Origin of the sequence: Ekhidna sp., from assembly GCF_965227465.1 — a bacterium.
In the GTDB taxonomy this organism is placed as follows: Bacteria; Bacteroidota; Bacteroidia; order Cytophagales; family Cyclobacteriaceae; genus Ekhidna.
This window is the reverse complement of the sequence record NZ_OZ245746.1, coordinates 1,748,772-1,806,442: the sequence shown is the minus strand read 5'-3', so window position 1 is coordinate 1,806,442 and position 57,671 is coordinate 1,748,772. Positions and strand designations below refer to the sequence as shown.

General features: G+C 38.4%; 48 protein-coding genes (2 of these 48 cut by a window edge). 24 read left to right on the top strand and 24 right to left on the bottom strand.

Translation table 11 applies throughout. The features are described 5' to 3' along the window. Window positions 1–1,958 carry the 3' end of a CHAT domain-containing protein gene (locus ACO05G_RS07995; RefSeq protein WP_421765486.1) on the top strand. The gene continues 3,601 nt to the left of window position 1, outside the view, so the window shows 1,958 of its 5,559 coding nt (coding positions 3,602–5,559); the start codon falls outside the window, past its left edge; it ends in the stop codon at window positions 1,956–1,958. Here the strand turns inward: ACO05G_RS07995 and ACO05G_RS07990 are convergent. Both ACO05G_RS07990 and ACO05G_RS07985 read right to left on the bottom strand, forming a co-directional pair. Further along, window positions 1,925–2,359 (bottom strand): hypothetical protein, encoded by a 435-nt coding sequence (locus tag ACO05G_RS07990; protein ID WP_421765485.1) that lies wholly within the window; start codon window positions 2,357–2,359, stop codon window positions 1,925–1,927. The two genes, ACO05G_RS07995 and ACO05G_RS07990, sit on opposite strands and share 34 nt — an antisense overlap. Further along, complete coding sequence (locus tag ACO05G_RS07985; RefSeq protein WP_421765484.1) at window positions 2,360–3,235, bottom strand: hypothetical protein; 876 nt, start codon at window positions 3,233–3,235, stop codon at window positions 2,360–2,362. Window positions 3,236–3,552: 317 nt separating this feature from the next. On the opposite strand from ACO05G_RS07985, the gene ACO05G_RS07980 reads away from it, so the two are divergent. The 3 genes from ACO05G_RS07980 to ACO05G_RS07970 are packed head-to-tail and all read left to right on the top strand — an operon-like array spanning window position 3,553 to window position 5,880. After that, the gene (locus ACO05G_RS07980; RefSeq protein ID WP_421765483.1) at window positions 3,553–4,344 is read left to right on the top strand and encodes a hypothetical protein; all 792 of its coding nucleotides are present in this window, start codon (window positions 3,553–3,555) and stop codon (window positions 4,342–4,344) included. Next, window positions 4,341–5,681, top strand: coding sequence for a hypothetical protein (locus ACO05G_RS07975; protein ID WP_421765482.1), 1,341 nt, complete (start codon window positions 4,341–4,343; stop codon window positions 5,679–5,681). The genes ACO05G_RS07980 and ACO05G_RS07975 overlap by 4 nt, the downstream gene beginning before the upstream one ends. A gap of 4 nt (window positions 5,682–5,685) precedes the next feature. Further along, entirely contained in the window at window positions 5,686–5,880 is a 195-nt protein-coding gene (locus ACO05G_RS07970) for a hypothetical protein (protein ID WP_421765481.1), read from the top strand. A 116-nt stretch (window positions 5,881–5,996) separates the two neighbouring features. On the opposite strand, the gene ACO05G_RS07965 is transcribed toward ACO05G_RS07970, so the two are convergent. Next, the gene (locus ACO05G_RS07965; protein WP_421765480.1) at window positions 5,997–6,434 is read right to left on the bottom strand and encodes a tetratricopeptide repeat protein; all 438 of its coding nucleotides are present in this window, start codon (window positions 6,432–6,434) and stop codon (window positions 5,997–5,999) included. A gap of 184 nt (window positions 6,435–6,618) precedes the next feature. Between ACO05G_RS07965 and ACO05G_RS07960 the strand changes: the two genes are divergently transcribed. The 4 genes from ACO05G_RS07960 (at window position 6,619) to ACO05G_RS07945 (ending at window position 13,659) form a co-directional block, all read left to right on the top strand. Continuing rightward, the gene (locus ACO05G_RS07960; protein WP_421765479.1) at window positions 6,619–7,323 is read left to right on the top strand and encodes a DUF2490 domain-containing protein; all 705 of its coding nucleotides are present in this window, start codon (window positions 6,619–6,621) and stop codon (window positions 7,321–7,323) included. 428 nt (window positions 7,324–7,751) lie between these two features. Beyond that, a complete protein-coding gene (locus ACO05G_RS07955) occupies window positions 7,752–10,868 on the top strand; it encodes a SusC/RagA family TonB-linked outer membrane protein (protein ID WP_421765478.1) in 3,117 nt (1,038 codons plus the stop codon). A 20-nt stretch (window positions 10,869–10,888) separates the two neighbouring features. Next, window positions 10,889–12,538: a RagB/SusD family nutrient uptake outer membrane protein gene (locus ACO05G_RS07950; RefSeq protein WP_421765477.1), complete on the top strand. Its 1,650-nt coding sequence runs from the start codon at window positions 10,889–10,891 to the stop codon at window positions 12,536–12,538. Between the two features lie 374 nt (window positions 12,539–12,912). Continuing rightward, window positions 12,913–13,659, top strand: a complete 747-nt coding sequence (locus ACO05G_RS07945; protein WP_421765476.1) for an SOS response-associated peptidase — start codon at window positions 12,913–12,915, stop codon at window positions 13,657–13,659. Window positions 13,660–13,911: 252 nt separating this feature from the next. Here the strand turns inward: ACO05G_RS07945 and ACO05G_RS07940 are convergent, their stop codons facing one another. From ACO05G_RS07940 to ACO05G_RS07930, 3 genes are all read right to left on the bottom strand, one after another. After that, complete coding sequence (locus ACO05G_RS07940; RefSeq protein ID WP_421765475.1) at window positions 13,912–14,745, bottom strand: hypothetical protein; 834 nt, start codon at window positions 14,743–14,745, stop codon at window positions 13,912–13,914. 54 nt (window positions 14,746–14,799) lie between these two features. Continuing rightward, window positions 14,800–15,498: a LytR/AlgR family response regulator transcription factor gene (locus ACO05G_RS07935; RefSeq protein WP_421765474.1), complete on the bottom strand. Its 699-nt coding sequence runs from the start codon at window positions 15,496–15,498 to the stop codon at window positions 14,800–14,802. A 96-nt stretch (window positions 15,499–15,594) separates the two neighbouring features. Continuing rightward, entirely contained in the window at window positions 15,595–17,289 is a 1,695-nt protein-coding gene (locus ACO05G_RS07930) for a histidine kinase (protein ID WP_421765473.1), read from the bottom strand. A 54-nt stretch (window positions 17,290–17,343) separates the two neighbouring features. On the opposite strand from ACO05G_RS07930, the gene ACO05G_RS07925 reads away from it, so the two are divergent. The 8 genes from ACO05G_RS07925 to ACO05G_RS07890 all read left to right on the top strand — a co-directional run bounded on the left by ACO05G_RS07925 (window position 17,344) and on the right by ACO05G_RS07890 (window position 25,902). After that, on the top strand, window positions 17,344–18,636 hold the full coding sequence (locus ACO05G_RS07925; RefSeq protein ID WP_421765472.1) for an alpha/beta hydrolase-fold protein: 1,293 nt from the start codon (window positions 17,344–17,346) through the stop codon (window positions 18,634–18,636). 30 nt (window positions 18,637–18,666) lie between these two features. Further along, window positions 18,667–20,466 carry a serine hydrolase gene (locus ACO05G_RS07920; RefSeq protein WP_421765471.1) on the top strand — a complete coding sequence of 600 codons (1,800 nt, stop codon included), beginning with the start codon at window positions 18,667–18,669 and terminating at the stop codon, window positions 20,464–20,466. 79 nt (window positions 20,467–20,545) lie between these two features. Next, window positions 20,546–22,267 carry a hypothetical protein gene (locus ACO05G_RS07915; protein WP_421765470.1) on the top strand — a complete coding sequence of 574 codons (1,722 nt, stop codon included), beginning with the start codon at window positions 20,546–20,548 and terminating at the stop codon, window positions 22,265–22,267. Window positions 22,268–22,383: 116 nt separating this feature from the next. Beyond that, window positions 22,384–22,839 carry a hypothetical protein gene (locus ACO05G_RS07910; RefSeq protein WP_421765469.1) on the top strand — a complete coding sequence of 152 codons (456 nt, stop codon included), beginning with the start codon at window positions 22,384–22,386 and terminating at the stop codon, window positions 22,837–22,839. 229 nt (window positions 22,840–23,068) lie between these two features. Then, complete coding sequence (locus ACO05G_RS07905; protein WP_421765468.1) at window positions 23,069–23,785, top strand: hypothetical protein; 717 nt, start codon at window positions 23,069–23,071, stop codon at window positions 23,783–23,785. A 170-nt stretch (window positions 23,786–23,955) separates the two neighbouring features. Next, window positions 23,956–24,213 carry a type II toxin-antitoxin system ParD family antitoxin gene (locus ACO05G_RS07900; protein WP_421765467.1) on the top strand — a complete coding sequence of 86 codons (258 nt, stop codon included), beginning with the start codon at window positions 23,956–23,958 and terminating at the stop codon, window positions 24,211–24,213. After that, window positions 24,200–24,511 (top strand): type II toxin-antitoxin system RelE/ParE family toxin, encoded by a 312-nt coding sequence (locus ACO05G_RS07895; RefSeq protein ID WP_421765466.1) that lies wholly within the window; start codon window positions 24,200–24,202, stop codon window positions 24,509–24,511. The genes ACO05G_RS07900 and ACO05G_RS07895 overlap by 14 nt, the downstream gene beginning before the upstream one ends. A 161-nt stretch (window positions 24,512–24,672) precedes the next feature. Then, the gene (locus tag ACO05G_RS07890) at window positions 24,673–25,902 is read left to right on the top strand and encodes an alpha/beta hydrolase-fold protein (RefSeq protein WP_421765465.1); all 1,230 of its coding nucleotides are present in this window, start codon (window positions 24,673–24,675) and stop codon (window positions 25,900–25,902) included. Between the two features lie 209 nt (window positions 25,903–26,111). Here ACO05G_RS07890 and ACO05G_RS07885 read toward each other — a convergent pair whose 3' ends face one another. Further along, on the bottom strand, window positions 26,112–32,174 hold the full coding sequence (locus tag ACO05G_RS07885; protein WP_421765464.1) for a T9SS type A sorting domain-containing protein: 6,063 nt from the start codon (window positions 32,172–32,174) through the stop codon (window positions 26,112–26,114). 467 nt (window positions 32,175–32,641) lie between these two features. Between ACO05G_RS07885 and ACO05G_RS07880 the strand changes: the two genes are divergently transcribed. Then, complete coding sequence (locus ACO05G_RS07880; protein WP_421765463.1) at window positions 32,642–33,619, top strand: hypothetical protein; 978 nt, start codon at window positions 32,642–32,644, stop codon at window positions 33,617–33,619. Between the two features lie 35 nt (window positions 33,620–33,654). Beyond that, on the top strand, window positions 33,655–34,296 hold the full coding sequence (locus ACO05G_RS07875; RefSeq protein WP_421765462.1) for a hypothetical protein: 642 nt from the start codon (window positions 33,655–33,657) through the stop codon (window positions 34,294–34,296). A gap of 151 nt (window positions 34,297–34,447) precedes the next feature. On the opposite strand, the gene greB is transcribed toward ACO05G_RS07875, so the two are convergent. Continuing rightward, complete coding sequence (gene greB / locus ACO05G_RS07870; RefSeq protein WP_421765461.1) at window positions 34,448–34,963, bottom strand: transcription elongation factor GreB; 516 nt, start codon at window positions 34,961–34,963, stop codon at window positions 34,448–34,450. A gap of 522 nt (window positions 34,964–35,485) precedes the next feature. Here greB and ACO05G_RS07865 point away from each other — a divergent pair. The 4 genes from ACO05G_RS07865 to ACO05G_RS07850 are packed head-to-tail and all read left to right on the top strand — an operon-like array spanning window position 35,486 to window position 41,082. Beyond that, a complete protein-coding gene (locus tag ACO05G_RS07865) occupies window positions 35,486–36,931 on the top strand; it encodes a hypothetical protein (protein WP_421765460.1) in 1,446 nt (481 codons plus the stop codon). 17 nt (window positions 36,932–36,948) lie between these two features. Continuing rightward, complete coding sequence (locus tag ACO05G_RS07860; RefSeq protein ID WP_421765459.1) at window positions 36,949–37,356, top strand: hypothetical protein; 408 nt, start codon at window positions 36,949–36,951, stop codon at window positions 37,354–37,356. A gap of 56 nt (window positions 37,357–37,412) precedes the next feature. Next, complete coding sequence (locus tag ACO05G_RS07855; protein WP_421765458.1) at window positions 37,413–39,377, top strand: caspase family protein; 1,965 nt, start codon at window positions 37,413–37,415, stop codon at window positions 39,375–39,377. Between the two features lie 7 nt (window positions 39,378–39,384). After that, complete coding sequence (locus tag ACO05G_RS07850; RefSeq protein ID WP_421765457.1) at window positions 39,385–41,082, top strand: P-loop ATPase, Sll1717 family; 1,698 nt, start codon at window positions 39,385–39,387, stop codon at window positions 41,080–41,082. 415 nt (window positions 41,083–41,497) lie between these two features. On the opposite strand, the gene ACO05G_RS07845 is transcribed toward ACO05G_RS07850, so the two are convergent. The 5 genes from ACO05G_RS07845 to ACO05G_RS07825 form a co-directional block, all read right to left on the bottom strand. Beyond that, window positions 41,498–41,818, bottom strand: coding sequence for a DUF1330 domain-containing protein (locus ACO05G_RS07845; RefSeq protein WP_421765456.1), 321 nt, complete (start codon window positions 41,816–41,818; stop codon window positions 41,498–41,500). Between the two features lie 10 nt (window positions 41,819–41,828). Further along, window positions 41,829–42,875: a Glu/Leu/Phe/Val dehydrogenase dimerization domain-containing protein gene (locus tag ACO05G_RS07840; RefSeq protein ID WP_421765455.1), complete on the bottom strand. Its 1,047-nt coding sequence runs from the start codon at window positions 42,873–42,875 to the stop codon at window positions 41,829–41,831. 4 nt (window positions 42,876–42,879) lie between these two features. Beyond that, window positions 42,880–43,854: a quinone oxidoreductase family protein gene (locus tag ACO05G_RS07835; protein ID WP_421765454.1), complete on the bottom strand. Its 975-nt coding sequence runs from the start codon at window positions 43,852–43,854 to the stop codon at window positions 42,880–42,882. Beyond that, window positions 43,854–44,348, bottom strand: coding sequence for a MarR family winged helix-turn-helix transcriptional regulator (locus ACO05G_RS07830; RefSeq protein WP_421765453.1), 495 nt, complete (start codon window positions 44,346–44,348; stop codon window positions 43,854–43,856). The genes ACO05G_RS07835 and ACO05G_RS07830 overlap by 1 nt, the downstream gene beginning before the upstream one ends. Window positions 44,349–44,846: 498 nt before the next feature. Then, window positions 44,847–45,356: a nucleotidyltransferase gene (locus ACO05G_RS07825; RefSeq protein ID WP_421765452.1), complete on the bottom strand. Its 510-nt coding sequence runs from the start codon at window positions 45,354–45,356 to the stop codon at window positions 44,847–44,849. 423 nt (window positions 45,357–45,779) lie between these two features. Between ACO05G_RS07825 and ACO05G_RS07820 the strand changes: the two genes are divergently transcribed. After that, the gene (locus tag ACO05G_RS07820) at window positions 45,780–46,136 is read left to right on the top strand and encodes a DoxX family protein (RefSeq protein WP_421765451.1); all 357 of its coding nucleotides are present in this window, start codon (window positions 45,780–45,782) and stop codon (window positions 46,134–46,136) included. Between the two features lie 41 nt (window positions 46,137–46,177). Here ACO05G_RS07820 and ACO05G_RS07815 read toward each other — a convergent pair whose 3' ends face one another. The 5 genes from ACO05G_RS07815 to ACO05G_RS07795 form a co-directional block, all read right to left on the bottom strand. Then, window positions 46,178–47,527 carry a DEAD/DEAH box helicase gene (locus ACO05G_RS07815; protein ID WP_421765450.1) on the bottom strand — a complete coding sequence of 450 codons (1,350 nt, stop codon included), beginning with the start codon at window positions 47,525–47,527 and terminating at the stop codon, window positions 46,178–46,180. Window positions 47,528–47,635: 108 nt separating this feature from the next. Continuing rightward, entirely contained in the window at window positions 47,636–48,520 is an 885-nt protein-coding gene (locus ACO05G_RS07810; RefSeq protein WP_421765449.1) for a sterol desaturase family protein, read from the bottom strand. 11 nt (window positions 48,521–48,531) lie between these two features. Continuing rightward, a complete protein-coding gene (locus ACO05G_RS07805; RefSeq protein ID WP_421765448.1) occupies window positions 48,532–49,443 on the bottom strand; it encodes a sulfurtransferase in 912 nt (303 codons plus the stop codon). Then, the gene (locus ACO05G_RS07800; protein ID WP_421765447.1) at window positions 49,430–49,885 is read right to left on the bottom strand and encodes a cytochrome C; all 456 of its coding nucleotides are present in this window, start codon (window positions 49,883–49,885) and stop codon (window positions 49,430–49,432) included. Before ACO05G_RS07800 ends, ACO05G_RS07805 begins: the two co-directional genes overlap by 14 nt. 6 nt (window positions 49,886–49,891) lie before the next feature. Next, a complete protein-coding gene (locus tag ACO05G_RS07795) occupies window positions 49,892–51,058 on the bottom strand; it encodes a sulfite oxidase (protein ID WP_421765710.1) in 1,167 nt (388 codons plus the stop codon). A gap of 215 nt (window positions 51,059–51,273) precedes the next feature. On the opposite strand from ACO05G_RS07795, the gene ACO05G_RS07790 reads away from it, so the two are divergent. Then, on the top strand, window positions 51,274–51,861 hold the full coding sequence (locus ACO05G_RS07790; RefSeq protein ID WP_348282309.1) for a hypothetical protein: 588 nt from the start codon (window positions 51,274–51,276) through the stop codon (window positions 51,859–51,861). Between the two features lie 389 nt (window positions 51,862–52,250). Here the strand turns inward: ACO05G_RS07790 and ACO05G_RS07785 are convergent, their stop codons facing one another. The 6 genes from ACO05G_RS07785 to ACO05G_RS07760 form a co-directional block, all read right to left on the bottom strand. Then, entirely contained in the window at window positions 52,251–52,664 is a 414-nt protein-coding gene (locus ACO05G_RS07785) for a DUF6691 family protein (RefSeq protein ID WP_348282310.1), read from the bottom strand. A 1-nt stretch (window position 52,665) separates the two neighbouring features. Then, the gene (locus tag ACO05G_RS07780) at window positions 52,666–53,226 is read right to left on the bottom strand and encodes a YeeE/YedE family protein (RefSeq protein WP_421765446.1); all 561 of its coding nucleotides are present in this window, start codon (window positions 53,224–53,226) and stop codon (window positions 52,666–52,668) included. A 19-nt stretch (window positions 53,227–53,245) separates the two neighbouring features. Beyond that, window positions 53,246–54,655, bottom strand: a complete 1,410-nt coding sequence (locus ACO05G_RS07775) for an MBL fold metallo-hydrolase (protein WP_421765445.1) — start codon at window positions 54,653–54,655, stop codon at window positions 53,246–53,248. 59 nt (window positions 54,656–54,714) lie between these two features. Then, entirely contained in the window at window positions 54,715–56,430 is a 1,716-nt protein-coding gene (locus ACO05G_RS07770; RefSeq protein ID WP_421765444.1) for a SulP family inorganic anion transporter, read from the bottom strand. A gap of 108 nt (window positions 56,431–56,538) precedes the next feature. Next, window positions 56,539–56,607, bottom strand: a complete 69-nt coding sequence (locus ACO05G_RS07765) for a hypothetical protein (RefSeq protein ID WP_421765709.1) — start codon at window positions 56,605–56,607, stop codon at window positions 56,539–56,541. A 193-nt stretch (window positions 56,608–56,800) separates the two neighbouring features. Then, window positions 56,801–57,671, bottom strand: partial view of a tetratricopeptide repeat protein gene (locus tag ACO05G_RS07760; protein ID WP_421765443.1) — the 3' portion only. The gene runs 275 nt beyond the window's last position; only the last 871 of its 1,146 coding nucleotides appear in the window; its start codon lies beyond the right edge, outside the window — the gene reads right to left on this strand; its stop codon occupies window positions 56,801–56,803.

The window sequence follows — 57,671 nt, the reverse complement described above, 5'->3', positions numbered from 1 at the left end:
GATTCACCAATTCAGACACAGAAAGAGTACTTGCAGCAGATGAATTAAAGGCACTTCAAAAGAGTCCAGAAGTTATTATTGAGGCCATAGGATACTATCAGAAATCTTTGCAACTAGATTATCCCAATTTTGAGGTGAATACTATTTATTCATTGCCAGCCGATATTCTATTTGATGAAGATCACCCTATTGATGCAATTGCAGGACTGAATCAATGCTATTTTCAGTTGATTTATAACCAAAACGAAGAGGTATTTACAAATTTAAATCCGGAAGGAATGAAAGCCATTTTTAATGACGAGAACTCAAAGGATTTACTTGATCAGATGGCAAAAGTCTTAGAAATACTGGATTTAAGTATACTTGAATCAGTCGCCAGGCCCGGTTTTGATCAAGATAAATTAACACTCTTATCAAATACGAGATTCAGCAGACGAACGATGGCTTCCTGGTTTGGAATGGCTTGGATGGCGAACAACGAAAGAAAGTATTTTGACCTTTCTTTAAAAAGTGCTGAAAGTGTCAAAGGATTGCTACTAAGTAAAAAAATTCTTCAAAAAAATGTAGAGACGTCAAATGACTTCAAAGAGATATTAATTGAGGAGCGGAAATTAAGAAATAGAATATCTTCACTCGAAAGAAGTGATATTGAGGAGCAAAGGAAGGAAGAGGCATTATTTAAATTGAATGTTCAGCTCGACACAATTGTGAATAAACAAGCTGAATTCTACGGAGAGAATAAAAATCTTTTTCTAACCAAGGTCCCAAGTAGTGAGGAAATCCAACATCATTTGGAGGATGATGAAGCAATCATTTCTTATTTCAATTCACTGAATGCCTATTATATCTACATTATAACAAAGGACACTATTCTATTATACGATCCTCTCATTCCAGAAGGTTTTGAAGATGCCATTCGCAACGTCCGCAATAGCTTAGCTCCCAAAAACAAATTTGATGAGGCATCTTTGTTGCTGTGGGACGCATTGATTGAGCCAATTTTTTACTTTTCTCCTCAAGACTATGACGTTTTAGAGGGTGTTTACAAACTTATTATCATACCTGACAAGGAATTGTATCAGGTACCTTTTGAGGTATTTACATTCGCACCTCCTGGAGATAGAAAGCGGGAGGGTAGTAAAGGCAAATCAAAATACTATAATTATAATTTTTTATTTAGGATGTACGACATCAGCTACTCGTACTCGATAAGTCAATTCATCAATAGTAAAACAAACATTAAAGACAATTACGATTACGAATTTCTTGGATTTGCTCCGGTCTTTTCAGGTAAAGAGGGTTACGTAATGGACTCCAAAAATGACACTGATACAGATAATGTAGACTTATCAAAAGTCAAAAAGAAGATAAAAGGGTATAAAAATGCCTTGCCTTTTTCAGAACTGGAGGTAAATGATATCCATAAAATGGTTACCTCTTCTTCCAGTGATTCATTCATTGTAACACATGATAAGTGCAATAAAGACTTAATTACATCTGATTTCTTAAACGATTTTAGAATCGTTCATTTCGCAACACATTCGACAATAGATAACGCTCGACCTGAATTGTCAAACATAACCATCTCAGCAAGCGGCGAGACTATCACTGCTGATGATAAACTTTTCTTAAGCGAAATCGAAGACCTTGATATCAATAATGAGTTGATCGTTCTTTCCTCTTGTGAATCTAACCTTGGTAAGTATATCGATGGGGAAGGAACCCTGGGGATGGTTCGCTCCATTTTTGTTGCCGGAGCGAAAAATGTTCTGGTTTCACTATGGAAAGTAGATGACGAAGCGACCGCATATTTTATGAAAGAGTTCTATAAAAACCTGTATGTAAATGGAAGTCTCGATTATTCAGATGCCCTTTGGTCAACCAAAATTGATATGTTGGAACATCCGGTATTTAGCAACCCTTATTATTGGTCGGCTTTCTTGTTGGTGGGTGAATGAAATACATTCATAATAATCTGCCCAAAATATACTCCGAAGATCATTTCGCATAAAACCAGGAGGGATTCCAGATCTGAAAAGTTATCCGGAGATATAATTCCCAAAGGCCTCAGATTTACAATAACAAACAATAATAGAACATATGAAATCGGAATTATTAAATGAAGAAACGTTGCTGATCTGGAAAGGACTTCTGTGTTATCCGCTTTGTTTATAAGTCCCTTTTTTATAATAGTACTAATGTGCAATCCGAATAGCGGAATGATTATTTGAATGATCGATTTCATCTCATCAATATGAAGTCCGCTGGTAAGCCAATGTGCAAATAAGATCATTAAGATCAAAATCTTTGAAATAATGATGAAGTAGGTAAAAAAAGATCGAAGTTTATATCTGGTCATCTAGAAAAGTGCATAAATAAAATCCTCTAAAAATATCTGATTGTATTCTATAAGCAAATCCTTGTATCCCTTATACATACTTATGTATCCATCTTCAGAGGGTGAAAGTATTGCAGACCCATACTTTCCTCTTACTTCGCAAAATACTTTAGTCATATTTTTATCTTCTACGTTCACTCCAATTTCAATTTCGAGGATCTCTCTAGGGGGGAAAAAAGCTTTGTCAATTACTTCACCTTTTAACTCTGTCACTTTCAAAATAAGCGAAGGATAGGATTTTTTCTTCTTAACGTTTGCCCCTTTGTGTTTCTTTTCGAAATACCTCGTAACACTATCTTCTATAATGTCATAAAGCTCCCTTTTAGATAGTAGGTTTCCGTCTCTACTTTTTTCTACAATGGATCTTATTCCAGACTTAAGCTTATCATTATCCAGTTCTATTTCATGAAAATCTCTTACCGTTGGCCCAATGGTTTTGATGGAATCATTTTCAAAGAAAATTTCCAAGTTAAAACAAGGAGTACCATTATCGCACTCCTGATAAATTTGAATGGACTGATCCTCAGATTGAAAGCCACTTAAGTTTTGGATTCCTCTAAATAGATACTCTTCAATTTGTATTCCATAATTTGAAAAATCACCACTTATTTTCTGCCAGATAATACCCGGAATTGAATCAACCGATTGATCGAAGTAGATAATGATTTTCCTTTTCTCATTATCTGTAAAAATATCATCAGCATGAATAGTCGAGTGTAGTCCATTTGCAGTTAGCCAATCATTGATATTAGATTTTAAGGTGATGGTAGCTTCGTTGGTTTGGCCCTGAGCTAATAGGGAGCAAAAGAAAGTTATGAAAGCCAGGATATATTTCATCAAACGGTAGATTGGGATTTTATATTAAAATAAAGTTAATGAATAATCCGTAATTAAGATCAAGATTATAGTCTGGCAAACAGCTTCATTTTCACAGTATTAAGGTTGGAAATACTATTAGATTTTATTCAGATTTTGATCAATGATTAGTCACCGTACAGGGTGTTTGGTATAATTCTAATATCAATTTGTCTACAAAAAATTGATTGTTAAATAACTTCTATTTATAATACCACCGTTTTATGAAAAATACCCTAAAAGGGGTATAGGATATAGCAGTATTTCTATAGAAATTAGATCTAAATCTTTTAAAAGGAATGAAAACACTACAGATTCTTCTTTATTGCGCACTTGTAATTTTTTTGATTTCAAGCTGCTCAACAGGAAAGACATATGTGAAGACAATCTCTTATTATGGAGTTCCAAGTTCAAATAATACCAATTACTATAAGGTAAATATTGAGAGCAATAGCAAACTCTCTAAACTCAATTATGAATCCGGCTGGTATCCTGAATCAGCGCTTGACAGGTTGTTTGGAAATACATCATCAGATGCTACAATAAAAGTGCTTGAAACTCAGAATGTATTGACTGATCAGTACAATGAAACAATAGTTGCGCTTAATAGAAAATGGCTTGATGCTGCAGCTGATATTGAAGTGCCAGATTCAGAACTGCAAACGTATCTTAATGCACGAAGAAGATTACTTGCCTATCCAAACTTGGGATTTATGCCTTTGAAGAATGCGTTTGAGCTTGAATACAATCCTGAAAGATCTATTGCCATTGCCCATGCAAATGAAAAGTTTGCAATAGTTGTATCTGCTAATCCAAATGAAGTGGTTGGTAAAATATCCAGCTTCGCTGAAAGTGACAAGACCACCATGGAGATTAATCGTATTGGGAATCTTCTGAAAACTGATTTTGCAAATTCAATTATAAAAATGAAGGCGAAATATGAAGTGGATAATGAGTTTGATAACAAAATTCTCGTTTCTCAGTTGCAAACTCTAAATTCATTAGCTAAAAGAGGAGCTGGGGCAGTAACTCAAGATGAGGCAATTCGTGAAGTTCTTACTTTGAAAACTTTAATAGAAAGCTTAAAATGAAATATAATATTCTAGCTATTCTTATAATAATATTACTTAGTTCATGTGCAAAGAGCACATTAGTTGTAACAGTAGATATTTTTACAGGAAATCTTCCTGAGGTTCAATCAAATGATGATGAAATTGATAATATCATTGGAAAAGTAATAGAGTTGGAAAGTGTATCCGAGCAAGTTTATACCGATAAGTTGAGGCTTAGCGAGGCAATTTTTAAAACTTACATAGCTTATTACAAATTTGCTGCCGAAGCAATGGACGGTTCTTATGATCCGGCCTTTACAGAACCACTAAATGGATTGAAATCTGATTTTGAGGATAAGGTTAAAAACCAGAAAAATAGTATCGATAGTGGGTTTGATACAATCAAAAGCCTTTTAACAGATTTAATTAATAGCGAAGGAGATTTTCAAGTTTATCAGAATCTTAAATTAACGCTTCCTGCTAAGATCAATCAGCAGATAGCTAGTATTGAACAACTTGCTGATTTTACTCATGTTTATATTGAATCTATTAGAGGTTCCTTTAGCCAGGATCTTCAAGACCTAAGTAACTTAAAGAATGAAAATATTCAAGAAAGTACTTTTAATGAAGTAAAATTGGCGTTAAGTAACTTAGCGACATTGCTAAATAATAGGGATTTTAATGTTGATAGTAGAATTTTAAGTGAAATGCTTGAATCTCTTGAGAGTCAGAATCTAACCTCATTTAAAGACTCTTTTACTAAACTTTCATCGGTATTTGCTGAGATTCCTAATACACTCACTTTAGAGTCAAGAACCAATGATCTGGCAAAGTTTATACAAGACAAAAATTTTCTGTTTAATCAATTAGATAGACTTCAGGATTTTGGTCATGTAGATTGGAAGAACATTGCCATGAAAATGGATGACCCGAATTCATGGAAACGAGAGTTTACATCAACAGAATTTGAGGCAGAAGGTAATAGTTCTGTTGTACTGGTAAGAGATAGTCCTGTAAGCTTCCGGCCTCAACAGGTTAATAATGATCCATCTGCCCTCATTCAGAGTCAACTACAAATTAGCCGAGCGGCCACAGGAATGGCTCTTTCGGTAGCTGGCGCGGTAGCTGGTATAGATCTCGAGTCTTCACCTAATATTGATCTAAGCACTGCAGAAGTGTCGAGTACAAATGAAGGCCAAAAAGCAGCACTCGAAAGAAGAATGGAGCTACGAGAAATTGCATTAAATAACTTGATTAAAAATCTTCAAAATATCGAAGAAGATTTAAATAATAATGGTGGAGTAGCTGCTGATCGAGCGGCCATTTTAGGAAGGATAGAAATTCTTACAAAAGCATACATTTTACAGTTTCAATAATAACATGGAAGTAGGTGATACAGTCCTTTTTGCAAGAGAAATTTTAGGAATAGCACAAGGCTCGCAGGGCAATGTGTTTGAAGTAATTGGAGATTTGGTACGAGTCAGGGTTACACATCACCCTGATTGTTCGCCTCATACAGGCTTTAATACACCCCCTTTGGCTCAAGAGAATTTCATCCTAGGTGATAATTGTTGAATTTCTAATGCCAATTATCTAAGAAGAAGCGTTAAAATATTCTTGAGCTGTAAACCACGTTACCAAGAAAATTTTCGAATCTGAAATTTTGAATAGTAATCTAATCTAGGAGATAGTCACTTTAATCTGATATTATCAATTTCTTCCTTTGCTTGTAGATAATACTTATTGAATTTTTTTAGATTATGTTGCTCGTTTTTAACAAGCAAATTTCTAAATGCTTCAAAATTCTCTAAAGCAGCTTCTCGATTACCATCTTCGAGTTGTAGCATAGCCAAATGAAACCGAGACAAGGGGTAGCGAAAATCCTGCTCATTTGTAATAATTAAATTGTAATGATGTTCTGCACTATCATATTGCTGCGTTAGTCGATAGCATTGAGCCATCTGATACTGAGCTTTCACATACTCAGGATATTCAGTAAAGGCGACCTGGTAATATCTGATTGCGAGATTGTATGCTTCAGCAGCAAAATAATGATCGCCTACTAGCGTGATTCGAATGGCTTGACGCTTTTTGATTTGTGAAAAAGAGCTAAAGGTAGCTAGCAGCATGATAAGGAAAATTATTTTCCTATTTTTCATCATTGATAAATTCTAACTACTAGAAATTTACTTATTTAAATCTGCCAACAAAAAAACAATTCGACTAGTTGTAACAATGATGCGATACATACACCGAAAAGACTACTATTGTAGATATGAGTAGACATAAAAGGCATTTAAAATATAATGGTAGATGAGATTAAGAAAAATCTTCCGACTAATAATCCTGCTGTTAGCATTGAATGGTTATGGTCAGGACACATCCCCAAAAACATTTACCTGGTTTCAGTATAAAGGATCTGGTTCGATTGGATCCGGGAAATGGGGAGCTATGTTGGATGTCCAACACCGGAGGATTGATTTTCTTGAAACGACCAGTCAACATCTTATTCGGCCCGGAATCACCTATCAACTAGGAAATCAATTTTATGCGACCATTGGGACCGCTTTTTTTTGGCATAACATCTCTACGAATAGCGATGAAGCAGTCTTTCGTTATGAGTTCAGGCCTTTTCAATTTTTACAGTGGCATCAGTCTTTTCCTGCATTTAAGTTAAAACATAAATTCCGATTTGAGCAACGGTACAATCGCAAAACTGAGCAGGAACAAATTCTTTCCGGTTATGACTTTAACTATAGGGCAGGTTATCGAATAGAAGTAGCTTATCCTTTAGATGAAAATTTCTCACTAAATGTCTATGAAGAACTTTTGATCAATTTTGGTAAGGAAATCATTGGAGAACACCTTGATCAAAATAGGATATACCTGGGCATAAGGTATAAGAAAGGCCGCTTTACTTACAAGACAGGATATCTATGGCTAGCAGCACCTCTTGCTGGACAGTCTGGTATTAAAAACAGTCATATTCTCAGAGTTGGAGTGAGCCATAATTGGTAAAACGGAGTTAGTTTAATGGTTCTTCAAGAAAGGAATCAGACTATTTTGAACTATTTATATCCTTACAAAAAATCGCTTCATTTCTTAACTAGCCCCATCTTCAAACGCCTGAATTTCGATTCGCACTTATCCTGCATCCAGCCTATCAATCCTCAAAAGTTACAATTCCTGATGCCGTCCAATATTCATCCTGTATAAATGATTAGATGTTGACAGGAATTTCTGAATTCTTGTAAAAGTTCATGCCAGGGAATGATAGCGGTTTTTTTTTCGGTACTATCATCGACTCTTTTGTGAAGATATTCAAAACTATCTAGTGCGTTTTATCAGCTTATTTCTGTGATTGATCTAATCAGAAGGTTGTTTCGTAGAATTTTTTCATCTAACTTCTAATTCAGTAAACAATTATTAACCCAAAAAAATAACGTATGAAGAGGATTCTACTTCTTAGTTTTTTGGTTCTTTTTGCTTCATGTTTTGTCGTGGCTCAAAGAACTGTATCAGGGAAAGTCACCGATGATTCCGGTGTAGGACTTCCTGGTGTGAATGTACTCGTAAAGGGTACGACTAACGGTGTTCAAACAGACTTGGATGGTAACTTTAGGTTAGCTATTGAGGATGGTACAACACTCGTTTTTTCTTATGTTGGTTTTGAAACACAGGAAATAGCCGTTGGGACCAGGACCACTATCGATGTGACCATGGGTGGAGTTACGGAATTACAGGAAGTAGTTGTCACTGCTTACGGTACTTCGACGCAAAGAAACTTCACCGGTTCTGCTCAAACAGTTGGAGCTGCTGATCTTGCGTCTCGACAAGTAACTAACCCACTTTCAGCGATCGAAGGAAATGCTACGGGCGTACAATTCACATCTCCATCTGGTCCTGGTGAGTCACCAGGCATAGTGATTAGAGGAGTTGGAACATTGAATGGTTCTACTGCACCCTTATTTATTGTTGATGGCATCCAATTTACTGGACCAATCAATACAATAAATCAGGATGATATAGAATCCTTTACTATTCTAAAAGATGCAGCATCAACTTCCCTCTATGGTTCGAGAGCAGCAAATGGTGTGGTAATAATAACGACCAAGAAAGGAAAAAAAGGTGAATTACGCGTTAATGCTTCATCTCAAATTGGTTGGGTATCGCGAGCAGTTCCTTTTTATGATCAGGTAACGCCGGGACAGTATTATGAAACTTATTGGGAAGCATTGAGAAATACAAGTGCCGCAGCTGGGGACCCTAGTTATGCGTCTGCAAATATCTATAGTCAGTTAGGATACAATCCATTTAATGTGCCAGACGATCAAATTGTAGGTGTAGACGGAAACTTAAATCCCAATGCTGATGTGGTTTACCAGAGCCTGGATTGGTTTGAGCAATTGCAAAGAACAGGAGTGAGAACTAATCATAATGTAAATATTTCTGCCGGTGGTGATGACCATTCTGTGTACTTATCAACATCATACTTGCAAGATGAAAGTTATGTTATTCGTTCTGGATTTGATCGAATAACCTCACGACTTAATGGTGAGTTTGATGTAAATGAACGACTTAAAATAGGAGGTAGTGCTAACCTTTCCCTAACTGAGACCAGAGGACCTAGTTCTGCGGGCACAGGCAGTATTGTTAATCCTTTTGGTTTTTCTCAAAATATGGGTTCCATTTATCCAGTGTTTGTCAATGACAGGGACGGAAATATCGTAAGAGATGCTGAAGGTAATCCTGTATGGGATAACGGTGAAGGATTTGCGGAATATGGTATTGGTTCACGACCTAGAAATCAGGGACGTCATGCCATCCAAGAGCTAACTTTAAATAACGAAGGTGATGACGATAATACCTATGGCTTCAGAGTTTTTGGAGATGTGGAAATTATTGAAGGTCTTAGTTTGAGAGTAACTTATGGTGGAGATTACAGTGATTTCTTTGAGAGTGAGTATGAAAACCCTGTGATAGGTGATGCACAACCTGATGGGCGATTAAGCCAGACAAGGGAACGTCAATCAGCTACTACCTTTAACCAGGTTTTAACTTTTCAGAAGGATTTTGATTCACATACGATAGACCTGACAGCCGGTCATGAGAGCTATGAAAGAAAGGTTTCAGATCTAAGTGGATTAAAGACAATTCAAACAGCAAGCGGAATTTATGAATTTGACAACTTTTCTAACATTGTCCGTCTTACAGGAGCAACGTTCGAAAGAGCACTTGAAGGCTATTTCTTTAGAGCCAATTATGATTTTAATGATAAATATTTTTTAAGTGCATCTGTTAGAAGAGACGGTTCTTCGGTTTTTGATAAAGAAAATCGATGGGGAACTTTCTATTCGGTCGGTGCATCCTGGCTACTAGATCAAGAGGCTTTTGTTCAAAATATTTCAGCAATAAGTCAACTGAAACTAAGAGCTTCTTATGGTGAGGTAGGTAATGATAACCTGGGATTCCCTGATTGGTATTTATCACAAGCATTATTTGGAATCACTTCCAATGCAGCTAACCCGGCTATTTTGATTGATGCTATTGGTAACTCAGCCTTAAAATGGGAAACCTCTGCAAACTATGATTTGGCGTTGGAGTTTGGTTTGCTTGATAATTTTCTAGAGGGCTCCATCGAATTCTACAGAAGAAACTCAACAGATTTGTTATACTTCCTTCCTATCGCACCAAGTAATGGTATTAATGAAGTTGCAGTTAATGCAGGGGATATGTATAACCAGGGTATTGAGCTTTCTTTAACGACGCACATTATCAATAATCAAGACTTGCAATGGGACGTGACTTTGCTTGGTTCTACTTTTAAGAATGAGATTACCAATTTGCCTGCTCCATTTATTAACGGAAGCAAGAGATGGACGGAAGGTCGTTCAAGATTTGATTTCTTTCTATATAGAACCGCAGGTGTTGATCCGGAAACTGGAGATCAATTGTATTTCCAGTATGATTTTGATGAAAACAACCAGAGTGTACCTGTTCTTGATTCGGAAGGAAATCATTTAACGACGACTGATTGGTCGACTACACAAAGGGGATACACCGGTGACTCTGCCGTTCCTGACTTTTTAGGTTCTGTATCAAACAGTTTAAGCTATAAGGGTTTTGATTTTAACCTATTAGTTACTTACGGAATAGGCGGAAGCGTGCTGGATAACGCTTATGCGGGCTTAATGCTTAGTAGTGATTATGGCCGTGCGTTGCATCCTGACATCTTAAGTGCCTGGAGGCAAACGGGTGACGTCACAGATGTGCCAAGGTTAGAGGTTGGTAACCCTGATTTAGTTCAGACACAATCAGATAGATTCTTAACGGATGCATCATTTTGGGCAATTCGAAATGCTAGTTTAGGCTACAACTTTAGTACTGCTATGCTGGACAAAATAGGTCTAAACAGTCTGAGAGTGTCGGTTATTGGAGAGAACCTATTTCTTAGTAGCAAAAGAGATGGCTTAGATCCTCAATATAATCTGGCAGGCACGGCACCTGGAGATGATTTTGTTCCAGGAAGAATTGTATCACTCGGGTTGAACCTATCATTTTAATCCATTAAAAATATTTGATTATGTCATATATATTAAAAACTTCTTTTTTGGTGTTTTTTGTCCTTGTGTTGACATCATGTCAAGAGGATTTTCTTGAAAGAACACCCACGGATGCGATATCTGCAAATGATGCTTTAGCTAGCGTTGAAAATATGCAACTTGTCCTCAATGGTATCCATAGGGGCTTATATTCTCAATCTCAAACAATATTTCCTGGCGGTAATACTGCTAGAGCAAATAACCACTTTTGGGTACCAATGGGAGATAATTTGGTGGGGTATCTTATACACTCTGCTAATGCCAATAATTTGGGATGGAGAGATAATATGCAGTGGAATGATCATACCATACCCACTTCGTTGACAAACGAATTATTGTGGTATCATAGGTATAACATCATTGCACATGCAAACCTGCTGATAAATGGTATAGCAGAGAGCAGCTTTACTGAAACACCTGAACTCAATGAGGTTTTAGGTCAGGCATATACGTATAGGGCTTATGCCTATTTGTCGTTGGTTCAGCATTATGGTCGGGGTTACTTGATTGGTAATCCTGCTTCAGATCCCGGAGTTCCATTGTTATTTTCAACGGAATCTCCATTTACAAGCCAACCAAGGTCAACAGTTCAGGAAATTTATGATCAGATTGAGCTGGATTTGGATGCTGCTATTACCGCTTTTGGATCAGGTACAGGAAGAACCGGAGGTGGTGCAGAGTCTAAATCTCAATTGAATTTAAATGTTGCACATGGTTTGAAGGCACGGATGGCATTATCTACGGGTGATTGGGCGACTGCTGCTTCGGAAGCTGTGGCTGCAAGACAAGGATTCCCATTAATGGACGAGTCTGCCTGGCTTTCAGGGTTCAATAGTAATACGCTTTCTGAGGTTATTTGGGGAAGCAATGTGATAGACGCTGAAACTACTTTCTTTCGTTCATATTTCTATTTGGCAAGTAATACCTTCAACGGTAGCCAGATAAGAAATAACCCAAAAATTGCGGATCGAAGATTAGTTGATGCCATACCTTCTACTGATTATAGGGGTCGAGTATTTCTTCCAAATGCACCAAACTCTAATACGTCAGCAGCCAATGGTGAAGGAGGTTGGGCTAACAATACCAACCCATCATATACCACTGAAGCTGAATTTGATGCTGCAATAGATAGTATTAAGGCTGTATATGGTATGGTATCAGGACACAATACGCACCCTTATCAGCATTTTAAATTAAAGCAGGCGAATCCCGGGTCTATTGACCCTGATGATGTGATCTACATGCGTAGCTCAGAGATGTATCTCATTGAAGCTGAGGCAGAAGCGATGCAGGGGAATATTGGCCCGGCACAAACTGCATTACAAGCATTAGCTGGTGCTAGAGATAGTGCTTTTGATGCTACAGCGTTTGGTACACAAACTGCACTAATGGATGAAATCAAATTTCAAAGACGTTTAGAGCTTTGGGGTGAAGGTTTCGGCTATACAGATAAGATACGATGGGATGAAGGTGTGGACCATGCTGCAAATGGTGGTTCAGGTGCTTCTCAGGTATTGTATCAAGATGCTTGGCAAATAGCGAGCCCGTCTACCAATGATGACTGGATTTTCAAGATTCCGCAAGCGGAGATCGATGCTAATCCGAGCTTGTCGGGAGATGATCAGAATTAGATAAGCACATTACCAATTAAAAGAGGCCGTCTCTATTTAGTAATTGAGACGGCCTCTTTTTTTTGTGGATGTGTGTTGGTAGAGATGATTCCAAAAGCTTACCGCAACTCTCGCGTGTTAGGGCAAATTCCTAAGTCGGTAGCTATTGCCCAATTAGGTTTATGTCCACAACTTTTAATGGTTTTTTTGATCAAAAACTGTGTCTATTTCATGATCTCTGACTATTAATCTGAATCTTTTTGATAAGACTGTGTTTCACTACCAACAATATATCGAGACTGGAGAAGGACCGAGGAAATGGCAAATGTGTGACTGTATTTGTCGCACAATCGCTAAGTAATTGCTAATACGTATTTTCTAACTATTTTCACACGATGAGCTACGACATTTCACATTCTACTAAAAACGCCAGACTGTATGCAAAACGCTATGGAGACACAGAAATGTGGGAGGAGGCGCTAGAAGAAAGCATTCCTTTCTATCATGTATCCGGTTTGGATGAACCAGATCTCCCGGTTATACTGAATGAAGATCCTGAAAATGTCAATTTCTTGCATTGGCCATTTATGCCATTTGAGTTTGCTCCGAAAATTAACGGCAAGCCTATGAAGACTCTTCACGCGAGAGATGATAGAATTTTTACAGAGAAAAGTATTTATCGGGGCGCTGCAGAATCCAGAAGATGCCTAGTGATGCTGGATGGTTTTTTTGAAGAATATAAGAAGAACGATCAGATCTTTCCTTACTATGTCCAGATGAAAACCAAAGAACCCTTTATGGTTGCCGGATTATGGCAAACATTTACGGACCCAATAGACGAAGTGGAAACCAACACCGTAACGTTGGTCACTGGGCCCGCAAATAAGGAGGTGGCATGGATCCGTAACGAAACACCTTATACACCTGAGTCAAGGATGATGTTTATCGTGGATAAAAAGGACGATGAAATCTGGCTACATGGAAGCTCAGAAGAAGCCAAAGCTTTAATCAAACCATTCCCGGACGGACTGCTCGACTATTACCCATGTCAGCCACTCAAGACAGTCAAGAGGCTGCACCGGTTTTATTTAGGAAATGTACCGTCCTTGCTCGAAAAAAGACACTACAAGGAATTGGACTAATTCAGTAAGACAAGTGAATATCGAACTTACCGGACTAGTAATACACGTATAATATCCATTGTTATCACTCCGCGTACCGGTCTTAGTGTCCTCGTAGGTGAAAAAGAAAAGGAGATTAAACATTACAGGACTACACTTTCCTTAGTTGAAAGTGATTGGGACCTTTCAGCAAGCGAGCGTGAAAGCATAATCAACTATTCGAAGAGTGATTTAAAAAAATTAGAATGGCGAAGACACGTTTGAGAGAAATGATTAGCATTCTACGCTCAACTCTCTACCAAAAGCCCCCCAATCAAAGCCGGTTTCCGGACGATTATGCCTCAAGCCGGTGCTTTGGGTGGTGATTACAATAGTTGTCTCTATTTCCGGCAACCTGGTAATATGATGTTGGGGTATTTTGCGAGGAATGGCTTTTACTGTTGTGAATTTAACCCGTGGAAAATTAGCTTGAACGGACTCTTTTAGTGTATTTATACTTTTCATATCATGCATTACCACCAGTTTCGGATTAGAGATGCGAATCTGTTCAAGAATTGCCTGCATACGAACCTCGTAGACATGCTCCTGGTATGCTGTACGACTTTTAAGGAAATCCATACCCTTCAAATTCAGCCAGCTATAGTACCAGGCATGACTATGGGCAGGTAAGGGGTATAATCGGAGCAAAGCCTCATTATTCGCACCAGTAGCTAACGAATAGCGCTGATACTCCAAGCAAGTCTCAGCATCGCTAATTGGTTGATTAGTGTATCCATGTACCAGGGAGATGATACCTTTCCATTCCCCTCGCTGGACGGCATTGGGGCCAAATCGATAATCATATAAGTTGGCGAAAGTATCAGCTCTGGAGCGCTGTGGGATAAATCGTACTTGTTTGTAGAGTGCCCTTAGATCACATAGCGTCGGACTGTTTTCTTCAGTTTGAGCCTCCCTGAAATAAGTTAGTTTGTCGGCAACTTCTTCTGGCATATCACCGCTGGGCTCTTCATGGTTGATAAACCATAAGGGTGCTTCCCAGGATCCATAGCCATAAAAGTTCTCAATCCAATGGCTCAGAGCTGTTTCAGAGATTAACGAACTAGACATTAAGTTAATCTAGGACAATTATGGAAGTATACCCAAATAGTACCATCAAAGTATTCAAACCCACTTCGCCTTCAAGTCTTTGTACTTAGTTCTTCCAATAGGGAGAAGATCACCACTTTTTAGTACAACTGTATACTTGCTTCCGGATGACACCTTAATTTCTTTTATCTCATCATTCTTTACCAAATATGATTTGTGGATGCGTTCGAATGTATGTGACAATAGCAGCTCCAGCTTTTCCAGTGACTTGTCATGTAGCTCTGTTGTCCCGTCAGTCAGGTAGAGCTCGGTATAAGAACCGGCTCCTTTTACATAGCGTAGATCTGCAATAGGTATAAGCTGTATTCTGCCTCTTTTCTTAATAGCCAAAAGCTTCGCCTGATCGTTTTCTGATTTTTCTTTGGTAAACACACGATTAAAAGCCTGTTCCAACCGGTCTTGATTGAAAGGCTTTGGCACAAAATCTAAAACGCCATATTCAAAAGCAGCCAGTGCCTGGTCTTTGTTGGCAGAAATGATAATGGTGTGAAATGATTCAGCAACCGCCGTGCTGAGCAGGTCAAAACCATCGCCTCCGTTGAGATTCAGATCAAGCAAAACAAGATCTAGGGTGTTGTTTTCAATGAACGCCAATGCCTCATTGAGTGTATTAATGTGGGTGAGAGATTGTAGCGAATTACCAAAAAGATCACGCGTCATTCGCTCTATGCGCTTGGCAATTCTAGATTCATCTTCAACGATTAAAATGTTCATTCTCTTTAGCGCTACTTTATCATGTTAAAATTAGGTACGTCACATTGAGTTTATCGAAATGTGATTATAATGATTTCGACACATGACAAAGTAGCTTTAATAATATATTTTTAGCATGTTTCTCCAACCGTGATCTGCTTGCTCCGACGTAAGATCCCATTTAGTACCATAGCTTTCAGTCAACCGAGCCTTGATGTATTTCAGGCCAGTACCTTCCTCTCTGGTGTTTTTTCCTTGCTCAATACGAGCAGCAAATGTTAGAAAGGTGTAACGCTTGTACTCTCGGGTCGATTCAAAAATCAGTTTAAATTGGATGCTGTTGTCTTCCAAAGGAAGGCTGTGCGTAATTCCGTTTTCTAAAAGTGTATGAAGAACAGCAGGTGGTATTTTTTCCTCCGGATCAATCCCTTCTTCTTCCAGCGAATAGTCTATTTCCTTTCGATATTCCATGATCTCCAGATGTGTACGACAAAGGGCTATTTCTTGAGAAATAGGGATCAAGGTTTCTTTTTCAATCTTATTGAAAAGGTCAAACTCTTTAGCTAATGCTTCAATGAATTGAACACCTTTTTTTGGAGATTCTTCCACCCAATCTATCAGAGAAGTGAGGGTATTCATCAGGAAATGAGGCTGAATGTTCTTCTTTAAGAGTTCCAATCGTAGGCGTGTGGATTGAACTAATGTGTTTTCATAGGCCAATCGCTGGTCTTTGATGTTAAGGGCTAATAGATACAACATACCTAGAAGAATGAGTCCCAACCCAGTGTACATACTAATGACAAATCCAGAGGCAAGAAACACCACAACTGACAAAAGTAAAGTCACTAGAACAAGACGTGCTCCCCTTGCATTTTTATAAGCACCGTATGCTACTATGCCAAAGGAGAAAATCCACATACTCAGTACCATGCCTATGGTTTTATAATTAAATGCATGATCACTTATAATCCATAAGAAAATGAGTACTACCGCGTATACAATTAATGACAATCTTCGTCTGGAATAGGGGAATTGTATGGAGAAGTAGTAGGGAATCAAAAACGAAATACCCAACAAAAACGAGTTAATAATATGCAATCTAATGACGTGGACACGGTAATGTATGGAGATATAATCTTGACTAAATACGGTTATTACTAAAGCAAAAATGAAAAAGCAGCAAACACTAAAAATAAGTGTAGGATATTCTTTTTTGTTATTTAGAAAGAGAAAGAGAAAATAGATGGATACGATAAGAAATGTTCCAGCAAAGACATGCATGTAAGAAGTTTTAATGAGCATATCGGTAAACAGATCCTCATAATCAGCGATCTCCAATTCATATAATCCTACATGATCAGGAAAATAGTAATTACTCAATCGCAAAGCCATCACATGTTCACCTTCCGTAGCTAGATGCGTAGGTATACTATAGGTAACCCATAACTCACCCTCAGGAGGAAGCTCGGCTTCTTGTCCAGGGTTCCCATTTTTCCCAATCAACACCCCATCCCAAAAGATCTCGTATTCTCCATAGGCATCTATTTGAAGGCCGTAGGGTCTGAGTTCCTCTGGAGATTTCAAAATATCAATCCGGGTTCGGGACCAGAAAATCTGCCCCTCCGGAATGCGTTTTATCCTTCTTTCCCAATTGCTATCATTAAAGACCTTCTTCGCCCACGTTGGGTTATCACCAATCTGAAATACCGTACGTTGTTCCTTGAAAACTTCAGGCGTTTGCCCACAGGAAGTGGACAGCATTAAAATGCCTATCAATAGTAAGGATGAGAGAGATCTCAAATTCAATTTCATAGCGTGGTTTAGACACGTAAATTAACTGTATAAAAATGGTTTTGAAGGTGGGAAATGAGCAGTTCATTCAGACATAGAGCAGTTGGCAAGTTAAGCGGTGGTGAATCACAACTTACCCTAGAAGTTTGGAGTACAACCATCAAAAAAACCAACACTATGAACAGCACTTTAGCTAAACGCCTCGAGGAAGTGAACAACCATTATCGAGGAGTTAAGATCGCAATAATGCTACTAGCAGCGAGTTTGATAACAATGCAAATGGTCTATGCTCAAGAAAAGGCAGAAAGCGACCCTGGTGAACCAGCGGTTACGTTAGGCCAAATAGCTACACTTCATTCGAAAGTGTTGGACAAAACAATTCCACTATCCATCCATTTACCAGCCAACTATGATGGTTCCAAAAAGACCTATCCCGTTCTGTATATGTTGGGTTCAGATTATCGCGCCAGGTTCGCTATGTTGGCTTCTACATTAGACTACATGGGCGAGGAACAAATTCCTGAGATGATCCTCATTGGCATAGACTTACCCGAAGGAAATCGTATGTTGTTACCAACAAGGGATCAAGACACAACCATCCCGGATGGTTATATCAACTTCTTTGAGACAGAGCTGATACCGTATGTGGATAAAACCTATCGGACGGCTCCATTTCGGGTGCTTTTTGGAGGCTCTAACAGTGGTTTTTTCACTATTTACACACTGCTCAACCACCCGCTTCTGTTTAATGGCTATTTCGCAAGCAGTCCGTCCCTTAGTAACATACCGTCAGCGCTTCAACAAAAGATAAAATCAGGTCCATTACAAACACTTACGGAAAACAGATTTCTACACATCATTTACAGCGACAATGAAGGATTAACAAATCACGTGTCTGAATTCATTCGTGTTTTAACAGATCATAAACCGGAGCATCTTATCTATACAGTGGATGAATTGGTAAACCAGGGTCATGTACCAGCGATGGATTTCACACAGTTTCTTCTGATGTTATATCCTGATTTCAAACCTTTCAATCCACGCGAAAAGTTGGAATCGCTGGATAAAGTAACACAGCATTTCGATGCACTATCAGAACGATACGGGTATAAAATTCAGCCACCTATCTCGTTCCTATTTGACCTTGGTTTTCACACGATAAGAAGCAAGAATCTAATAGCCGCAGAGGAAATCTTTCAATATGCCTTAGAGGTATATCCTGAAGGAAAGGAATCTTATCTCGGCATGGGGCTTTTACGCAGAGCTCAAGGCCAGCTTGACAGTGCTAAGGTCATGTTTGAAAAAGCACTGACCATAGACCCTGATTATTCACTTGCTAAAAGGTGGCTACAAAGACTCGAGCAATAAAATCTGGCTTTACTAATCAAATAATAACTAATGAAAAACAGTATATCGATATTCTTCTTCCTCATTCTTTTCCAATCCTGTACAGAAAAATCGAATGAAAATGCTACAGCAGAACGAATAAAAAGTGTGGAAACAGGTCTCACAACTTGGGTTCACATAGAAGGTGACTCCACATGGTCTATAGAAGAACGCATGGAGCACTACGGAATTCCAGGCGTGAGTATCGCAGTGATAGATAACTATGAAGTCGCGTGGACAGAAGCCTACGGTGTGATGGATCTGGAAAGTCGAACTCCGGTAACCACACAAACACTTTTTCAGGCAGCAGCAACCAGCATGCCGGTAACAGCCTACGGCGCATTGAGGCTTGCAAAAGAAAATGATTTAGACCTAGATGAAAACATTAATAGTTACTTAACGTCCTGGAAATTCCCGGAAATTGAATTTACCAAAGAAGAGAAAGTGACCATTCGAAATCTTTTAAATCACTCTGCTGGAATACATCCGCGTGGAACAGGGTCATATACCACTGATGCAATAACTCCATCCCTTGTAGAGATTCTGAACGGGACTCCTCCAGCGTCAAACGAGCCCATTACTGTAAATAAAGAGCCTGGCGAAAGTGTTCGTTTTGCATACGCTAGTTATGTACCCATTCAGCAAATGATGAAGGACGTAGCGGGAAAAACTTTCCCGGAAATTATGCAAGAACACGTTTTGCAACCTTTAGAAATGAACAGCAGCACGTTTAATCAAACGCTTACGGCAGAGCAATTGGAGAAGGTAGCTACAGGTTATTTACAAGATGGTTCTATTGTAAAAGGCGGAAGACATATCTATCCTGCCATGGCTTCAAATGGATTATGGACCACTGCCGGGGACTATGCAAAATTTATCGCCCACGTACAGCAATCAAAAAAGCTGACGGCATCAATGGGTAAACCCTATGGAGTGAATGATTCCGGGTGGTCATTTACGCTCGGGTTAGGCTTTCAGCTTTTAAATAGAAACGGTGAAATCTACTTCAGGCATCATGGATGGAATAGAGGTTTTTATGCTGAGATAGCGGCCCATAGAGACAAAGGCTATGGCGTGGTGGTGCTTACAAACTCCACTTTTCCCGCATTTAATGCTGAAGTGATGCGCGCTGTAGCCCTGGTGTATGATTGGAGTAATTATGTTCCGGTACACCAAAAGATGGAAATTGAACAGTCGCATGCCGATGAAATTACCGGGAGGTACCAATCCGACGAGGTGATTGTGGAAGTCTATCAAAAGGACAATCAGTTGTTTTACAAAAACATACTTAGTGAAGAGGGAGTGGAGCTCATTAAAGTATCAGATAGCCTTTTCGTTCGGAGAAATTCCAGTCGATTTATTCAGTTTAAACCCGATGCTGAAAATGGAGCAATCAGTTTACAGTATCTGAATCGAAACGATGGGACAATGATTTCATCCTTAGCTAAAGTCGGCAATGATCAAAAGAGTCCGGTGGAATTTCTTCTTGAAGGTGATTTTGAAAATGCGCTTACAGCCTTTAAGAATTTGAAGGAGCTTGATCCTACTCATCCGATGGCTTCTGAATACTATATAAATGATGTTGGTTTTGACTTTTACCATTCGGATAGAATGACATTATCACTAAACACGTTCAAAGTGAATATGGCGCTCTATCCCGATAGCTACAAGGTATATGATAGTTATGCAGAAGCCTGTATGAAAGCCGGAAAGACTGATCTGGCCATTGCAAACTACACTAAATCACTTCAGCTGAATCCTCAAAACAATGGTGCGAGGCATCACCTCACCGAATTGCAAAAAAGCGAATGAAACGACCTTTCATCCAATGTTACTTTTTGAGCAGGGGATGACCAAAGAAAAGAACATGAAAACAACAAAATGCTTCATAATGATATTGACAATGTCGCTTCATAGCCTCTTTGCTCAAGAAAACACGGACGAAAATTTCACCTTCCCGCTTTTGGAAGGTCCTTATATGGGGCAAAAGCCGCCGGGCATGGTGGCAGAACCCTTTGCGCCGGGGATTGTCTCCATTGATGGAAGGTTTGAAGGTACCGTTTCGTTTTCGCCGGATTTGAAGGAAATGTATTTTGCGGCTGATAATGAAGACGAAGAAGCATCTATCTATTTCTCAAGGTTCGAAGAGGATCAATGGACTCCCATTAAAAAGGCAAATTTTACCAATGGAGCGAAAAAGGAAGAATTCCACCCATTTGTTAGCCCTGATGGCAAAAGGATCTATTTCACAGCTATGGACTCGGCTTTTTTCGATGAGAAAATATGGTATGCAGACCGAATAGGAGATTCCTGGAGCGATGCAGTGCTACTCGATTCGCCCATAAATGATGACCTGGTGTTTTTCCCCAATCAGGCCAAAAATGGTGACCTGTATTATTTCAACCTGTCAAAGTTCGGAACATATTATGCCCCGAATGAAAACGGCGAGTTTCCGGAAGTACAGGAAGTTGCGGTCGAGCCTGGTCATCATGCTTTCATTTCCCCTTCTCAGGATTACTTGATATTAACCGCTCGAAACGAAGAAGAAGGGAGAAAGGATAATGACATGTATGTGTATTTCAAAAAGAATGACGGAACGTGGACAAAACCCTTAAATCTTGGAAGTACCATAAACACCAGTTTGAATGAAAAAGCGCCAAGGATCACTCCGGATGGCAAGTATTTGTTTTTTGGAAGGGATGAAAGAGACATAGAACCCGGACTGGGCAATATTTATTGGGTGAGCACCGAAGTGATTGAAAAAATAAGACCGAAGAATTACCTGAGCGATTTTGATTTCCCGATCTTAGAAGGACCTTACATGGGGCAGGAGCCCCCCGGCATGGTGGCAGAACCTTTTGCGCCGGGGATTATCTCAAGAGAAGGTTGGGAGCTGGAAGGGGTCTTTGCACCCGGCATGAAGGAATTTTATTTCACCATTGATCGTGGCGAATACACAAACTATAACCCTGACAATTTCCATCCTACTGTTGTTGGTTTCAGGCAAGAAAATAATGTTTGGATAAAATACATAGAATTTCCACGTCGAGGCGAAATCACCTTTTCACCTAATGGCTCACGCATGCACATGGCTAAAGGATACAAAGACCGAATAGGAGATAGCTGGTCGGAGCGTAAGAGCCTTGGGACCATGTTTGATAGAGAGGACTGGGGTATTATGCGGCTATCAGCCTCAGCAAATGGCACCTATGTATTTGATGATTATAAAAACAATGATGCAATCCGTATCTCAATAGTAAAAAATGGTATTCGTCAAGAACCTGTCAAAATGAGTACTGTAGTTAACTCAGGTAAAAAAACTGCTCACCCGTTCATTGCACCAGATGAAAGTTACCTCATTTGGGATAGTGAACGGGAAGGAGGTTTTGGAGATTCAGATCTATACATCAGTTTCAAACAAAAGGATGGTTCATGGGGTCCAGCCATCAATATGGGTGATAAAGTCAATTCAGCTAAGGACGACTTCTTTGCTAGTGTAACTCCAGATGGAAAATACATACTCTTCAATAGAGTCATTGATGATGGTGATAATATAGATATCTACTGGATAGATGCCCTAATCATAGAGACCTTTAGGATTAAAGAACCCTAGCATAGGGAGGCAGACTGCAAATGCCGATCGGAATAATACGTTAGCTTTATTGAAAAGCATCACTGAAATACTTTGAGTTAAATTCACTTCGATTTACTCAACTTATTTTCACGTTTATGAAGAAACAGTTCATGTTCTTTTTGGTAGCCGTGTTTGCCATTTTTTTAGGTAGCCAGCTTACTGAAGCCGTTCTTTTGGTTCCGTACTGGCAATCACTGTCAGCAGCGGACTTTTACAGCTACTATCAAGCGTTCGGACCCACAATCGGTCAATTTTATACCATTCTGACCATTATAGCTGCGGTGATTCCGATTGGTGTGTCGGTTTATTTGGGGCGTATCAAAGCGCCCGGTTTTCGTCTTGCTCTTACATCCGCAGTATTGGCCGTGCTGTTTGTTGCTTGCTTTTATGTCTACTTCAAGGGTACCAATGCGTTGTTTTATCAATCTGCATTTTCTACAGCAGAGTTAAAAAGCGAATTGATTGTCTGGAGTCAGTGGCACTGGGGCAGGGTAGGCCTGGAATGCTTTTCACTGCTTTTTCTCATTTTAGCACTAACGAAGAGGAATTGACTCGATAAAGTGCTCATATTAGGGATTGCTTATTTGTATCAACGAAATACGGCACATTATTTCCTACCAATATTAAACGGATGACCAGTTCATTCTTTTGCACCCGTGAAGAATCAGAAAATCTCCATACCCAAGTCTGCAATGTGGGCTATGAGATAAGGACAGGTCTTGTATTAGAATAAAACTCAGTGTTTAACTTCTTGCTATATTAGAAAGAATTAACACCCATATGGAGAAGTATAAAAATGCACATAAGTGGCTATTGATTCCTCTAGCCATCGCTTTGATAGGATTCTTCCCTTCCTATTTTTCAAAATTTACGAGTGCTAAATTTGGACATCACATTCATGCTTTATCTGCCTTGATTTGGTATGCATTTGTGATTTATCAGCCTTACCTGATTTCGAAAAAGTCAATTTCAAAACATAAAAGGTATGGACTGCTAGGGATTTTTCTGACGGGTATGGTGGTTGCCTCTGGCTTAGCGATGATCCCGGGCAATATATCAGGGGCTGTGGCGCAACAGGCCAGTGGACAGGTTTCACCCATTGCTCCGCCGTTTTTCTTGTATGGAGTTTCTTTATTTGATCTGGTTGCTATTATTGGATTTGGTACAAGTGTGATTATCGCCATGATCAAGTCAAAGCAAATTGACGATCATGCAATCTGGATGATTTCTACCGTTTTCTGGTCGCTAATGCCCGCCTTTGCCCGGATGGCCCTGATTCCCATGTTCATGCTGAATCAAGTAACTCATTTTGCCAACCTGGCCATGATCACTACTGTTCCTATATTATTGGCAATAATTATTGTCATGATAAAACTAAAAAAGGCTCATATAGCCTTAATTGCTGCGGGCATTGTCAACCTGTTGTCTTTTGCCATTATCCCATTAGGTAAAGCTGATTGGTGGGTGGAGTTTACGAAACAATTTTTTGTTTATTGAATTTTGATCTAGACTCAGGTTAGTCTGGACGGGAAAGAAGATCCTACGGGATACTGGTCAAGTGAGGGAAAATGTACGATTTAGTGCTCATTGCGAACCTCAATTTGAATATTATAAGCATTTTGCCTTATTATTACACCAATAGTATGATGTTCTAAGTATATTTGAATATGGCAACAGTTAGAAAAACAATAACTATTACTGATCAGCAAGATAAATGGATTAAAGCCCAGATAGCTGCTGGAGAATTCACAAATGATAGTGAATATCTGCGTCATCTTGTACGACAAGATCAGTCGAAAAATACCAAATATTCATCTTTGAAAACTGCTATTACAAAAGGACTTGAAAGCGGAATAAGTGACAGCACTATCCCTGATATTATGAAAAAGGTAGAGGATAGAATGAAAGCGGATGGGGGCTTATAAAATTTCAAAGGAATGCGAGATCGATATTTCAGAAATATATGAATATGGAATTGAGAAATTCGGATTAAAACAAGCACAAGAGTATTTGATTGGCCTCCATAATCTTTTTCAAACACTAACAGAAAATTCCGGTATAGGTACAGATGCATCTGAATTTTATCTAACGCTAAAGCGATTTGTGTACAAATCGCATATGGTGTTTTATCTTCAATCTGAATCGGGAATATTTATTGTAAGAACACTAAGTCAAAAGTATGGATTACGAACATCATTTGACATAATCATATCCAAAAAATGACATGCGTTTCACTACGGTGTTGGACTAGACGCCCCGATAATATAGCTTGGGTGAGAGGGGGACTGAGTGTTTAGTAATGGCTCTGAATAAAATAACGAACAGTAATTCTTGAAAGCCGTATTAAGGGTTTAGTCTTCAAAATCCTTATGATCAAAATCCCTATGCTCAAACTAATTAGTGCTATTTTATTTTTATGCGGTGCTTACATGCTTCATGCACAACCTGACTTTGACTATGCTGTAAGTGTTCCTTCCAAATCCTTACAAAGTCAAGAAAATATTCAGGTGTACTTACCTCAGTCATACCATGAAGGAAACAGAAATTATCCAGTATTGTACATTTTAGATGGGCAGTGGTTTTTCTTAAACGGAGTTGCCATCCAAGAGACACTACGCGGAGATGGTTTGCTCCCAGAAATGATTGTTGTTGGAATAGACTTCAAATCAAGGAGCTATCATGATAGTCTACATTTTAATCATTGGGATGCCTTGAGTACGTATATACAGGAAGAACTACCCGCTTATGTTGATCAGACTTACAGAACTACTGCTGAACGTATTGTCTTTGGTTGGGAAAACCCCTCGTTCATGGTAAGTGAGTTTCTTTTCAAGAAAGATCCGGTATTTACAGGTTTTATCCTATCAAATGGCGGTTACGTTAATCAGGAAATGCTGGAACAATTCAATAGGTATGAAGGAAAGCGACTTTACCTCTACATAGCCAATTCAAAAAAGGACATTTACACGATTGAATCTTCGGATGAACTGGAAGAGACATTAGCTGCTCAATCGGCGAAAAACCTCGAATGGACCTATGAATTATTTAATGAGGAAACACATGAATCACTTGCATATACTTCAATCTATCAGGGACTTAGGTTCTATTATCATAATTATAGTTCTAAGGTATTTAGCGGTACAAAGGAGTTTTATGATGAGGGTGGATTACCCGGGCTAAAGGCATACTTTAAAGCTCGAAGTGAGCGGTTTGGGATGGAGCCGGAAATTGATGCATCAACTAAAAACAGCCTAATTTGGCTAGCCTGGAAGCAAGATGATTTTTCATCTTTTCAGCTCTTCATGACCGAATTTAAAGATGTGCTATCTACTCCAAGGTATGCATCAGCCTACTGGCAAAATCGTTTTGGTCAATACTATCTGAAAAACAATGATGCAGCAAACGCCATTGAGTATTTCAATAATGGAATCAAACAGTACCCGGATCCAGAGTATCTTCCTGTCATGCATGCAGGTCTTGGAAATGCTTATGCTTTGGTCCGTAATACATCTAAAGCCAGAGTTCATTACAAACAGGCCATCAGGCTTGCCAAAGCAAACAATAATGATGAACAGCGAAAAGATTATGAAAAGCAACTAAAAAGTCTAAAATAACTACTGTTCTAGTGCTATGTGCTATCACTTAGTGTGCTGGTTAATAAAAGCCCTGCCTGTCAGATTCGGTTCGGTGGGATTAATAGTTTGTGGCGGACGGCCAGTCTTGGTCTCACATCAATTAAACATCATCACATCATTTCTTGGCTATAACGAATACTCTTTTAGGTAGGTACTTTTTTATTCAATGGCTTTATCATCTATGGGACCTACTCAGTTACTTTAATTAGCGTTTCAACAAAGTTTCTTCCCTCACTTCTAAAGTTAATAATATATGTTCCAGGTGCGAAACTTGAAAAATCAATCCTTTTCTTACTGTTAGCATTAACCTCAATATCAGCCATCAGCTCGCCCGAAATGGAGTTTAAGGACAAAATACCCCTCTTATTTGTTTGATTTTGAAAATTTAAATGATTGATAACAGGGTTTGGATATATTATAAAAGGATTCCTCTGATGATCTACTGCTTCTAGAATGATTAGCGGATCAGAATATTCTGAATAGCAATCATCAGAATAAGACCTGGCGATGTATTCAACGCTCCGATCGAATTCAATCACGCTTGCAGAATAATTAGAAACAATTCGACCATTGACAGTCCATTCATGATCATAGCCGGTTCTTGTAGATCTAATACTGTCATTTTCTAGATATAAATCAGGTGCCGTTGTAGGTACATAAGAGATTATCAGCGGTTCTGCTATTGCCACCGGATTTTCTAAACACTCTTGATCAGCCAACATCGTTAAAGATATAAGTCTACCGTCATAAGATTCATCCAGTTCGATAGACTCTTGGCTAGAAAATTCAATTCCATCTACATACCATGTGAAAATAGGATTCACACCGCCAAGTTCAAATGTTGCTGATAAGATTGCCAATTCATTGGGGCAGTAATCAGGTTGTCCATTTATACTTACTGAAGGTACTCCATCTAGGATTGATTCTATTTGAATTGGTTGAGTAATGAGATAATCAGCATTTGCACACATGATGGTGTTGGTTATTTCAGCACGTATTACATCATTGTTTTTCGGGAAAAATATAAAATCATTGCTTGTTGAATCAATTCTTTCATTATTAACGATCCAAACTATTTTTGACTCTTCTGACAATCCAATTCCAATCAATTGATATTTAGCTGATTCCCCTTCGCAAACCATTAGGGGTCCATCGATTTCTAAAGCAGGTTCTATTGAAGTATATATTTCAATTTCCGAAGGTGCCGAAACTTCACTTTGATTTTCTGAATTGACTCCCTGAACAGAAAGCTGCGCCATTCCTTCATAAGTGTTGCTCCATACTATGTCCACAAATCGACTCCCGTTGGCTAAAATTGTTCCTGCCTCTTCAGGAGTAAGCGTCCATATGTATTGATCTACGTTTTCAATCTCTTCTGTAAAATACTTTTCCATAGAGGAGGAGCAGACAATGTTGGGGCCGTTTGGTTTTTGAGGTCTCACCACCTGACCTGAATTCACTTCCTGAATAACGAAGACTGAATCAACGAAATTTTTAGCATCAGAGGCATAAACATATACATATCCAGATCTTGTAGAAGTTGCTTCATCCACAGTGATAATTACATTTTGATCATCTAATCCCACTGTATCATTCTGTATACTTATCCACTCATTAGAGTTTCTAATAAGCCAATCCATTTCATCGTTTCCAATATTTGTTATTGCAAAAGAATCGGTATTAAATGCATACAATGTATCAGGCTCAACTCGCAGGATAGGTTCTTTAAGTTCATAATGAGCCTGCACTCTCATTGGTTCAAATATTTCTAATGTTAGCGTGTCCTCCGAGATTGAACTATCCTCATAAATCCAGCCACTAAATTCATATTTTCCAATCGATTTTTCTGGCACGATTGATAGTTGAGATCCAGGATCAAAATACCTTACGATGTTACCTCTTCCATCTCGCCTGGAATGGTTATCATCCAGATCTAACCTGTAGTATGGTTTAATATTGTTAGAAGGTTTTCCATCAAAGAAGCTAAAAATCTCAACAGATGGGGAATAGTTTCGAGAGAAATAATACTCAATTTCTAAAACTAAAGAATCAATTGTAATGCCAGCATCAGAGCTGAATCGTTCTTTTTCAAGAATCAGATCAGCAATCATAGCAGGTTGATAAAATATCGAAATATTGTCACTATTAATTGCTATGTTATTTCTGGAGAGTAAAAATTTAATCAGTTGTGGGTCAAAATTGGATTCCAATTTTTCAGTAGTCTCGGAATATGAGAAATATCTGAAATCCCAGCTGATTGGATTCGCATTATTTGTGGCTTGATTATTTATTAGATAAGTCCTTCCCTCATTAGTAATAAGAGAATTCATTGGATAATTTATTCTTATATCCATATAATCATTAATGTCTTCAGCGGCGGCATTGGAAGCCTTTAGATAGGTTACGTTAATATCCTTGATTCGAATATTATCCTCAACAACGGAGAATAATCCGGTATAATATGGATTAAAAATTACTTCCCCGTCTTCATTTAGCTGTGCTAAAAGTTCATCATTCAGAGATAATACTTTTCGTGACTCCAGAATTTTGGAATTTAGCCCGTTTTGAAACTCTTCATAAATAATATTGGCTAGTCTTGCCAATTCGTCATCATAGATGGCGCGTAAGGCATTGAAGTCCTCTACACTTAAATTGAATGAGCCATTCGACTGATCTACTAATTCAATAATTTTTTCAAAAAATGATGGTATTTCAAAAAGATTCCCTACTGAATATTTTTCCAGGAATCGATATTCATAAGATTTGATCAAATAATAGTGATATTTTAATAGACGGTTTTTTGATAGCTGGAGTAAATCTTGCAAATACACTAACACCGACTCATCAAGTGACAGTATGTTTTCTGAAATTTGTGTCGAATAGATGTCTATCGCATTGATTCTTTTGGGAATAATAGTAGCTAAAGTTACTATTTGCTGGTTCACTGATATGATGCTTTCCGTAACTTCAACCTGTTTGCTTTGTAAAGAGCTTATTCTATCTACAAGTGCTTTTAAGTTAGGATCATTTGCTCTTAAATTACTTAGGATGTTACCGTACTCATTCTTCGGTATGTTAACGATCTGCTTATAATCTTTTAAGAATTTTTGAGATTGCTCAACTAACGGTTTCCCCAATTCGTTATAGTTGTCTTTGATTTGCTTGATGTACTCTTTGTCAAGTGATATTTCATCTAAATCAATTTGATCAATAAAATCTCCGAACTTATTTCTGGCTTTTGCCAGGTTGCTATTTTTGTCTCTGAACGCTTTTGATATCGTAGTTACTCCATCAATAATTGTATCTATATCTGTAAGTTTTCGATCTTCGCTATACTCAACCTCAGCAATAAAATTAATGGCAGTTCCTACGGCAGCAAATGCTGGTTGACCAGGGACTGGAAGTATTTGAAGTACAGAACCTATTGCTTTCCAAAAACCCCTTTTACGTCTTTTTCTTCTTCTTCGATTGACTTCATTCTGAGCTCTTCTTTTTAATTCTATTTCATAAGATATAAGTTGATTACGAGTAGTATTTAATTGATTTGCAATACGTTCACTTTTTAAGTTGAGTTGGTCAAGCTGCTGTCTAAATGACTTAATACTATTTCTATCTATCCTAATTTGATTTTTTTCAAAATCTCTGGCTGTTTCCAGGGCATTAATCTTTTCCTCGATTGAGGCATTTGCATTTAGAATCCAATAATTCAGATAGTATACATTTATATAGTTGTCGACCTCTTCCTCAAAAAGGGACAAGCTGGCCTCAAAAGAAAGCCTTGGTACCCAGCCTGGCGGATTACCGAAATAATCACGATTGGTCTCAATCCGAAAGAGAAGCTCCTCTAAATCGTTCTTGTTTAAAATTAAATCCTGATCCAAATTCACATCATTTGATCGTGCATAATTGATATAGGTATCTATGTATGCTTGATACTTCTTTAGATAAGGGATCATCAAATCATACCTCCCCAAGAGATAAAGATCATCTGCATAATTTATGGCTGTATTCACATGGATAGCATCAAACCAGGTTTCATGATCAAAATACTCACGAAACCCTGATGGAAACCTTATTTGACTTGTCCCATTGGCAGGAAGATTAGTTCTCGTAGTATCATACGCACACAGCAGACCATACGAACTGGGACATTCAACATCATCAAAAAACTGAAGCCTCGAAAACTGACCAAAGATTCCATTTACAATCGTATTAACAAAAAAATCAACTTTACCAAATCTTTGAGCAGTGGTGTCATTGTTTAAGTCAAATGTTGGTGTAAGGTCAATGTAATTACGCTGATCCAGATATAAGGTGTCTATCTTAAAATTCAGATGCGCTCCCGGTATTTTAATCTCAGTGCCGTCCATTGTAAGCTTTTCAGCGTAGACAACCAACTCGTCAATGTCTTCTCTTCCGTTTAATGCGCTGTATAATTTGGTAGGATGCCCTTGCTGGAAATTAAGCTCTTTGCCAATAATGATAACTTTTTTTATATCTCTTTCTGCACCATTAAAATATTTTGTTCCTATTGATGATTCATTATAAATGAGATATTCTTTATCATATGATGGAGGAACTTCATTTAGGTTTTGGAATTCAACCAAATCATATTCGCCAGGCAAGTTGGGAAATTGCTCAATATATGTCACTGCAAAGGTGGAATCACCATTTTCATCTATTGCATAGAACTCTAATTCAATATCTTCAACATCACTTACAGAGGCTGAATATTCAAACAATCCATGACTCATGGAATCATAAACTCCCTGCACCATTCCGTCTACATTAAATTGGAGATACCCCGAGCTTTGACCGAATATTTTTACTCCTCTTATTCTATTTTCAGAGAGTGATTTTTTATACACCTGAAATCGAATAGTATCTCCATTGTGCATACTGTAAAGCAAGTCAGGTACTTGTTCAATTTCATATTGTTTGATATTCGGCAGTTCAATTGTAACGTTAACAGTATTGTTAGACAGAGATGGTAATAATTGCTGGTCCAAGACTGTAATGTTGAACGCGTCAGTTGTAGGATTAGAAGGAGGTAAGTATACCAGGTCACTTACTCTAACTGTATCCTTTATATAGATTGTTTTATTTGCAATCCCAACAAGCTGACCTTTGAGTGGCAGTGATTCAATACGGACCCATTCAAAATCTGGAAGTTCATCTTGAAAATCAAATAATGACTGATTAAAAGCGAAGATTTCATCACTTCTTACAGTAATATCGAGATCCTGTATACTTGGGTGCTCGTTTCTTTCATAAACATAAATACGACCAAGCAAAAAATCTGACTCAAATTGATCTTGTACGGTAACAAATAAATTCTGAGCATTGAAATCTACTGAGTAAGGAAAACATCCAAAACAATCATCGCCGTAGGGAATCACATTATAAGCTTGGTATGAATTAATATCGTTTGGATCATAGTGAATAGTTATGGACTCAAATGTACCTGTAGCAATCACCTTTTCATGAACAGATCCTCGTGTACCACTTATTCCAGTCGCTGCTGGAATTATCGTGTTTTGAAAAATTCTATATGTATTTCCGTCCCTTTGCGTGTAGATGATATCATCGTATATTTTAAATCCCCACCCGCCATTAATTCCGTTATACTGAACAACAGTGGAGCCATTCAGTAAATCATATACATTAAGTGCCGAGCTAGATGACAGAATTAATTTATTGTCATAAAACCCCATACCATCAAGCCCTCCCCATAAGCCCCCAAAAGAATTATCTGGTCCAAAGAATGAGTAGAGTAACACCCAGTTTCCAACGTCTACATATACTCGTACTATATTATCCGACTTAATGGCCAGGTAATCTCCATCCATTTTCAAAACGCTTCCAAAATAACCATCTGTCGAACCTTTCGTAATTGTTTGGTTATGTTGCCATTCATTTAAAGCATCCTTTTTAAAAATATATACTTCAGCCCCATTCATTCCTACGGCTATCTTACCATCCGAATAAGTTACGCCTGTTGCAAAACCAGAAGTGAAATGATGTATGGTATCTGCCAACCAATTGTTTCCAATTTTCTGATATTCTACGAGTTTGAGTCCATCCTCAAAATCACCAGTCAGAACAATTCCACTATCGTGGGTGGTGACATTAAAATCATAGATATCATCAAATCTTCCAAGTTCCAGTGTATCAGAAGGAAAGTAAATCTGTGAGCTGGCATAATTAGCGAAAATTAATGCTAATAATAGGGTGGTAATTTTGAGCTGCATGATTAGTGGTATTAGGTGAAGTACATAAAGATCGTTGATTTTTCTTTGAAATACATACCCACAAATGGGTATTTTATATGAAAAACACGTCGTTTAGAACTTTAAGAAGAAAAATTAGTACTATAAAACGCCCAACGTTGTTAGCAAATAAAGTGGATGATAAGGATACTTAATCGCTTATGGCACTCAATGTAGCCCTGCCTGTCAGGAGACAGGTTCGGTTCGAGTCCCGATAGTTATCGGGAGGGTTAATAGTTTGGGACGTCCCGTCTAGTCAGATATCATTACCCGATTCTATTATTACAATCCAATTTTTTATCAGAAACATACTACCGTCATTTGAAAATTACCTAAAAAAGGGGATTGATTCGACAGATATAAAGAGATAGCTTTATATAAATATCGGTAGCATTCATTCTATTTAGTTAAAGTATGAAGTTGCGTTGGGCATTAAAACTCATACCAATATGAATATATCACGTCGATCCCGCGAGTTGAAAATGATGATTCATCTGATTTCCATGTACATCTTTTCAGTACCTATTACCACCCACATCCTTAAGCTTGCACTGGGTGAAACTTTTATCATCAATGGCTATTCGTTTACTAGGTTTGACAGCCTCCTGTTGATTTTTATAATTCTGGTAATTGTCAGCACTAATATTTATTCCATTGTTACGGACAAGCAGCATAAGCTAACCATGCTAATTACAGGTAGCTTTTTATCAGCAGTCACCATGATCCAATTGGTTGTTCTACTTTTTAATGTGGAAATGATTGTATTTGGAGATATATGGGATCCGGTAGTTTCCGTAGTTGAAGTCTGTATAACCGGATCCTTTAGCGTTCTTTTACTCTTGTCAGCAGCTTATTTTCATCCAGGAAAAAGCGTGGAATCATTGAAGTCTGACAAAGAAATTAAATTCTCTTTTAGTTTCCTCACGATCCTCAATTACATCAATAAACTGGATCAACGGATAGCTTTTTTATTGGGTATTATATTCAGTCTAGCTTTATCTATTCCGTTATGTGCTATGTTTTATTTATTAGGCAATGTACTGCTCAATGAATTTATAATGGATCCTCAGCGTATGAAACTTTTAGGATGGATAGGTATAGTTGGTATGCAGGGAAGTATCATAAGTATGTTATTGAATCTGCGGAGGTTTGAAAAAGTAGCCAAGAGTCAGGATAACTTAAGCCTGTTTATCAATGCATTAGTTAGGCCATTTATTGGATTGTCTTTTGCCCATTTGTCCTTTTTCATGCTTGAATCTGGACTCATGCAAGATGTAAAGCTTATAAATGGAAATTCTTTTTCTGATGGCCAACTCATCTATTCATTCAATTATCATGTAAGCATAGCGTTTATAGCTGGTTTTACCGAACGAATTGCACGGGTAATTCAACCGAAATCTAATACTCAAAAAACGATGGATACTTAAAAAAAGGTATCTCTGCGCTTTTAACTACTTAAATCATGAAGATCAAGAAGGAAATTTCATTTGGGGAAATATTAACTGCGGTTTCTATAATTATAACTGCTGTCACCTTATCGATTGGGTGGAAAAAAGAACGGCAAATACAGATTTCCAAAGAAGCCAATCGAATCAGAAACGTCAGTGTTGAAGCCTACTCAAAGGTGGAGGAGTGGAAAGACCTCAATTTACTATTCTTCGACCAAGCTGATGAATTAATCATGAATGTTAGCATCCAATATTCCGAAGATAGGGATGTGGTTTTGGCACGCGATAGGTATTGGAGAGGATTAATACAATTAAGAAATGCACTCGAAGAAAAAACCATTGATCAGGAATTGCGCTCGTATCATTTAGTCATGCTTAATAATGGATTGGATCAGGATAGTGTTTTCATTGGGTCTGTTGCTTATATAGATAAGCTCCTGGAGTTTCTATTTAAAAACTATATCAATGAAAGTCAGTATGAGTTACTTCAAGAAAGAGACGATAGCCCAATATATTCGGAAGTAATTGGTAACAAACTGAGAACCATCAATTATAAATACCAAACCAAAGTCATCGACTTGTTTAGATCAAGATCATTAAAGCTGAAAAAGCAGTTGCGTGAAATTGTATTAACTGATGACAATGAATTGCTGTAGATTATAGAATTAATCAGGACAAAATGTCTTCGTGCCTGCCTGCGGTAGGTAGGTTATCACTAAACGTGCCGGACTAGGCGTCCCCGTTAATATAGGCCTGCCGGCAGACAGGTTGGGTTCAGAGTCGGGTCTGAGATCTATTTTGATTACACTACTTCTGATACGCTATTTTAAGAATTTTCCATACAAAATCACCCATTTTGGTATTAACTACAACCTCATCCCCAACGGTTTTATTAAGCAGCGATTTAGCCATTGGGGAGTCCATAGATATATAATCTTTATTACCGATGAGCTCCTCGTAACCTACAATTCGAAATCGATTTTGAAAACCTTTCTCTTCGTTTTTAATTTCTACCCATGCACCAAACATCACTTTTCCTTCTTGATTTGGGTGGTAGTCAACAACTTTTAAGTTGTCAATACAGTCACATAGGTAGCGAATGCGATTATCAATTTCTCGAAGACGTTTTTTGTTGTAATGGTAATCGGCATTTTCTGAACGATCTCCCAAACTGGCGGCCCATGAAACCTTAGCGGTAATGTCCGGCCGTTCTACACGCCACAAGTGATCATGCTCATTCCGTAATTTCTGCATGCCTTCGGGAGTAATCAATTGCGAGCGGATGATTTTTGGAAGTGTTGATTCTGGAATTTTTCGCCTCATAATCAATGACCTTGTTTTGAAAACGTTCGCAAGTTAATATAATGATGGATCGTTTGTGAAGAACAATCAATAGATGTTATAATGTCCTGCACCTGCCTGGCCCGACCATAGCGACGAGGTTAATATAGCTTAGGTGAGAGGGGGATCGAGCGTTAAGAATCTATCCTGTGGATAGATTTAGTGAGAAGACAGGTTGGAGGGTGCCTATGACGGCAGGCAAGCACTCTTTTACTCATATACTTAAGGCATGCACACAACCCCTCGTGAATCTCACTGCGTTCGATTTGACATTCTGTCTGCCGGCAGGCAAGTTTAGCAGGGGGGAAGGAGAGAGGGAATGGTAAATGGGTACGTTCTTATAGTACTTTACAAATAGTGGATTGAATTATTAATCCATTACGTTCTAATTAATCTTCTTATTGTCATACAGTTAAGCAAAAAATACCTAAAAAAGGGTATTTGGTATTTTTCATTAATATCTTTTATTACTGTAAGCAAATCTCTAATCAACTAATTAAAAAAATGATTACTGATTCATTTGGTCGTTGGCTAATTGCAAGAATAAGAGATCCAAAGATTTCCGCTGTAGTTATTATTGGTTTTCTCTCATTAATACTTTCTGTAGCAACAGGATTTTTTTCTTTAGAAAGGTTTCTGTTTTTTGAAATATCAGTCAATCGTAATTTATTCATCTACACAAACTCTTTCCTTCATTTTGTACTGATCGTAATTGTGTTGTTTTGGCCTTTGCCTCAAAAAGTTATTTATAATGAGGTTAACCTTAACTATTTCAATTATCAAAAACACTTGACTTTTTTCAAGTCCAGTGATGATAAAGATGAGCAAATTTTTAATCAGGCTAATGATCGGGTATATATATACTTTAAATATTGGAAAAAAATATGGGCAGGTTGGCTTGGGTTATATATCGTTGTATTGGTTAATCAGCTTTTATTAGAGTCCCATATACCTTCAATCATTGAATACTCTCAATTTTTGGTTGGAACTTTTGAGAATTTTTTTAACAATCTAGCCTCCCTTTACTTCATTATTTGTTTCCTAGTTCTTTCTGAATTGTTTGGAAAGTCTGATTTTGAATTGCGCCATATAAATTTTCATCAATTGCTTTTGGTATTATTGGTTTTGACTTTCGTAGAGGTAACTATAAGATTTCTGTTTTCGCCAATGGTTAATGAATATTTCAACATTGATTTGTATTACATTTCTTACGGTCCTATAGATGATTTAAACTTATTTTTTTCAATTATAAGTGGCTTGATTGCAGTAATAGCAATTGCATTATTTACTGGTCGATTTGATAGTAAGCTTATTAACGCCCCACTGTTGATATTGATATTGCTTTATGCTTATGCGGGACTTCAAATATTTATTCGTGATTTTCATATAGATCCAAATGGATTTTTGATGATATGGGTCGTTAATACAGCGTTATTTTTAAAGACAATATTTTTATTATTTACAATCTGGTTAACAGAAACTAAACGTCTCTTTTTCTATTTCCTTGCTGTAAATAGAATTCATTTATACATCCGTGAGGAATGGTATAAAATCAAAGGTCTGTTCATAACAACAGAAAAAATTCAGCAGTATGATCTTACTGGTGAATGGGAAATTTTAGAGGAGTATCAAAGCGGCAGAACCAAGGGTGATGTTGTTCTCACTCAAGATGGCAATAAACTGAGTGGTGTTCTTATTTTGAACGATTGGATGCATACATCTGATGGTAAAGTCAATATTTTCACTATTGAAGAGCGGGTATTAGGAGAAATTATAGATGACAAGGTAAATATTGAGGGGATTGAAATGAAAGTAATATATGGAAAAATTGATAATTACAATCTGGATGCGTGGGAAGGAACAATTTTAAACAACGAAAATATTGTCGGTAACTCAAGAGACGCCATTGGAGTAACTGGCAATTTTATTTTAAAGAAAAAGACAAAATGATTTAAAATATCTATAATATGGCTAGATTATACAGAGAACCTGAGAAAATGAAGAGTCCCACAGGGACCTCTGCCAAAACCCAATTGGGATTGGAGAAAATTGCCAAATTGGTACCCTCAGAGATCATTGCTGGCTACCTAACTATTTTAGGATTCATTTCAGCATTGGACCCGAACATTCAAGAAATTGTAAGCGCAGGAATAATCGCATTATGTACCTGCTTAACTCCAATTTATCTTAAAATGATGTCTGATAAAGATTCAGCAATAAGAAATCATTTGATTATGTCTACAATTGCTTTTCTGGTTTGGGCGTATGCTATTTCAGGTAACAATTTTCCATATCTCCAATTTGAATCTTCAATAGCCTCCATTTTATTGGTTGTTTTTACTCTAATTAGTGGAGTTGTCCCATTAAATAAATGAAGCGCAGAATAATAATCATAATATTCATTTGTTTCCAAGTTTCAACAATTAGCTTGATGGCTCAAGATTTATTGAAAGTTATTGAACAACGAGATACTGTTAAAATTGGCGTCAATGTAAATGTGGATCCTTTTGGGTATGAAATTAAAAATGAGTTTTATGGAGTTGACATTGATGTTGCGTATGAAGTTGCTGATTGGCTTGACGTTGAACCACTACTTCTAGAAATAGAAGGCGCTGAATTCCGTGAAAGGTATCTGGCAATAGATTCTAGTAAGAAAAAATTAGTAAAAGGACATGAGTTAGATCTAATAATTGCAATATATTCTAAAAGACCTGATCGGAAGGTTGATTTTACACTCCCTTATTTTTCTACACCTAAGGCACTAGGGATTCTTACCTATAAAGACCCTGAAATAACGAATTTGGAAAGTTTGGTGGATAAATGTTTAAAGGAATCAAGATTTAATTCTGAAATTAAGTGCCTGGGATATGTCAAAAATACCAACTCGGCAAAATATTTTGAAGAACATATAAAGTATGAATACAATGTTGGTGGTCGTGATGAAGATATTCAGAAAACCATTTGGAGGCTGTTTAGACGGAAAGAAATTATTGGCATTCTGGAGGATTACACAATATTGAAAAAACTTGCTAATCAATATCCTGCCATGGTACAATTAGTGGAATTGGGTATTAATCAACCTGATTCGTATTGCATAGGAATGCCACAGGGCAATCCTCTACTAAAAAAAAAGCTTGATAGTCTGATTCAAACAAAATTTGAATCAGACTCTTTGGTGTATAAGAGCCTTGAGAGGCACATGCGAGCAGAAAATAATCCACCTTTCATTAATCAAAAGAACACAAAAATTGCATTAATTATTCTCCTCATTGGAATTCTAGTGAGTTTCTTCATCATAAGAAACTTTATTAAGAAGTCAGATGAAACGAAGAGCCGTCTAGAAGATGGATTTGAGCCTACGAATGGTAGAGACTGGGCAATTGGCAAAAGTTATGCATGGCTAATTGGAAATGAAAAGTATGGAAAGTTTAATCAGAGATTAAACTATCCAATAAAAAACTTAAAGGAATTTAAAAATATTATCGTCGAAAAATACCAATTTGATAGAAAGGATATTGAATTGACAATTAATGCAAAAGGTGATGATATATTGGATGGATTCGTTGAGCTTAATGGCAGAAGTACTGAAACTAAGATAATACCATTTGCCAAACGCCTTTCGAAAAATGACTCACTCGTAATTTATTATTCAGGTCATGGAAATTTCGAAGGAGGTATTGGTTCATGGCAGCAAACTGATGAAAGGAATCCTAATAAGTTTATTCGAAACAGTATAATAAAAGAAGAACTAGTTGAATTAAGCAAGAAAATAAAGCATATTTTACTTATTTCTGACTGCTGTTTTTCAGGAGCTTTAATAGACTTGTCAAGATCATCAATAAATCCTGACCCAGAAATTCCTATAAGCAATAAGTCGTTTCCCAATGGAGTAATAGCGAAACAGCTAAGATTGCAAATCCTAAATAATTATCAAAAGAACTCAGTTCATGTGATTACTTCAGGAGCGAAAGAAGAAGTACCTGATAAGAGTGAATTTGCACGTGAGTTAAATAAATTTTTAAAATATCAAGAAACGCATCCCGTGCTCCCTGGTAATAAACTTTTCTTTAACCTTTATCAACATATCACACAAATGGAAAGGCCTTTGCCTGAACCTCAATTTGGCACTTTGAGAGATGCAAATCATGATGGTGGACAATTCCAATTTTTCGACAAAGATAAGATTCCTCTAAACCTTTTAAATCATAGTCATGAAAAAAAGGTTACAGAAATTCTAATGTCCTTCGAAAGAGTATTTTTTAAGATGCAAGACATTGATAGTCAGCTAGATATATCCAGTCAAGAATTAAAAAACACGATGAAACGACTTGAGGAAAAGAAAATTATCAGAAAATCTGAATATGGTGACGGACGTTGGATAATCCTCAATAAATAATGGAATTATGAAGTGGGCATCAGATGCTAGTCAAATGGACATTGATAATCTCCCAGAGTTGATTTATAAAACAACTCAAATTGAACAATTTATAACTGATCATCGGAAATATTTTATAGCAGGGAATAAAGGAATGGGGAAGACCTTACTTTTATCAATCAAGAGACATCAACTTTCATCAACTTATAGTGAAGAGGGTTCTCGAAAGATAATGTTCATACCTCAAAATGAACCTTTTCTTGATTTCATGAGCGGGATTATGGATATGGGAAAGTCCAATGCATTTCTTGAAAAAAGAGATGAAGTTCGGCTGCTATGGAAGAATTGCATAATGATTTCAATTTTAAGCCACTTTGACGTGAACTTCTCGACCAATGAAAGGGAAATTATCATAAAGCATTCACCTAATATAATTGGAGAATGGATGATGTCTAAGAGTAAAGTAAATCCGTCATTGATATTTCAAGAATTGTTGAGATCATTGGATCTTTCAAGATTAATTCGATTTCTCAAGTCAGTTGATAATATCCTGCAACTCAAAATTAGTAATATACACAGTGCAGTATTTGTATTTATTGATAAAATAGATCAGGCAATGGCGAGTCTATCTAAATCAAGTTGGATTCATGTCCAATGTGGTTTGTTAGAAGCAATTTGGGATATTGTTGAATCTAACAAGCATGTTAAAATTTACGCTTCGATTAGACAAGAAGCGTTTGGAAATTTCACCAATAAGCAAATTCAGTCTAACATTTACAATCATACTACTCAACTGCAATATTATAAGGAAGACCTAATTGGAATAATGAACAAGTTGTCAAAAGTCTATGAAAATCTTCCTGACTTCAAAAGATTTCTGCAAGTTGAAATTGTCCACAGCGCTTACCACAGGCAGTCTGAGGATGCGTTTAGTTTCATCAACCGACACACAGTAGGTCGACCTAGAGATTTTGTCATTCTAGCTAATGCAATATCTGAACGACAAAAGAATATGAATGAAGACAAGTTGAAGGATCTTGTGACGACTACCGCTGAGCAAATAATTTTAACCAATTTATATGATGAGTCAAAGCAGTTTTTAGATTGTCTATATGATCAAAAGGATAGATTTAGATTTTATGAATTGCTAAAGCAAAACATTCTTACTCGTAAACAATTATTTGAAATAAGTTGTAGGTTTAGCGGAATAGAAGATTCATTTGAAACTATAAGAGTAAAAGAATTACCGAATCATCCTTTTAGTGAATTATATAAAATTGGGTTTTTAGGAACCCTTCATTCTGCAGAAGGTAAGCAAAAACAAAGGTTCAAACAGCCAAGCGATGAATTTGATTACAAAACAGTAGATATACCTGACTCAAAGTACTATTTTATTCATCCAATAATCAGTTTTTACTTGCATGGAATGTCACATGAGAGCCATAGGATTTTTAAAAATATTATAGTAGGACATGGGTACGATTGGAGTAATTACTCTAGTCGATTATTTGAAATTCAATCTGTAAGTTTTGGATTTGATGACGATCAATTGACAGGATATCTGGATCGATTTCTGGATCAAAAATTTTTCGAGTTACCCAATATTAAACCTGAAATAAGGCAAAGTAATGAATGGCTAAACTTATCAAAATATCTTCAAAGTAAAAGTGACTTTGATAAGCTCCATTATCTTATAGATGATTTAATCGATAAGGAATTTACTTGATAAATTCATTAGAGCCTTGAGAGAGTTTAAATATCCATTTCAAATTTTAAACTGAACATCAATCAGAAGGATACACATCACTGTTACCGCAAAAGCGGCTGGCCTGTGCAGATTATTTACCCGAGCGGCTTGGCGAGGGCAAGCGTAGAGTAACGGAGCGCAGACATAATATGAATTATATATAACCAAACAGTTCAAGGATCATTAATTAGCTCAAATGCTCAATACCCTGTTTTGTTATATAATGTCATTGCGTTATGTTAAGATAGCTTCGGTTCTGGGTAGGGATTAATAGGAGCGGAGGGTTTCCTATCTAGAATCAGTCTCTTTCAATTTACCGATGCACTGAGCACTCTTTTGACATTTTAGGCAGGAGGGAGGCTTTAGCGAATGGCAAATGTGTGAGGTGATTAATTTATAACTTAGGATCTGGATCTGTTGTGTTTTTTCCTCCCTCTTGAATTAATAGCATATGCATAGAAGATGACGCATGTCTGAATTTCATTGCTTCCTGATAGTCTGGGTCTTCAAACCAGTCTTCAACACATGCTTTATTAGGAAATTCTAATATCACCATACGATCCGTATAGGGTGTTCCTTCTACGGTAATCACTTCTTCTCCACGAGTTAAAAATTTACCACCGTACTTTTTGACAATGTCGGGTGTGCGATCAGTGTATTTCTTATAGGTTTCTTGATCGTGAATTGACATCATGGATATCACATATGCAGGCATAATTGTAGTGTTAAGTGGTTTTCATTAATATTTCTTCAGCCATATTATCAGCCACTTCTGAAGTGGGTCGGTCTTCTTTATCAGATAAGCTTAATAGCTCAATTATTGTATCATAAAGTCCCAGGACTCGATTTCTGGAATCCTCCATCGTTGGTTTTGAAAATATTCGAGTCCCAGCACCCATCATACCTCCAGAATTGACTACATAATCTGGAATGTAGGTTATGCCTCTTTTCTTAAGTTCAATTCCATGTTCTTCTGAGACTAGTTGGTTGTTGGCTAATCCGCAAATAGCTTTGGCTTTTATATCTACAATGGTTTCATCATTTATAATACCTCCCAAAGCACAAGGAGCAAAGAGATCTACGTCGGCAGCATGAATTTGATCCACAGAAACTTGGATTGCCCGATAATTATCCACCACATAATCGATAGCCTCTTTATTAATATCTGAAACATACAGCTCAGCACCTTCCTCAAACAATTGTCTACAAAGTTCACTTCCTGTAGCTCCCAGACCCTGCACCGCAACTTTCAGTCCATTCAGGTTATCTCTATTCCATAAGTATTTCGCAGTAGCTCTTATCCCAGTAAAACCTCCAAGGGCTGTAAATAATGAAGGATTGAAACCTTCAGGATACTGACTAGCTCTGGCGAAGATGTAATCACAATTTTCTGCTAGAATATCCGCGTCTTTCGGACCTACACCGACATCAATTGCTGTCCAATACTTGCCTGTTAGGCCCTGCACATGCTTGGAAAATGCTTTGAGTAGTTCGCCTTTGTTATCACTCTTTGGATCTGCTATAATAACAGACTTGCCACCACCAAGAGGAAGTCCAGCAATTGCATTTTTATAACTCATTCCTTTAGAAAGGCGCAATACGTCTTTAAGTGCTTCAGTCGACGATTCATAAGGATACATTCGGCATCCTCCAGCTGCTGGACCAAGAGCTGTGCTATGAATTGCGATGATTCCATACAAGCCAACTGATGCATCATGACAAAAGAGAACTTGTTCGTGTCCAGCAAAATCTATTTGTTCGAATACAGCCATAAGATTAGGGAATTAAAATAACGGGTTGGGCTAGTTTACGAGAAGCTAGCAACTCATGGGCTTTATCAGCTTCACTTAAAGGAAGCGCTAAAGGTTGGGCGGGTGTAACGTATCCCTTAATGAGAGAGTCAAAAAACTTCTCACTCATTTCAAGCAATTTTTCTCTTTCACTGGTATAGTGAAATACCATTGGTCTGGAAAGGGTAGAGGACTTCTTAGCCAACATGGGAATCTCAAATCCCTCTACAGGGCCTGAAGATTGCCCAAAATTTATCAGGTGTCCATTGTAAGTAAGTGATGCGAGTGAATCCTGAAAAGTATCTTTACCGACACTATCATAAACCACATTAACACCCTGGTTATCAGTTATTTTCATGACTTTATTTAATACATTTTCTTGTTTGTATAGAATTACCTCATCACATCCATTTTTAGCAGCTATTTCAGATTTCTCATTGGAACCAACCGTTCCTATAATCTTAGCACCAATCCTTTTCGCTTCCTGTGTGAGTAATTGACCAACACCACCAGCAGCAGCATGTATTAGTATCCAATCATTAGCTTCTAAACTTGTTACTTTCTTTGTAAGCATTTGGACAGTAAGTCCTTTAAGAATCGTGGCTGCCGCTATCTCATCAGATATTTCATGGGGTAGCGGAATTGCTATAGATGCAGGTATAATACGTTCACTGGCATAACCACCATAATTAGGTGTTATGTATGCTACTCGACTTCTGGCATCTAAATCAGTTACTCCTTGACCCAACTCTGTGATAACACCAACACCTTCAATGCCAGGAATACCTGGCAAAGACAAAGATTTATATAAGCCAGATCGAACATAGATGTCATGAAAATTGACTCCTACAGCCGTCTGCTTAATACGAATCTCATTATGTCCAGGAGCCTTTAGTTCCACTTTCTTCTCCTTTAAAACAGAAGGTTCTCCATATTCTTCGATTACGATGGCTGTTGTCATTATTTCGTGATTTGATTGCTTAATCGTTTATTTACTCGGTCCTTAAAGTTTGACTTTCGCATGTTATTCTCAATGATTGTGAGGTGGTCCAACAGCTTTGAATCATGATTAAGCATTTCCTCGATAGCTTCATGCCCGGCATGCCAAAACCTCTCAAACACAGGAATACACTCGTGAGCTTTTTCCGTTAATCGAAGTATTTTTTTTCGAGAATCTGATGTATCCAATTCAGTAGACAAGTACCCTTTATCAATCATTCGGTTAACTATCTTGATTACAGCAGGGTGGGATAGGTCTGTAGCCAACGTGATGTGCGTTATCGTTAAAGACTCATGTTTTTTGAACAATAGAAATACGTTTTGCCAATTAGGTTCAATATCAATCTGATGTTCTTTATAGATCTCTCTGGTTTGATAAATAAGCTGGTCACTCAATCTTTTCAGTCTGGCTGTAAGACCGGGATAACCCATGGATACCAAAAAATCTTCCTTCATATCTACAAATATGTAACTGGTTACAAATATAATGTATTTTATGTAACTAGTTACATTTATCATGTACTTGAAATACAGATATTCTGCTGGGGCAAGGGTAGTCTTTTTCTTATTTCCGCACTGGCGAACTCTATCTAGGCAGGCTGGCATGGCAAAATACCGAGGATTGTTAGCTAAAGCTCACAAACAGCAAATCACTAGTATTGTTATCGGTCCGACGTATCGGTAATGACCTGCGTTATAGCCTGCCCCGCACTTGATGCGGGGTTAATATAGCTTCGGTGAGAGGGGGGGCTGAGCGTTAATAAATGATCCAGTGGATCATTTTAGCAAAGAGACGGGGACGCCTAGTCAGGCTGTAGGGTAGGCCGATTAATAGTTTAGGGTTTGGCCTAATTTCCTCTTTATAAGCAGTCATTTCATTTCTTGGTACTCACGAGCACTCTTTTAACATTTTTGGCAGGAGGGAGGCTTGTGTGAATTGCAAATGTGTGTGGATCATCTTGAAAAGCCCTTGTATGAATTTTTCTTCAAGTTTTCAATATCAGCTAAATCCTTATCTCTACCCAATTTTTCCTTATCCAAAAGGAGATCCTCTTTTGAAATAATATTTATTTGAACTCCATCAATTTCACCAATCTCTTTTTTACCGAAACACTTATCGAAATCTTTACGATAAAACGCGACAAGATTCGGTAGAAAATCAAAATGAAATCCTTCCAAATTAAATTTGATGAATGTCTTTTTTGGATCAAAGATGATCTTCTTAAGCTCATCTTCTAATTCAGGGCTGATTTCAGCTATCGATTTTGTGAGCTTAACAAAGTTTTCGTTGGTAGCTAAATACCATACATCAATATCATAATCAATATCTCTAGGAAGATTTGAAGATGGTCTTGCACTCCCATAAAAACTTATTGCTACTCCACCAACAAACATATATTTTACCTTATGCTTGTTCAGTGAGCTAGAAAGATTCTTAATTCCATCGGCTAAATCTTTCTCCATTGATAGGCTTGATTTTACGGAAAATTAAGAAGTTACTTTCTTAATTTTTTTTAATGATTGAGCAGCTCTCTTTTGACGTAGCTTCTCCTTTTGAGTGAGAGATCGTTCCAATCTATCCTTTTTCAACTCATCATATGAACTATATAATTGTAAAGAAGCCATGAAGCAAATGTAATTATGAATAATGGGTAATCAAACGTACTCCGTGTGTGGAAGTTCTTTGTAAGAGAAATAACAGCTTAAATAGCAATATGATACGATACTCAATCGTTCATAGCTATTTAATATAATGTTTATTATCGCGAACACAGAATGTGTTCGATAATTTATATTATGTTAAGTTATAATTTAGGAATACTGTCCTATTTGGGTCTATGGACTAATAAGTAGTATCTTGAATAATTAACTATCAATTCTTTCTACATGAAAACCAACAAGATATTCTACTGGATCTTCACCATACTTATCAGCTTATGGATGCTTTTGCAAGGCGTGATATTTACATTCATGCAGGATACGATTGTTCCTGTCTTTGAAAGTTTGGGATTTCCACTTTGGCTGATAGCCCCATTAGGTATTGCCAAGATTCTTGCAGTGATAGCCATTCTAAGTAACAAATCAGCGATACTCAAGCAACTGGCATATGTGGGTTTAGCTGTAGAATTTGCGATCGCACTTATTAGTCACCTGATGGTTGGTGACAATCAATGGCCAGTTGCAGTTGCTGCCCTGCTAATATTAGGAGGCTCTTATATCTTTGGCCTGCGAATAAAACGTTGATTCTGTTTAGTATATAAGTTGCTTTAAAACAGCAGAGCTTACTACTTCTTCTTACGATTTTGATTCTTGTCACCGCGCGTCAGCGGCTTCTTATACTTCTTGGCAAGCTTGCGGCGGTATGATCCTCCCAGGTTTACCTTCTTATTCTTGTCCTTCTTCTCGTGTGTAGATTCTCCCTTTGGATTTTTGGGGCTGAGCTTGTGTGATAGCTCCTTCTGTTTATCTTTTGGTCGCTCCTCCGGTAATAGCTCATTGGATCGCTCTACTTCACTAGGAAATGGCTCTTCACTGATTTCCAACTTCATCAGCTGTTCAATCGCCACTTTTTGATCCGTCTCTTTCACTGTATACAACAAAATCGCCGAGCCCTCTTTCTCTGCACGTCCGGTACGCCCAATCCGATGCATGTAGTTTTCCGGATAGATCGGCACGTCCATGCTCACTACATGGCTTACGTCTGTCAGATCCAGTCCCCGTGCAATGACATCCGTAGCAACCAGGATCCGCTTCTTTCCCGAGTTAAAAGCTTCCAGGGATCGCAAGCGATAATTCTGACTTTTATTACTGTGGATGATGCACAGATCCTTTTCATACAATTCTTCCATCTCCTCATAGAGTCTGTCTGCATTGCGTTTACTGGAAACGAATACCAGCACCTTTGGAAATGCTTTCGCTGAAGCCAACAAATATTTCAACAGCTCCACCTTCGTGTAAAAATTCGGTGCTTTGTATGCCACTTGTGTAATATTCTCCAGTGGTGTACCACTCAGAGCAATCGTTATTTTTTCCGGTTGACTGAAATAATCGTCAATCAATTCATCAACCTCTTCGGTCATGGTCGCCGAAAACATGATGTGTTGACGCTTCCTGGGTAGCATGTCAAAGATGTTCGTCAACTGAAACCGGAATCCAAGGTCTAGCAGTACATCTACCTCATCTATCACCACTTTTTTCACACTTTTTAGTGACAAAGATTTATGTAATACCAGGTCATAAACACGGCCAGGTGTACCTACTAATATGTCCATTCCTGCTACTACAGCAGGTTTTTGTGTATTGATGTTTTTGCCCCCATGTACGCCCAATACACGGATATTCATGTAAGTGGTCAATGATTCTAACTGCTCTACCACTTGCACTACCAGTTCTCTTGTTGGGACCATGATTAGCACCCTTGGAGGCACTTCTTCTGAGTATTTCAGGTCTCTAAGCAGCGGTAATAGGTAAGCAAACGTCTTCCCTGTTCCGGTCTGTGAGATACCTACCAGGTCCTTTCCGGATCGGATCGCAGCATATGCACGCTCCTGAATGGGCGTTGGCGTATGAAAACCCAGGTCCTCCAATGCATGGTGGAGTGAATTTGAAAGATCAAGGTGCTCAAAGTTGCTCATGGAACTCATTTTCGGCAAAAATACCGAATCCTACCATGCATCTGTTAGTTCTCGTCTACTCTTCACACACTGGAGCATTCAGAGGTTTGTTTCTATGCACTGCAACATTCATTCTTCGGGTTTCTTTTTCCCAAATCCATGCAGGTTTTGCTCAGCAAAGCTTTTAGGAAATTTCTCTATGCCCGGGAATCCGAGTTTGATGTCTTTCCCATCATGTGGTATGTAATTAGTCTTGAACAGGTAGTCCCATAGACTAAGTGTAAGCCCGAAATTCACACCGTATCTCCGCTCCTTAGGCAAATGATACGAATGATGCCAGATGTGCATCTGCGGATTATTGAAAATGTATTTGAAAAACCCCAGGTTAAGCTTGAAATTACTGTGATTAAAATGACCTACTGCTAGTGTGAATATGTGAATGATGAAGAAATCCCTCAAACCAATGCCAATGAGCGCCAGTGGAATGTATTCGATGGTTCGGTAAACTACATTCTCAATCCAATGATAGCGCAGGTGTGCTGCAAAGCCCATTTGTTCTACTGAATGGTGGACTTTATGAAATTCCCATAGGAAATCCACCCTGTGTAATAGTCGGTGTGTCCACCATTGTACGAAATCACGTACTACAAACCCTATTAGTAAGTGTGACCACATGGGCCAACTCATCACCTCAAATGCCAGCAAATTGGTGATTCCGATGGATTCAAGGAGCCCATTGAAAAAGTTCACCACCACATTAGATGCAGCATTGTAGATAATCAGTGAAAACAGAAAGAAATTGAAAAACATATAGAAAAAGTCCAACCAAAAGTCCTTCCTGAATTTGGGTTGACTCTCTCTCCATGGTCGTAGGAGTTCCAAGGCATAAAAGAAGCCGGAAACCCCTATCAGCCAATAAAAATAATTGTGCCAACTTGGGTTTTTGATTTCGTTCCACAGGTAGTTGGCATACCCCTGATAGCTCTCGACAATGATGTTGAAATAATCTTCCATAGCTTGTTTACTTAATTAACTAATTCTGGCTGAAAATGATGGGTCCATTCCACCCAGGAACCGTCATAATTTTTAACATTTTTCCTTCCTAATAATTCCGTCAACACAAAAAACGTATGTGTTGATCTGACGCCTGAATGGCAATAGGTGACCACTAATTGTTCATTATTGATCACTTCATTGTAAATTTTTTGCAATTCTGACGTTTCCTTAAATCGGAATGTTTCCTGATCGACTGCTTCCATCCAATCAATGTGCTTACTTTCTGGTATTCTACCTGCCCATTTAGCTCCTTGCTTCAAACTAAGGCCTTCAAACTCGTCCTTCGAGCGGGTATCCAACATGAATGGCTCATTGTTGTTAACCATCATTGATAGGTCTCCTATCAGCATATTAAGTGAAGTATTTGTCCCAACATATGAAGGCAGTTCGAAATCACTGCGTTTCCGATTGACTATCTCTGTGGTCAGGGTATCCAGTTTCATCCATCCTTGAATACCACCATTTAGAATTGCCATGCGCTCATATCCATAGTGCTTTAGTACCCACCAAAGGCGCGTAGCTTCACATGATCCACGGTTGTCATACAGAACAATAAATGCATTTGCCGGAACTCCTTTACTTCGCAATTTTTCTCCTAAAAAATCCCGATCAGGAATCATTCCATCGTATTTAAATGAAGGATTGTTAAGCTCTGAACGCCAGATGTTTATGGAATTTTTTACATGACCTTTCTGAAAGTCTTCAGGTCGCTGCAGGTCAAGCACCACAAGTGTATCATCTGTAACAATTGGAAGCAATTCTTCGGCCTCTATCAGGTACTTAGTTACCTTCGTTGGTTCTCTCTCCTTCTCCGGAGGATTGTTACAACCAACCATCAGTACCAGGAGCATTAAATATGTGACAATATTATTCCATTTCATACCATTCAATATTTTCAAGTTGTGCCCTTCTACCCTTTTTTTGAGGAGCGTAGTTGTTGGCCAGGTAGTTAATAATTGAAGATTCATTATCACCAAGATCCCACAGGTTTTGTGTCTCCTGCATCCATTGTATGGTACTCTTCCACCCTGTTTCTGTCATTCGGTTTTGAGTAATCAGCTTTGCTGAATGACAGGGGGTGCAGTTCTGTATCACCAGCTCTAACCCTTCTCCTTCTACCAATCCGCTTTGAACATGGATGCCATTCATGATTTCAAGAGCGGCATCTGCGACAGCAATGGCAGTTTTATTAGGTTGTTTGCTTTCCAGGTAGTCGTAACCCATATATATCACAATCGCGAAAAGCATGAGTAAAACCACAACGACGGCTTTCAATGCATCCACCACCATCTGAAGTATCCTTACGTATTGCCTATTATCCATGAGTAGCTACCCAACTTTTACAGCAATACGGTGACAAGCATTATTCAAGTAGCCTTTCGGATTCCACCCCGGAACAATCATTGGCTGCATGTTGCCTTTGATATCCGTAGCTCTGGCCCACACCTCATAATACCCCTTTTCCGGAAATGAGACTGAGGCGTACCAATGTTGCCATGCGAGACGGTTTGCAGGGGGTTCCAAGCGGCATTTTTGCCAGCTCATACCAAAGTCAATGGAATAGTGAACCTCTTTTACGTCCAGTTCACCTGCCCAGGCATGTCCACGTATATCCAGCGATTTCTTTGATCCCAGTAGCGCACCGGATTTAGGATATGTAATAAGCGATTTTACCGGCATGGATTCGATGATGCACATATTATCATCTTCAACCTTTTCTCCTGGTGCGACCGGATCACAGGGTATCCGATACGACTGTCCCTCCATCTTCTCACCGTCATGTACCTTATTTCTAATACTCAATCGATGGAGCCACTTTCCTGAAGCAGAAGCTGGCCAACCACCGGCTACCAAGCGTAATGGATAGCCATGAATGATAGGTATGTCTTCACCATTCATTTCATAAGCAATCAACGTTTCTTCCATCATTGCTTTGGTAATTGGAACTCCCCTTGAAATGGGGTTTTTATTGGGACTGCCACTCAGGTGCATGTCTTTTCCATAATAGCCGACATACACTGCATCGTCTTTCACTCCTATGTCCTCCAGTAGATCTCTCAGTCTTACACCAGTCCAGTTGGCACTGGAAACTGCGCCAAGGCTCCACTGATTACCCTTCGCTGGTGGGTCAAACTCATTCCGGCCATTGCCACCACATTCTAATGTTAACTGATAGGTGTATTTTGGAAAGCGTTTTAAGTCTTCGAGTGAGTAACTTTTGGTAGACACTGCAGACTCACCATCAATCGTTAGCGTCCACTTAGTTGGATCGATCTGATTTGGCACTAACCCATTATTTCTCACAAACATACGTGATGCAGGAGTTACCTTATCATCCAGAATGTGTGCTTGTGCTTCAGCATTCCACGGCTTATCATTAAGCACCACCATGTCTTGGTCTTTGTTAAACTTCTGGTGAAAATTATCCTGATCAAACACCACAGGCACGTAATCCTTTGGCATCCATCTGCCAAATACGATCGGAATTCCAATCATTCCTGAGAATGTAACGAGGGCACTTTTTTTAATGAATTCTCTACGATTGGTTTTCAAAATACATTGGTTTAACACCCTAAAGCTAACAGCAACTAGTGTATATAAATGTAACAATTGTTACTCTCGTAAATGAATATTTCAAACCATATAGTCTCGTAAATATTCCATAATGGGGTTATTTTAGTAATTTGAAACCTCACCTAGCTCATCCACTTATGAAAAAGACGCTATCAGTAACCATTTTGCTATGTTTTGCATTTATCAGTTCAGCTCAATTTGAAAGCAAAGTTGTTGGAAATACCTATGCCATCGAGATAAAGGATGGCGTGTGCTACTTCAACGGTCTAAAGATTGGCGACAAGCAGGAAGATGTTGAAGCCCGTCTAGGCAAGACTCAGTTGGTTTCACAAGTCTCTGAAAAGAACATATCACTTACTTCCCTCTATTATCCGGATTATGGATTGGAGTTTACCCTGGAGGGTGATTACGTACGCGTTATCCTTTTATACCCCAAAGCTGGCTCTGTGATGGGTGATATTCAGAAATTTAAGATCTTCTCTCGAAATCAAAACAACTGGCGTCTGACTAAGCTACCACTGAATAAAGCGCTTCCTCAGGATATTATGATGGAAATGGGTACTGAATCCATCAATACCAAATTAGGTAGCGGATTTACCTCAGCTATTAGTAACAATGTAATGGGCTATAAACTGATCAACTCAGGAGGTACTCAGGATATCATTTTCTACTTTGATAGCAACGATTATGTAATCGAGCATATCGCTAACAGGCTAAGTAAATAAAGGTGTTTGATGCTTTTCGCTTATTGATGGTGTGGGCCTTCATCTTTAAAGATGTAGTAAACAAAGGCAATAATACCTACGAGTGTCAATAGCAATAAGATCTTCAATAGCATGAATGCAAATTAACAGCTTTTTGCTGCGCAACGAGTATGATCTATTTGAAATAAAAAAAGGCTTGTAATTGCTTACAAGCCTAGTAACCACCCTTGGTCTTACTCACCTAATGCTCTTTTTTTCTTGGGCTAGAATTTGCTCTGATTCTCGGAAGAAGACTTACAGATGCTGCTGTCTCATAACTTTGAATTTGATAGATCAAAATTGTTGAATCCCTATCATTCACACATCGGTGATTCCATGATTTGATCATTTATGTAAAATACGTAGTAGCGCTAATGTGGTAGTTTATGTTTGAGTCTCCCGTACATATAAGTACCCAGGACAGCTGAGGCTATCATCACGATAAACACGCCATAACCATTCCCTAACATGATAAACATGGGTCCCGGACATGCACCAGTCAACGCCCATCCCAGCCCAAAAATGATTCCGCCAATCAGGTATCTGGAAATACCTCGTTGCTTTGGCTCTATTAGAATAGGCCTCCCATCCAGGGATTTCATTTCATATTGCTTAATGATTTGGATAATGATTATTCCGAAAATTACGGCAGAGCCAATCACTCCGTACATGTGGAATGACTGAAATCGGAACATTTCATAGATTCTAAACCAGGAGATCACTTCTGATTTAGTGAGCGTTATGCCAAATACAACGCCTAGAATTAAGAATTTGATAAACTTCATATCAGACGTTGAATAAGTATGGTGTTACAAAATAGGTTACGAATAGCCCGCCAATAAAGAATCCGATGACAGCAATAAGAGATGGTTTTTGCAGATCACTCAAGCCGCTAATAGCGTGACCCGAAGTGCATCCACCTGCATATCGTGCTCCAAAACCTACTAAAAATCCACCTAAAATAATAACAATTAACCCATTGAAAGTCAGTAGGTTATTCCAGTTGAATATCTCGCTTGGTGCAATGGCCTTCCCTGCACTTTGAATACCAAGTTTGGCTAGCTCATTAATCGTTTCCACTGAAATTGAAACAGCATCTGCCATCAACCAGGTATTAGCGATGTATCCACCAATGACGGAACCTGCTACAAACACTAAATTCCATATTTGGTGTTTCCAGTTAAAGTCAAAAAAGTCACAATGTTTGCCTGCACCCATTACTGCGCACATGCTTCTCAGATTACTGCTTAACCCAAAACGCTTTCCACTTAGGAGTAGGCTAAGCATAATAAGCGCAATAAGTGGCCCTGCCACATACCAGGGCCATGATTGGCTAATAAATTCCATAAAATGATCTAGTTAAATTTTACTTCTGGGTAGTTGGACATACAAAGTTTGTTGTAGGGATTTCTGTCCCTTTAATGTCTTTGTATCCTCCAGCAACATCTACCAGCTTATGAAATCCTCGAGATTTTAAGATTGAGGCAGCAATGACCGACCGATATCCTCCTGCACAGTGAATGTGATAGGTCTTATCCGGGTCTACCCGATCCATCTGCTCACTGATGAAGTCTAGCGGGATGCTCTCTGCGTCCTCTACGTGTTCCGCTTCGTATTCACCGGGCTTTCTTACGTCCATCACATGGATATTACCTTTTTGGTATCTATCGGCGAATTCTGCTGCATTTATAGACTCCATGTCTTGGATGTCCTTTTCAGCTGAGTTCCATGCTTCCATTCCACCCTGGAGGTATCCGAGGGTATTGTCATATCCAACACGTGATAGTCGGGTTACTACTTCCTCTTCCCTGCCCTTATCAGCTAAAAAGATGATCGGCTGTTGTAAATCAGGGATTAATGCTCCAACCCATGGGGCGAAATTTCCATCTATCCCGATGAATATGGAATTAGGAATATGTCCTTTAATAAAATCCCTTTGGTGTCTGGTGTCCAGTACAAGCGCACCTTCATGGTTTGCCATGGCTTCAAAAGTTTCAACGTCGAGTGGGACATTGCCTTTTTCCAGAACTTTATCTAATCCAACTGCACCGGCTTTGTTCATCGCAACATTTTGAGCGAAATATTGAGGTGGTGGCAACAATCCATCTGTTACCTCCTTTATAAACTCCTCCTTAGTCATATCCGCGCGTAGTGCATAGTTTGTCTTCTTTTGATTACCCAGCAGATCGTGAGTCTCCTTGCTCATGTTCTTACCACATGCTGAGCCAGCACCATGTGCAGGATACACAATCACTGAATCCGGCAATGTCATGATTTTGTTTCGCAGGCTATCATAAAGCATTCCTGCAAGGTCATCTTGTGTTAAATCGCCCTTTTGAGCTAAATCAGGTCTTCCCACATCTCCAATAAACAAAGTGTCACCACTGAAAATGGCGTGCTCCTCTCCTTTTTCGTCGATTAGGAGATACGTTGTGCTTTCCAATGTGTGTCCGGGGGTATGCAGCGCTTTTATTTTCACTTTCCCCAAAGTGAATTCTTCACCATCATCAGCCTTATGAAATTCATAGCTTGGATTCGCATTGGGACCATATACGATGGTAGCGCCTGATTTTTCAGCCAGGTCAACATGACCGGAAACGAAATCCGCATGAAAGTGCGTTTCAAAAACATATTTAATTTTTGCACCTTCTTTTTCTGCTTTTTTGATGTAGGGAGTAGATTCCCTCAGCGGATCAATGATGGCTGCTTCTCCTTCACTTTCTATGTAGTAAGCTCCCTGTGCCAGGCAACCTGTATATATCTGTTCAATATTCATATCTTAACTAATTACACCACAAAAGTACGAAGCTTTCATGGTCATGTTTGTAACAAATGTTACGTTTTCACATTGCTTTGTAAGGTCACTTTCTTATATGGATCCTTCGTATTACTCAGCGCATTTTCAACTGCTTCACTCAGACTTAGAAAAAGATTCTTTTTACCAATGACCTTCGTTAGTTCTGTCTGAACCATGGTGTCTCGCACGGGCCCAATCACATCACAAATAACCAACCTAACTCCTTTTTCATTCAATGAATCGATCAAATTTCGCAACCCTTCCACTGCTGTGGCATCCAGGTGGCTAACTGGGCCAGCGTCGATGATGATTTCATTGATTTTATCATCTTCTGACAGCAGTTTGCGGATGTAGTCATTAATGCCCTGGATATTTATAAAGCTCAGTGGGGCATCAATTCGTAGTATCGCCAGTTCTTCCCAGGTTTCTAAATCTTTAAATCGGGTAATGTTTCTAAATTCATGATGACCCTGAATTCTACCCAGTCGGGCAATATGCGGGTATGCAGCACGGTATAGGAATAACAGTATGGATAGGATAATTCCAGTGACTATGCCGATGACCATCCCAATATTAAGCGTTACCAGAAAAGTGAATAGCAGCACTAAAAACTCCTTTTTACTATTCTTCCACAGCTTTTTACCATATGCTAAGTCGAATAAATTAGTGACTGCTACCATGATGATTGCAGCGAGAATGGCATGGGGTAGGTAATAGAAAAGTGGCGTGAGGAAGATCAGGGTCAAAGCTACCAAAGCGGCACTAATGATCGACGCAAGTGGAGTATTGGCTCCAGCCTGCTGATTAACAGCTGTTCTGGAGAACCCCCCGGTTACAGGATATGATTGAAAAAGAGCTCCTACCACATTCGCAGCTCCAAGACCGATAAGTTCCTGGTTTGGAATGACTTTGTGATTCCTATTTTTGGCTTCCATCGCTTTTGCTACGGAAAATGCTTCCATAAACGCGACCACAGAAATGGTAAAAGCAAGTGGTAGTACCTCATTGAATTGTCCAAGAGAGAACTGGGGCAAAGTAAAAGCCGGAAGTCCTTCCGGGATGGTTTGAACAATACTTACACCTCCGGAATGAAGGTTGAGCAGGTAGACTAATCCTGTTCCAATGATTACTGCTATAAGGGCTCCAGGGATGTTTTTATGAATTCTTTTGGAGATTTTGATGATGACAATACCAACAATACCGAGCATTAATGTCATCAGATGGGTATCATCGACTTTATCCAATGCATTGATAATTACCTCATAAAAGCGATTACTCTTTTGAATGTCTGTACCTAACAGATACTTCAGCTGATTGAAACCAATGATTAATGCGGCAGCTGAAGTAAAGCCGCTAATTACTGGTTTGGAAAGCAAGTTTGTGATAAACCCCAGTCGAAATATGCCCAACAAGAACTGAAAGGCCCCCATAAAAAATGCAAGTAAAATCGCAAAGGCGATATAGAAGTCTGATCCTTCTGTAGCTAACACAGAAACTCCTGCAGCAACAAGTAAAGAGTCCATGGCTACCGGCCCGACGGACAATTGCCGGGAAGTGCCAAGTATCGCATAAATAACCTGAGGGACAATTGATGCATACAGTCCATACACTGGTGGTAATCCCGCAATAAGGGCGTAGGCCATACCTTGCGGAATTAACATAATTCCAACCGTGATACCAGCAAAAAAATCTCCGCTTAGATGCTCTTTTTTATAGTTGGGCAACCAACCAAGTATGGGAAGAAAACGCTTCATATTTCTGTGACTGCCAAAAGTAGCATGATACAAGATAGTGCCCTGTAACATTTGTTACATGTAAAATGCTAGAGAATTTCTATCCGATTTCTGAATTGTTGGATTTGATCATTTTGTTCTAGTTTTCTTGAGAAGCCTAGACACTACTACTCTGGATGTCCCAAGGTCATTTGCAATCTCGTGATGTGTTTTTATGATCTCGTAGGATCCATTACCTGCTTCGTTTCTAATAGGTATTTACAGAGGCAAATTACTAACCTTTGAATTTTTCCTTTCGCGACAAGTGGTAATGGACATGGCACACTAAATATTACTAAACAAAAAAGCCGATCAATAAATGATCGGCCTCAATAAGCAATTTTTTCTCGAATTAATTATTCAATGCATCTAACTCATCATTCATCTTCTCGGATTTATCATTCATTCCAAGACTATTGTAAATATAAGCCAGTGTTTCCAGCACGGTTTCGTTGACTTTAAGCGAGTAGAGTCTTTCCCAAATAGGTAATGCTTTTTCCAGTTGGGCATTGATCTTTTTGGTCAATTCCTTGCTCTTCTTTTCTTCCTTATAGCTGAGTGCGTTTCGCTCTTTTATCAGCTCATTTGCACCATTGAATAACGCTACACCAATATTGAAATTGGAGTTGTAATGATTTGGATCAATTTCTACGGCTTTTCTGTATTTCTCTAATGCTCCCTCCAGATCACCAGTCTCTTCCTTTAATACACCTAAGCTGAAATATAAATCTGCATTTTCAGGATCAGCTTCAATTGCCTGCTCAAGTCCTTCCTGGGCCTCCTCTGTTCGCTTAAGCTCTATTAAAAGGTTGATCTCATATTTAGCAATCTCTATGTCTTCAGGATATTCTGCTTTCGCTTTTTTGATGATATCCAGTCCGTCCTCAAAGCGTTCTTCTCTAACAGCGTAGTTATATAACTGAAGAAAAACTGTCTTATCTCTCACTCCTGCTTCGTACGTCTTCATGAAGTTATCCTTGGCTCTTTCATCATCACCATCTGCCACCGCAGCGTAAGCTGCATTTAAGATCGCATTTGTGTCGCTTGGGTTTATGTAGAATGCAGTCTCGAAGTTAGTAGCTGCATTAGCAAAATTTTCTTCATTATATTCAGCAATGGCCTGATTGTAATAAAAAGCATACCAGCCGAGCTTTTTTGAGTCCACATTAACTACCTGCCCTGAATTGAAATCTACTGTATTAATTGCTTTTTGGTCTGGATCC

What these genes read in the sequence shown, in the direction of transcription:
- ACO05G_RS07860 (WP_421765459.1), top strand. Translation starts at nt 36,949, where the DNA reads ATGGCTAGATTATACAGAGAACCTGAGAAAATGAAGAGTCCCACAGGG.
- ACO05G_RS07840 (WP_421765455.1), bottom strand. Translation starts at nt 42,875, where the DNA reads ATGGCTGTATTCGAACAAATAGATTTTGCTGGACACGAACAAGTTCTC.
- ACO05G_RS07830 (WP_421765453.1), bottom strand. Translation starts at nt 44,348, where the DNA reads ATGAAGGAAGATTTTTTGGTATCCATGGGTTATCCCGGTCTTACAGCC.
- ACO05G_RS07910 (WP_421765469.1), top strand. Translation starts at nt 22,384, where the DNA reads ATGAAGAAACAGTTCATGTTCTTTTTGGTAGCCGTGTTTGCCATTTTT.
- ACO05G_RS07950 (WP_421765477.1), top strand. Translation starts at nt 10,889, where the DNA reads ATGTCATATATATTAAAAACTTCTTTTTTGGTGTTTTTTGTCCTTGTG.
- ACO05G_RS07900 (WP_421765467.1), top strand. Translation starts at nt 23,956, where the DNA reads ATGGCAACAGTTAGAAAAACAATAACTATTACTGATCAGCAAGATAAA.
- ACO05G_RS07845 (WP_421765456.1), bottom strand. Translation starts at nt 41,818, where the DNA reads ATGCCTGCATATGTGATATCCATGATGTCAATTCACGATCAAGAAACC.
- ACO05G_RS07890 (WP_421765465.1), top strand. Translation starts at nt 24,673, where the DNA reads ATGCTCAAACTAATTAGTGCTATTTTATTTTTATGCGGTGCTTACATG.
- ACO05G_RS07805 (WP_421765448.1), bottom strand. Translation starts at nt 49,443, where the DNA reads ATGAAATGGAATAATATTGTCACATATTTAATGCTCCTGGTACTGATG.
- ACO05G_RS07955 (WP_421765478.1), top strand. Translation starts at nt 7,752, where the DNA reads ATGAAGAGGATTCTACTTCTTAGTTTTTTGGTTCTTTTTGCTTCATGT.
- ACO05G_RS07815 (WP_421765450.1), bottom strand. Translation starts at nt 47,527, where the DNA reads ATGAGCAACTTTGAGCACCTTGATCTTTCAAATTCACTCCACCATGCA.
- ACO05G_RS07785 (WP_348282310.1), bottom strand. Translation starts at nt 52,664, where the DNA reads ATGAAGTTTATCAAATTCTTAATTCTAGGCGTTGTATTTGGCATAACG.
- ACO05G_RS07915 (WP_421765470.1), top strand. Translation starts at nt 20,546, where the DNA reads ATGATATTGACAATGTCGCTTCATAGCCTCTTTGCTCAAGAAAACACG.
- ACO05G_RS07780 (WP_421765446.1), bottom strand. Translation starts at nt 53,226, where the DNA reads ATGGAATTTATTAGCCAATCATGGCCCTGGTATGTGGCAGGGCCACTT.
- ACO05G_RS07770 (WP_421765444.1), bottom strand. Translation starts at nt 56,430, where the DNA reads ATGAAGCGTTTTCTTCCCATACTTGGTTGGTTGCCCAACTATAAAAAA.
- ACO05G_RS07775 (WP_421765445.1), bottom strand. Translation starts at nt 54,655, where the DNA reads ATGAATATTGAACAGATATATACAGGTTGCCTGGCACAGGGAGCTTAC.
- ACO05G_RS07905 (WP_421765468.1), top strand. Translation starts at nt 23,069, where the DNA reads ATGGAGAAGTATAAAAATGCACATAAGTGGCTATTGATTCCTCTAGCC.
- ACO05G_RS07850 (WP_421765457.1), top strand. Translation starts at nt 39,385, where the DNA reads ATGAAGTGGGCATCAGATGCTAGTCAAATGGACATTGATAATCTCCCA.
- ACO05G_RS07975 (WP_421765482.1), top strand. Translation starts at nt 4,341, where the DNA reads ATGAAATATAATATTCTAGCTATTCTTATAATAATATTACTTAGTTCA.
- ACO05G_RS07965 (WP_421765480.1), bottom strand. Translation starts at nt 6,434, where the DNA reads ATGCTGCTAGCTACCTTTAGCTCTTTTTCACAAATCAAAAAGCGTCAA.
- ACO05G_RS07880 (WP_421765463.1), top strand. Translation starts at nt 32,642, where the DNA reads ATGAATATATCACGTCGATCCCGCGAGTTGAAAATGATGATTCATCTG.
- ACO05G_RS07825 (WP_421765452.1), bottom strand. Translation starts at nt 45,356, where the DNA reads ATGGAGAAAGATTTAGCCGATGGAATTAAGAATCTTTCTAGCTCACTG.
- ACO05G_RS07790 (WP_348282309.1), top strand. Translation starts at nt 51,274, where the DNA reads ATGAAAAAGACGCTATCAGTAACCATTTTGCTATGTTTTGCATTTATC.
- ACO05G_RS07810 (WP_421765449.1), bottom strand. Translation starts at nt 48,520, where the DNA reads ATGGAAGATTATTTCAACATCATTGTCGAGAGCTATCAGGGGTATGCC.
- ACO05G_RS07925 (WP_421765472.1), top strand. Translation starts at nt 17,344, where the DNA reads ATGAGCAGTTCATTCAGACATAGAGCAGTTGGCAAGTTAAGCGGTGGT.
- ACO05G_RS07795 (WP_421765710.1), bottom strand. Translation starts at nt 51,058, where the DNA reads ATGATTGGAATTCCGATCGTATTTGGCAGATGGATGCCAAAGGATTAC.
- ACO05G_RS07930 (WP_421765473.1), bottom strand. Translation starts at nt 17,289, where the DNA reads ATGAAATTGAATTTGAGATCTCTCTCATCCTTACTATTGATAGGCATT.
- ACO05G_RS07800 (WP_421765447.1), bottom strand. Translation starts at nt 49,885, where the DNA reads ATGGATAATAGGCAATACGTAAGGATACTTCAGATGGTGGTGGATGCA.
- ACO05G_RS07820 (WP_421765451.1), top strand. Translation starts at nt 45,780, where the DNA reads ATGAAAACCAACAAGATATTCTACTGGATCTTCACCATACTTATCAGC.
- ACO05G_RS07960 (WP_421765479.1), top strand. Translation starts at nt 6,619, where the DNA reads ATGAGATTAAGAAAAATCTTCCGACTAATAATCCTGCTGTTAGCATTG.
- ACO05G_RS07895 (WP_421765466.1), top strand. Translation starts at nt 24,200, where the DNA reads ATGGGGGCTTATAAAATTTCAAAGGAATGCGAGATCGATATTTCAGAA.
- ACO05G_RS07980 (WP_421765483.1), top strand. Translation starts at nt 3,553, where the DNA reads ATGAAAACACTACAGATTCTTCTTTATTGCGCACTTGTAATTTTTTTG.
- ACO05G_RS07935 (WP_421765474.1), bottom strand. Translation starts at nt 15,498, where the DNA reads ATGAACATTTTAATCGTTGAAGATGAATCTAGAATTGCCAAGCGCATA.
- ACO05G_RS07865 (WP_421765460.1), top strand. Translation starts at nt 35,486, where the DNA reads ATGATTACTGATTCATTTGGTCGTTGGCTAATTGCAAGAATAAGAGAT.
- ACO05G_RS07985 (WP_421765484.1), bottom strand. Translation starts at nt 3,235, where the DNA reads ATGAAATATATCCTGGCTTTCATAACTTTCTTTTGCTCCCTATTAGCT.
- ACO05G_RS07855 (WP_421765458.1), top strand. Translation starts at nt 37,413, where the DNA reads ATGGCTCAAGATTTATTGAAAGTTATTGAACAACGAGATACTGTTAAA.
- ACO05G_RS07875 (WP_421765462.1), top strand. Translation starts at nt 33,655, where the DNA reads ATGAAGATCAAGAAGGAAATTTCATTTGGGGAAATATTAACTGCGGTT.
- ACO05G_RS07920 (WP_421765471.1), top strand. Translation starts at nt 18,667, where the DNA reads ATGAAAAACAGTATATCGATATTCTTCTTCCTCATTCTTTTCCAATCC.
- ACO05G_RS07990 (WP_421765485.1), bottom strand. Translation starts at nt 2,359, where the DNA reads ATGACCAGATATAAACTTCGATCTTTTTTTACCTACTTCATCATTATT.
- ACO05G_RS07885 (WP_421765464.1), bottom strand. Translation starts at nt 32,174, where the DNA reads ATGCAGCTCAAAATTACCACCCTATTATTAGCATTAATTTTCGCTAAT.
- ACO05G_RS07945 (WP_421765476.1), top strand. Translation starts at nt 12,913, where the DNA reads ATGAGCTACGACATTTCACATTCTACTAAAAACGCCAGACTGTATGCA.
- ACO05G_RS07940 (WP_421765475.1), bottom strand. Translation starts at nt 14,745, where the DNA reads ATGTCTAGTTCGTTAATCTCTGAAACAGCTCTGAGCCATTGGATTGAG.
- ACO05G_RS07970 (WP_421765481.1), top strand. Translation starts at nt 5,686, where the DNA reads ATGGAAGTAGGTGATACAGTCCTTTTTGCAAGAGAAATTTTAGGAATA.
- ACO05G_RS07835 (WP_421765454.1), bottom strand. Translation starts at nt 43,854, where the DNA reads ATGACAACAGCCATCGTAATCGAAGAATATGGAGAACCTTCTGTTTTA.
- greB (WP_421765461.1), bottom strand. Translation starts at nt 34,963, where the DNA reads ATGAGGCGAAAAATTCCAGAATCAACACTTCCAAAAATCATCCGCTCG.